Origin of the sequence: Streptomyces sp. NPDC029044, assembly GCF_040637495.1 — a bacterium.
Taxonomy (GTDB): domain Bacteria; phylum Actinomycetota; class Actinomycetes; order Streptomycetales; family Streptomycetaceae; genus Streptomyces.
The window spans coordinates 1-56,821 of sequence record NZ_JBEZWN010000041.1 but is presented as its reverse complement, the minus strand read 5'-3'; the positions used below and the strand labels follow the sequence as shown (position 1 = coordinate 56,821).

The window sequence follows — 56,821 nt, the reverse complement described above, 5'->3', positions numbered from 1 at the left end:
CACATCGGTGATGATGCGGGCGACCCCCGAGGACGTGCGGATGATCCTGGTCGACCCCAAGCGGGTCGAACTGACCGCGTACGAGGGCATCCCGCACCTGATCACGCCGATCATCACCAACCCCAAGCGGGCCGCCGAGGCGCTCCAGTGGGTCGTCCGCGAGATGGACCTGCGCTACGACGACCTGGCGGCCTACGGCTACCGGCACATCGACGACTTCAACAAGGCCGTGCGCGAGGGCAAGGTCAAACCGCCCGAGGGCAGTGAGCGCGAGCTCCAGCCGTATCCGTACCTGCTGGTCATCGTCGACGAGCTCGCCGACCTGATGATGGTCGCGCCACGGGACGTCGAGGACGCGATCGTGCGCATCACGCAGCTCGCGCGAGCGGCCGGCATTCACCTGGTGCTCGCAACGCAGCGGCCGTCGGTGGACGTCGTCACCGGTCTCATCAAGGCGAACGTGCCGTCCCGGCTCGCGTTCGCCACGTCCTCGCTGGCCGACTCGCGGGTCATCCTCGACCAGCCGGGCGCCGAGAAGCTCATCGGCAAGGGCGACGGGCTGTTCCTGCCCATGGGGGCCAACAAGCCCACCCGTATGCAGGGCGCCTTCGTCACCGAGGAGGAGATCGCGGGCGTCGTCCGGCACTGCAAGGACCAGATGACGCCGGTCTTCCGGGACGACGTCGTCGTGGGCACCAAGCAGAAGAAGGAGATCGACGAGGACATCGGCGACGACCTCGACCTGCTGTGCCAGGCGGCCGAACTGGTCGTCTCCACGCAGTTCGGGTCGACGTCCATGCTCCAGCGCAAGCTGCGCGTCGGCTTCGCCAAGGCCGGCCGGCTGATGGACCTCATGGAGTCGAGGAACATCGTCGGACCGAGCGAGGGTTCGAAGGCTCGTGACGTTCTTGTGAAGCCTGACGAGCTGGATGGCGTGCTCGCCCTGATCCGGGGGGAGTCTGAAGGGTAGGGAAACGGGGCACGGTGATCGCCTCGCGGGCGGTACTGCAAACGGGTGTCCGGATCGTGACTCACCCGTAAGGGATCATCGAGCAACCGTTTCCCTGCGGCGTACGTCAAGTTGAGGGAAGCGACAACCAGCGAGCCCACCATCGGAATGTCGGGCCATACCGATGGCGTACAAAGTGACACCGCCCGGTTGCCCCACCCTTTTGGTACCCCCCTAGACTGAACTTCCAGCACAGGCGGCTACACGCTCGAAAGGCGCCCCCGTGTCCATCGGCAACTCCCCTGAAGACGAGCGTCCGTTCGAAAACGAGCACGTCGAAGCAGACCACGAGGAAGCCCGCCCCTCGATCGGCCGTGCCCTCCAGCAGGCTCGTATCGCCGCCGGGCTGACCGTCGACGACGTCAGTAGCGCCACCCGGGTCCGCATGAACATCGTGCACGCGATCGAGGCGGACGACTTCTCCCCCTGCGGCGGAGACGTCTACGCCCGTGGGCACATCAGGACCCTGGCCAAGGCCGTCCACCTCGACCCCGAACCGCTGCTCGCCCAGTACGGCGACGAACACGGCGGGCGCCCGGCACCGACCCCGGCAGCTCCTCTCTTCGAGGCGGAACGCATCCGTCCGGAGCGGCGGGGTCCCAACTGGACCGCGGCCATGGTCGCGGCGATCGTCGCCGTGATCGGGTTCGTCGGCTTCACGATGTTCCAGGGCGACGACGGCAGCAACGAGGCGAACGTGGCCGAGGGCTCCACACCCGGCGACTCCGCCTCCCCGACCACCAAGACCAAGAAGCCCGCCGACCCCGAGCCCGAGCCGTCCGACAGTGCCATCGCGGCCGCGCCGCAGGACAAGGTGACCGTCCGGGTGGCCGCCGCCGACGGCCGCAGCTGGATCGCGGCCAAGGACCACAACGGCCGGATGATCTTCGACGGCGTTCTCAAGCAGGGCGACACCAAGACCTTCCAGGACAGTTCGAAGGTCCACCTCGTCCTCGGGGACGCCGGCGCGATCGACCTCTTCGTCAACGGCAAGAAGATCGAGGAGAACTTCCAGCCGGGGTCCGTCGAACGCCTGACGTACACGAAGGGCGACCCCGAAGCCGGGTGATCGGACCGAAACGTCCGGTTGATGCGGGGTTGGCCGGTAAACGGCCAACCCCGTCGACGTGGGGTGTCGGCGGGACGAAGTAGTCTTGAGCCCATGCCTGAACGCCGTACCGTCGCACTCGTCACCCTTGGCTGCGCCCGTAACGAGGTGGACTCGGAGGAGCTCGCAGGCCGTTTGGAGGCGGACGGCTGGCAGCTCGTGGAGGACGCCGAGAACGCGGACGTCGCCGTCGTGAACACCTGCGGCTTCGTCGAAGCCGCCAAGAAAGACTCCGTCGACGCCCTCCTCGAAGCCAACGACCTCAAGGGGCACGGCAGAACCCAGGCCGTCGTGGCGGTGGGCTGCATGGCCGAGCGGTACGGCAAGGAGCTCGCCGAAGCCCTCCCCGAGGCCGACGGCGTGCTCGGCTTCGACGACTACTCGGACATCTCGGACCGCCTGCAGACCATCCTCAACGGCGGCATCCACGCCTCGCACACCCCCCGCGACCGGCGCAAGCTGCTGCCCATCAGCCCCGCGGAGCGCCAGGAGTCGGCGGCCGAGGTCGCGCTGCCCGGGCACGGCCCGGCCGAGCCCGCCGTCGCGCCGGCGGATCTTCCCGAGGGCCTCGCCCCGGCCTCCGGGCCGCGCGCACCCCTGCGCCGCCGTCTGGACGGCTCCCCGGTCGCCTCCGTCAAGCTCGCCTCCGGCTGTGACCGACGCTGCTCCTTCTGCGCCATCCCGTCCTTCCGCGGCTCCTTCATCTCCCGCCGCCCCAGCGACGTGCTGAACGAGACGCGGTGGCTGGCCGAGCAGGGCGTGAAGGAGATCATGCTGGTCTCCGAGAACAACACCTCCTACGGCAAGGACCTGGGCGACATCCGCCTGCTGGAGTCCCTGCTGCCCGAGCTCGCCGACGTCGACGGCATCGAGCGGGTGCGCGTCAGCTACCTCCAGCCCGCCGAGATGCGGCCCGGCCTCATCGACGTGCTCACCTCGACCCCGAAGGTCGCGCCCTACTTCGACCTGTCCTTCCAGCACTCCGCGCCCGGCGTGCTGCGCGCGATGCGCCGCTTCGGCGACACCGACCGCTTCCTGGAGCTGCTCGACACCATCCGGAGCAAGGCGCCCGAGGCCGGTGTGCGCTCCAACTTCATCGTCGGCTTCCCCGGTGAGAGCGAGGCCGATCTCGCCGAGCTGGAGCGGTTCCTGAACGGGGCGCGGCTCGACGCCATCGGCGTCTTCGGCTACTCCGACGAGGAGGGCACCGAGGCGGCGACCTACGAGGACAAGCTCGACGAGGACGTCGTCGCCGAGCGGCTGGCCCATATCTCGCGGCTGGCCGAGGAACTCGTCTCGCAGCGGGCCGAGGAGCGCGTCGGCCAGAGCGTGCGGGTCCTCGTCGAGTCCGTCGACGAGGAGGGCGTGTACGGCCGTGCGGAGCACCAGGCGCCCGAGACGGACGGCCAGGTGCTCCTCACGAGCGGCGCGGGTCTGCGTGTCGGCCGTATGGTCGAGGCGAAGGTGGTCGGCACGGAAGGTGTCGACCTGGTGGCCGAGCCGCTGCAGGGTTCGCTCACGTCGCCTGCGTGGAGTGAGGAGGCGGGCAGATGACCGGTGTCCCGGCATCCGCGGCGGGAGGTGCCTCCGGCGCGAGGAGGGCGGCGGCCGGTGCGGCCGCCACGACGCCCGCTGCGCCGGCCACGCGGTCGTCCGAGGGCGGAGCGCCCGGAGCCTCGGCCGGTGCGGGTGACGGCGGGACTGCCGGGGCGGTGTCCGGTGCCGGCGAGGCCGTGCCCGCCGAGGACAGTGGCCTCGACGTGCAGGGCGAAGGCAAGACGCCGCGCGGTGGGAAGATCGCTGCCGCGGCGGTCAACCAGGCCAGTGTCTGGAACATCGCCAACCTGCTGACCATGCTCCGGCTGGTCCTCGTACCGGCCTTCGTCGCGCTGATGCTCGCCGACGGCGGCTACGACCCGGCATGGCGAGCCCTCGCCTGGGCCGCCTTCGCCGTCGCCATGATCACCGACCTCTTCGACGGTCACCTGGCGCGCACGTACAACCTGGTCACGGACTTCGGGAAGATCGCCGACCCCATCGCCGACAAGGCGATCATGGGGGCGGCGCTCGTCTGTCTGTCCGCCCTCGGTGATCTGCCCTGGTGGGTGACCGGCGTCATCCTCGGCCGGGAACTCGGAGTCACTCTGCTGCGTTTCTGGGTCATCCGGTACGGCGTGATTCCCGCCAGCCGCGGAGGCAAGCTGAAGACCCTCACCCAGGGCGTGGCCGTCGGCATGTACGTGCTGGCGCTGACGGGGTGGCTGGCCACTCTGAGGTGGTGGGTGATGGCCGCGGCGGTCGTGCTGACCGTGGTGACCGGGCTCGACTATGTGAAACAGGCCATTGTGCTGCGCAGGCAGGGAATCGCCGAGCGCAAGGCCGCGTTGGAGGAGAAGGAAGCGTGAGTTCCACGGCCACCGACGTGGTGCGACTACTCACGGTGAAGGGTGAGACGCTCGCCGTCGCGGAGTCGCTGACCGGTGGCCTCGTTGCGGCGGACCTCACATCCGTCCCCGGGGCGTCCAAGGTCTTCCGGGGCTCGGTGACCGCCTACGCCACCGACCTCAAGCATGACCTGCTCGGTGTCGACGCCGTCCTGCTGGGAGCGCGCGGGGCGGTGGATCCGCAGGTCGCGGCCGAAATGGCGGCAGGTGTACGCAAGGCGCTCGGCACCGACTGGGGCATCGCGACCACCGGTGTCGCGGGTCCCGAGCCGCAGGACGGACAGGCCGTCGGCACGGTTTTCGTCGCCGTGGACGGACCTGCCCGAGCCGATTCCGGTTCTGCCGGCGGCGGAAAAGTGGAGGCTCTGCGGTTGAACGGCGACCGCGCGGAAATTCGTAGAGAGAGTGTACGGAGCGTACTCGCACTGCTTCTGAAGGAGCTTGCGAGCGAACAGACTGGGAATGAGCGGGCACAGGATACGGAACGGAACGGGGGGTTTTGATGTTTGCAGCCCTGAGTGAACACGACATCGCTCCCCGCACGGCCGCGGCGCAAGGCGGTACGGTGGGGCGTAATGGATGCGGCTACGCGGTCCGAGGAGGGAGCCACCGATGATTCTGCTCCGTCGCCTGCTGGGTGACGTGCTGCGTCGGCAGCGCCAGCGCCAGGGCCGTACTCTGCGCGAAGTCTCCTCGTCCGCCCGAGTCTCACTCGGCTATCTCTCCGAGGTGGAGCGGGGGCAGAAGGAGGCTTCCTCCGAGCTGCTCTCCGCCATCTGCGACGCGCTGGACGTACGGATGTCCGAGCTCATGCGGGAAGTGAGCGACGAGCTCGCCCTCGCCGAGCTGGCCCAGTCTGCAGCGGCCACCCCCAGCGAGCCTGTACCCACGCCGGTTCGCTCGATGCTGGGTTCCGTGTCGGTGACCGGTGTGCCACCGGAACGGGTGACCATCAAGGCGCCTGCCGAAGCGGTGGACGTCGTCGCCGCGTGAGGCTCCGCGCTCACACGGCATGATCGAGGCCCCGGCCGGGCCTCTCCGGGAGAACCGGAGGGGTGCGCCCGGGGTTTTCGCTTGTCCGGGGCCGGCTGTCGCCCTCTCGCGCGGGCCGTGTCTGATATGTGTGCGTTTGCCGGTAGGGCGTGCGGCGGTCATCGTTGAGGGGATGGCGGGGGCAGTCCTCGGAGGTGCGGATGTACGTCGTGAAGAGCCCGTTGTCGGACGCGAGCCTGAAGACCGTGTCCGAGGCGCTGCAAGGTGCCCTGGTCGACCTGGTGGATCTCGCCCTCGTGGCGAAGCAGATCCACTGGAACGTGGTGGGGCAGCGCTTCCGTTCGGTGCATCTCCAGCTCGACGAGGTCGTCGACATCGCGCGGAAGTACTCCGACACCGTGGCCGAGCGCGCAGCGGCCCTGGGTATCTCCCCTGACGGGCGTGCTGCGACCGTGGCCGTCGGCAGCGGGATCGGCGTGACTCCCGAAGGCTGGGTCGACGACACGACCGCCGTGGGGACGCTCGTCGAAGCGCTGGGCGCGGTGATCGCCCGGATGCGGGAACGCGTCGAGGCGACCGGTGAGCCGGATCCGGTGAGCCAGGACATCTTCATCGGGATCACGGCGGACCTGGAGAAGCATCACTGGATGTTCCAGGCCGAGAACGGGTGACGGAAGAGGGCGCGGGCGCGGGTGAATCGCCGGGCGCGAGTCTCGCCACCGCGTCGCGGCGTCCCGCACCCATGCGCACACGGTGCGGAGAGCTGCCCGGTGTGGGGCGGGTGCGTGGGCTGGACCGGCTGCGCGGGGCGGATCGCGTGCGCGGTGCCGGTCGGGTGGGCGCTGGCGGTGCCCGGCGGGTCGGGGGTGCCGGTTGGGTGGGGGGTGCCGGTCGGGTGGGTGGTGCGGGGCCGGTGCGCGGTGCTGGGCGGGTCGGCGGTGCGGGGCCGGTGCGCGGTGCCGGTCGGGTAGGTGCTGCGGGGCGGGTGCGCTGTGTGTGCGTGCGCCGCCTGTGCGGCGTGCGCGGCCTGAGCGGCGTGCGCTGCCAGGGCGGTGCGTGCGGTGCGCCCCTGTGCCCGTGGTGCGCCCTGTCCGCCGGCCCGGGTGACTGCATAGCGTCGGGCTGGGGGTGGCGGCCATGGCGGGGATAGTGCGCTGGGGGAGCCGGCACTGGGGGGTCCGCGGGGTCGCACTGGGGCTGGGGGCGCTGTGGTGGTGTGCCGTGGTGCGACTGGTGACCGTGCCCGGCGCGGGGGTGCTGGAGGCGGCGGTCGCGGCCGGGGGGTGGGGGCTGAGCGTGCTGCCCGTGCACTGTGTGCCCAAGCGGCGGGCTCGGGGGGTCGTGGGGGCGGGCCGGTGGCAGAGGCTGCTGAAGGCCGGGGCCGGGGCCGGGGCCCGCGCCGGAGGCGGGGGTGCCACGGGGGTGAAGTCGGGGGGAGGGTAGGGGGCGCTTCGGCTGCGGAGCTTGCCGCAGGCGGACGGTGGTCCGGTGACGCGTCCTGTGCGGGATGTGTCGCGTGAGGGGCGCTGGCTCTTTCACCACGGCATGGCCACACCTCCGTTGGGGCGGAGGATCTGGCCCGTCGTGAAGGCCGAGGCGTCGGAGACCAGGTGGAGGACCGTGTGGGCGATGTCCTCGGGCTCGCCCACACGGCCCAGAGGCGACATCCGGGCCATGACGGACTCCGCGTGCGCCTGGGAGCCGCTGTCGCCGCGATCGGTCATCGGCGTACGGATCCAGCCCGGTGCTACCGCATTGACGCGGATGCCGTGCCGGCCGACCTCCGTCGCGAGTGTCTTGGTGAGCTGCACCACCGCCGCCTTGGCCGCGCCATAACAGAGCAGCCCGGGGCCGCCCGTGTCGACGGCGCCCGAGGCCATGGTGACGATGCTGCCCCGGGTGCCGTGGGCGATCATGAGCCGGGCGGCCTCCTGGCAGGCGTACAGCACGCCCTTGAAGTTGACGTCGAGGACCCGGTCGAGGTCCTCGTCCCGGGTCTCCAGTACGGGACTGCGGTGCATGATCCCGGCGACCGCGGCCAGGGCGTCCACGCGTTCGCAGGAGGTGAGGGCCTGCCGCAACCCGGCCCGGTCGGTGACGTCGAGGGGGTGGGCGCGTGCGGTGCCGCCGCCGTCCTTGATCAGGGCCGCCGTCTCGTGCAGACCCTCGGCGTCCCGGTCCGCGCAGTGCACGGTCGCCCCCGCCTCGGCGAGCAGCAGCGCCGAGGCGCGGCCGATGCCGCTCGCGGCGCCGGTGACGAACGCGGTGCGGCCGGTGAGGTCGTACGCCGTGACGGGCATACAGGGACCGTACGAGCGTGTCTGACGGGTCGTCAATCGGTGCGGCCGCGCCGGGCCGGCCTGGGGGCAGGGCCGGGCTGACAGGTGGGGCACCAGTAGGTGGGGCGTTCGCGGGAGCCGTCGCCCTGGTCGGCGACGCGGATCGAGGTGCGGCAGCGCAGGCAGGGGCGGGGTGCCCGGCCGTAGACGAAGAGGTCCTGGCCGCGGCGGCCCGTCGTGCTGCGGATCGGGCGGTCGCGATTGGCCTCCAGCAGCTTCTTGGCGAGCGCGGGCAGCTTCGTGGCGCGGTCGGGGGGAAGGTCGCCGGCCGGGAGCCAGGGGGTGACGCCGAGCAGGAAGCAGAGCTCGCTCTTGTAGACGTTGCCGATGCCGGCGAGATTGCGCTGGTCGAGCAGGGCCTCGCCGAGTTCGCGGGTGGGGTCCTGGAGGACGTTGGCCAGGGCCCGGTCGGGATCCCAGTCCGGGCCCAGGAGGTCGGGGCCGAGGTGGCCGACCGCGCGGTGCTCGTCGGTGGTGCGCAGCAGTTCCAGGACGGGGAGGCGGTAGCCGACGGCGGTGCGGTCGGTGGTGCCGAGGATCGCGCGGATCTGGTGGCCGGGACCTCCGCTCCAGCGCTGGCCGTTCCCGTACACCTTCCAGGAGCCGTCCATCCGCAGGTGGGAGTGGAGGGTCAGGCCGCCCTCGACGCGGGTGAGGAGGTGCTTGCCGCGCGCGGTGACGTCCAGGACCGCGCGGCCCGTGAGGTCGGCCGTGGCGAAACGCGGGACCCGGAGATCGCTGCGGGTCAGCACCTTGCCCGCGAGGGCGTCGTGCAACCGCCTCGCGGCCTGCCAGACCGTGTCACCTTCGGGCATGGGTCAAGGGTGGCACGACGGCCGCATGAGCGGTCGGATCGGCTGTGTGCGGGGCCGGGCCGGTTGTGCTCGGGGCCGGATCGGTTGTACGCGCGGCCGGAGCGGCTGTACGCGGGGCCGGATCTGCTGTGTGCCGGGAACGTCAGGCGCGCAGGCGGAGTCCTCGGGGGGTCGCGATGAAGCCCGCTCCTTCCAGCAGGGTGCCGATGGGGGACGTCAGGGCCGGGGCGCCGTTGACGCGCTCCACCGTGACCGTGCCGAGCGAACCCGCGCGGGCCGCCGCGGCGAGAGCCTCCGCGGCACTGCGCAGGCGGGGGTCGTCGGCGGGGACGCCGTCCGGGTCGGCGGCCCACGCCAGCAGCGTCTTGCCACCCCGCTCCATGTAGAGGGTCAGTTCACCGTCGACGAGCACCACCAGGGAGCCCGCTTTGCGGCCCGGCTTGTGGCCGGCGCCGGACGGGGGCTCGGGCCAGGCCAGGGCGGCGCCGTACGCGTTCGCCGGGTCGGCGGCGGCGAGGACGACGGCCCGGGACGCATCGTCGGGGCGGGCACGCCGGCCCGCGAACCCCTGGTCGTACGCCGCGCGCCCGCCGTTCTGCCAGGAAGGCGCGGCCTGCGGGGCGTAGTCGCGGGGCGAGACCCACTCGCCCGGGGACGGCTTCGGGGTGTCGTAAGAGGCCAGGTCGGGGAAGCCGTCGGGGCCGGGGTCGTCGCTGTGGCCGAGGGGCGAGGCCGAGTCGTCCGGGGCGGCGAAGTCATGGGCGGGGAACGGGTCTGGTTCCGAGCCGGGGAGCGGGCCGGGCAGGCCCTCGCCGCGGTCACGGGCGTTGGACACCGCACGCAGGCGGTCCACCGCGCCGTCCATCGCGAACTGCGCGGCGCCCAGGCCCTCCACCACGTAGCCGCGGCGCGCCTGGCCGCTCTCCTCGAAGACGGACAGGACGCGGTAGATCGCCGAGAAGCCGCCCTCGACGCCCTCAGCCGACACCGCACCCCTGGTGACCACACCGTGCCGGTCGAGGAGGGTCCGGGCGAGGGCATGGGCCCGCACGGTGGGGTCGGGCTCATGGGCCGGGAGCAGGGACCAGCGGCCCGCGACCGTCGGCGGGCCGGAGCGGGACGCGGTGCGCGCCGCGGCCGTGAGAGAGCCGTAGCGGCCGCGCGGGACCGCGCGCTTGGCGCGGTGGGCCGTGGAGCCCGCGGTGCGGCCCGAACCGAGCAGGGAGCGCATGGGGGTGAGCGTGTCGTTCGTCAGGCGGCCGGACCAGGCCAGATCCCAGAGGGCGTCGGCCAGCTGGGGGTCGGTGGCCTCGGGGTGCGTGGTGGCGCGGACCTGGTCGGCGATCTGGCGGAAGAACAGGCCGTAGCCGCCGGAGAGGAGGTCCAGCACGGACTGGTGCAGGGCGGTCAGCTCCAGGGGATGCGGGGGCGGCAGGAGCAGGGGGGCCGCGTCGGCCAGGTAGAGGGAGACCCAGCCGTCCTTGCCGGGGAGGGAACCCGCCCCGGCCCAGACCACCTCTCCGGCTGCGGTCAGCTCGTCCAGCATCGCCGGGGTGTAGTTCACGACCCGGGAAGGCAGGACCAGTTTCTCCAGGGCGGAGGCCGGAACGGACGCGCCCTGGACCTGCTCGATGGCCCGGACCAGCCCGTCGATGCCGCGCAGGGAGTGGCCCTTGCCGATGTGCTGCCACTGGGGGAGGAACTGGGCGAGGGCGGCCGGGGGCACCGGCTCCAGTTCGTGCCGCAGCGCGGCCAAGGAGCGGCGGCGCAGTCGGCGCAGCACGGCAGCGTCGCACCACTCCTGGCCGATCCCGGCCGGGTGGAACTCGCCCTGGACGACCCGGCCCGCCGCCGCGAGCCGCTGGAGGGCGCCCTCGGTGACGGCGACACCCAGGCCGAAGCGGGCCGCTGCCGTGGCTGAGGTGAACGGGCCGTGGGTGCGGGCGTAGCGGGCGAGGAGGTCGCCGAGCGGGTCCTTGACGGGCTCTGTGAAGGCTTCCGGCACACCGACCGGCAGGGCGGTGCCCAGCGCGTCGCGCAGGCGGCCCGCGTCCTCGATCGCCGCCCAGTGGTCCTGGCCTGCGATCCGGACCCGGATGGCGCGGCGGGCACCGGAGAGTTCCTGCGCCCACTGCGGTTCGGCGCCCCGCTCGGCCAGCTCCGCCTCCGTGAGCGGGCCGAGGAGGCGCAGGAGGTCCGCGACGCCCTCGGCGTCCTTGACACGGCGGTCCTCGGTCCGCCACTGCAGCTCCTGCTCCAGCTCGGTCAGCACCTCGGCGTCGAGCAGCTCGCGCAGCTCCGCCTGGCCGAGGAGCTCGGCCAGCAGCCGGGAGTCCAGGGACAGGGCGGCGGCGCGGCGCTCTGCCAGCGGTGAGTCGCCCTCGTACAGGAACTGGGCGACGTAGCCGAAGAGCAGGGAACGCGCGAAGGGGGACGGTTCGGCCGTGGTGACCTCGACCAGGCGGACCTTGCGGGACTCCAGGTCCCCCATCAGCTCCACGAGACCGGGGACGTCGAAGACATCCTGGAGGCACTCGCGGACCGCCTCCAGCACGATCGGGAACGAGCCGAACTCGCTCGCCACCTGAAGCAGCTGCGACGCACGCTGCCGCTGCTGCCACAGCGGGGTGCGCTTGCCCGGATTGCGCCGCGGCAACAGCAGCGCCCGGGCGGCACACTCACGGAAGCGGGAGGCGAACAGGGCGGAACTGCCCACCTGGTCGGTGACGACCTGGTCGACCTCGCCCTTGTCGAAGACGACGTCCGCCGCGCCCACGGGGGCCTGCTCGGCGTCGTACTCCCGGCCCATCCTCACCGGCTCCTGGTCCAGCAGGTCCAAGCCCATCAGGTCGGCGTCCGGGAGGCGCAGCACGATGCCGTCGTCCGCATGCATGACCTGGGCGTCCATGCCGTACCGCTCGGACAGCTTCGCGCCGAGTGCGAGCGCCCACGGGGCGTGCACCTGAGCCCCGAAGGGCGAGTGCACGACCACGCGCCAGTCGCCGAGCTCGTCACGGAAACGCTCCACGACGATCGTCCGGTCGTCCGGGATGTGGCCGCAGGCCTCGCGCTGCTCCTTGAGGTACGACAGCACGTTGTCCGCCGCCCACGCGTCCAGGCCGGCGGCGAGGAGCCGGAGCCGGGCGTCGTCCTCGGGCAGTGACCCGACCTCGCGCAGGAACGCCCCCACCGCCCGGCCCAGTTCCAGCGGGCGGCCCAGCTGGTCGCCCTTCCAGAAGGGCAGCCGGCCCGGCACGCCCGGGGCCGGGGAGACCAGGACGCGGTCGCGGGTGATGTCCTCGATGCGCCAGGAACTGGTGCCGAGCGTGAAGACGTCACCCACGCGGGACTCGTAGACCATCTCCTCGTCGAGCTCGCCGACCCGGCCGCCGCCCTTCTTGGGGTCGGCGCCCGCGAGGAAGACGCCGAAGAGACCGCGGTCGGGAATCGTGCCGCCGGAGGTGACGGCGAGGCGCTGTGCGCCGGGGCGGCCGGTGATCTCGCCGGTGACCCGGTCCCACACCACGCGCGGGCGCAGCTCCGCGAACGCGTCGGACGGGTAGCGGCCGGCCAGCATGTCGAGGACCGCCGTGAAGGCCGACTCGGGAAGCGAGGCGAACGGGGCGGCCCGTCGGACGGCGGCGAGGAGGTCGTCGAACTGCCATGTGTCCAGGGCCGTCATGGCGACCACCTGCTGCGCCAGGACGTCCAGGGGGTTGGCGGGGACCCTGAGGGACTCGATGGAGCCCGTGCGCATGCGCTCGGTGACCACCGCCGCCTGCACCAGGTCGCCCCGGTACTTCGGGAAGACGACACCCGTGGAGACCGCGCCCACCTGGTGCCCCGCCCGGCCGACGCGCTGGAGGCCGGAGGCGACGGAGGGCGGCGACTCCACCTGCACGACCAGGTCCACCGCACCCATGTCGATGCCGAGTTCGAGACTGGACGTGGCCACGACCGCGGGCAGGCGGCCCGCCTTGAGGTCCTCCTCGACCAGGGCGCGCTGCTCCTTGGACACCGAGCCGTGGTGGGCACGGGCGATGACCTGCGGAGCGCCCTGGGCCGCTCCCGAACCGCCCATGAGCTCGGCGGGGGAGTGGTGCTCGTCGAGCGTCTCACCCGTGGCCCGTTCGTACGCGATCTCGTTCAGGCGGTTGCAGAGGCGCTCCGCGAGGCGGCGGGAGTTCGCGAAGACGATCGTCGAGCGGTGGGACTGGACGAGGTCGGCGATCCGCTCCTCCACATGCGGCCAGATGGACGGGCGCTCGGCGCCTTCCTGGCCGTCCGCCACCGGGGAGCCGCCCAGCTCGCCCAGGTCCTCGACCGGGACGACCACCGACAGGTCGAAGTCCTTGCCCGACTCCGGCTGGACGATCTCCACCTTGCGGCGCGGGGAGAGGAAACGGGCCACCTCGTCCACGGGCCGGACCGTCGCGGAGAGGCCGATGCGGCGGGCGGGCTTCGACAGGAGGTCGTCCAGCCGCTCCAGGGAGAGCGCGAGGTGGGCGCCGCGCTTGGTGCCGGCGACCGCGTGCACCTCGTCGAGGATCACTGTTTCCACGCCCGCCAGCGCGTCGCGCGTGGCCGACGTCAGCATCAGGAACAGCGACTCCGGGGTCGTGATCAGGATGTCCGGCGGGCGGGTCGACAGGGCGCGGCGCTCGGCGGCGGGGGTGTCGCCCGAACGGATGCCCACCTTGACCTCGGGTTCGGGCAGGCCGAGGCGGACGGACTCCTGGCGGATGCCCGTCAGCGGGCTGCGCAGGTTGCGCTCGACGTCCACCGCCAGGGCCTTCAGGGGCGAGACGTACAGGACGCGGCAGCGCTTCTTCGGGTCGGCGGGGGGAGGGGTCGAGGCCAGCTGGTCCAGAGCGGCCAGGAAGGCCGCCAGGGTCTTTCCGGAGCCGGTGGGGGCGACGACCAGCACGTCCGAACCCTCGTGGATGGCCTGCCACGCACCGGCCTGGGCCGAGGTGGGCGCGGAGAAGGCACCCGTGAACCAGGCGCGGGTCGCGGGGGAGAAGCCGTCCAGGGCTCGGTGCGCATTGCTGGGCATGCGTCCATCGTGCACCTCGGCACTGACAACGGGTCCGCGCCGCCTCGTGGCCTGCCGCTTCGCCGCCGTGCCCGGCGGGGGTGCCGTGCCCGGCGGGGGTGCCGGGACCGGCGGAGGTGCGGGGCCCGGCCGGGGGTGCGGGGTCCCGACCGCCACCGCGGACAATGGTCGTATGAACGAGCGCGCACGCCACTGGCAGTACGACGAGCTGCCCGGGGTCGATCTGCTGCGGGCCCGGTACGTGCACAAGACGTTCGTCCGGCACACGCACGAGAACTTCGTGATCGCCGCCATCGCCGACGGGGTGGAGGTGTTCCACCACGGCGGGGGCGACCAGTACGCGGGGGCCGGTGCCCTCGCCCTGGTGAATCCCGATACGCCGCACACCGGTCGGGCCGGGGTGCCCGAAGGGTGGCGGTACGGGGCCGTGTACCCACCGCCCGGCGTGGTGGCGGAGATCGCGGCCGAGACGACGGCCCTGCGGGGGACGCCCGGGTTCGTCAGCCCCGTCGTGGACGATCCCTATGCCGCGGGCCTGGTGCACCAGGTACTGCGGGCCGCCGACGAGGGCAACGCGCTCGCCGCCGACACGCTGCTGCGGGTCGCCGTGACCAGGTTGCTGCGGTTGAACGGCGGGCCCCTGCCACAGCGGGAGGTGCGCACGGCGGGGGCCAGGATCGCGGCACGCGCGCGTGGTGTGCTGGAGGAACGGATGGCACAGCCGCCGAGCCTGGAGAAGCTGGCGGCCGGCCTCGGAACCAGCCCGTTCGCCCTGCTGAGGGCCTTCCGGGACGTCTACGGCATGCCGCCGCACGCGTGGCTCACGGACGCGCGGGTACGGCGGGCGCGACAGCTGCTGGACGCGGGGACGGCGCCCTCCGAGGCCGCCGTGGCCGTCGGGTTCACCGATCAGCCGCACCTGAACCGGCACTTCACCCGGATGGTCGGCGTACCTCCGGGCGCGTACCAGCGGGAGCGCAAGAACGTACAAGACCTGTTCTAGCCGCCGCCCTTAGCGTGCGGGTGTGGCAGATCGGACAGCTCTCGAAGACGAAGACGTGGACATCGGTGGGAAGGCGGACCGGGCCGTCGTACGCGACGCCCTCGGAGTGGGGGTGGCCGTCGGGCTGTCCGGGTTCGCCTTCGGGGTGACCTCGGCCGGCAGCGGACTCACGCTGCTCCAGACGTGCGCGCTCAGCCTCCTGGTGTTCACCGGCGCCTCCCAGTTCGCCCTGGTGGGGGCTCTCGCGGCCGGAGGCGGCCCGTTCACCGCCGCCGCTGGGGCCCTCTTCCTCGGCGTGCGGAACGCCTTCTACGGCTTGCGTCTGTCGCAGCTGCTGGGGCTCCCGCGCGCGGTGCGGCCGTTCGCCGCCCAGTGGGTGATCGACGAGACGGCAGCCGTCGCGCTCGCCCAGCCCACGCGCCGTGCCGCGCGGCTCGGATTCGTCGTGACCGGGCTGACCCTGTACCTCCTGTGGAACCTCACGACTCTGCTCGGTGCCCTGGGCGCCGAGGCCATCGGGGACACCGACGCGTGGGGCCTGGACGCCGCCGGGCCCGCGGTCTTCCTGGCCCTGCTCGCGCCGATGCTGAAGACCGGCGCCGAGCGGGCCGTGGCCGGGCTCGCCGTGCTGCTGGGGCTCGGGCTGCTGCCCGTCCTGCCCGCCGGGGTACCGGTGCTGCTGGCCGCGCTGGCGGCGCCGGCCGTGCTGTGGGCGGACGGCCGGCGCCGGGGACGGGGGGACGCGCGGTGAACGTCTGGATCGCGATCGGTGTGACCGTCCTCGGGTGCTACGCCGTCAAGCTCGCCGGGCTCCTGGTGCCGGCGGGAGCTCTGGAGCGGCCCCTCGTCAAACGCCTCGCCGCGCTGCTGCCCGTCGCGCTGCTCGCGGCCCTCACCGCCCAGCAGACCTTCGCCGACGGGCAGACGCTGGTGCTGGACGCGCGGGCCGCCGGACTCGCCGCCGCAGCCGTCGCGCTCATGCTGCGTGCCCCGTTCCTGCTGGTCGTCGCCGCGGCCGTGCTGGTGACCGCCGGGGCGCGGGCCATGGGGGCCGGATGATCAGTGGATGGCGCGGCCGTACGCACTGAGCACGCGCAGGGCCTCGATCGTGACCAGCGGACGTGCCTCCAGGGCCGGGGCCGGGGCCCAGTGGCGCCACCGGACGGGCCAGCCGCCGTCCTCCTGCTGCTGCGCGGCCAGATGGTCCAGGGACCGGGTCATCTCGTCGTCCGTGAACCACGCGCGCGCGAGGGAGCGCGGTGTCCGCGCGTAGTCGTACGGGAAGTGGTGCTCCCCCGGGGCGTAGCCGGGGGACACCGGATACGCGTCGAGGTCGCCGGGATCCAGGGCCGCGAGGCGGTGCGTGCGGACCAGGCGGCCGAGACGGGCGGCGGCCGCCTCCGCGCGCGGGCGGTCGGGGGCGGAGTCCAGGAAGGCCACGGCGGCCTCGATCTCGTACGGGTGCGACTTCTCCAGGGACTCGACCGCCTGCCAGCAGAAGTCCGTCGCCCGGAAGAGCCAGGCGTGCCACACCTCGTTGCGGTGCAGCAGTCCCACCACCGGCCCGGTGGCCAGCAGGTCGCTGGGCGGATCGTCCACCACCGTCACGAAGGGAGCCGTGGGGTAGTCGCGCTGGCTCGGGTGGATCGCCGGGAGGGCGCCGTCCGCCGTGGACACGGACGTCAGATAGCGGCACATGCGCTCCACGCGCTGGCCGGCGCAGCGTCCGACCGCGTCCAGCACACGCAGGGCGTGCGCGGTGTGCAACGGCTGGCTGACCGGCCCGCGCAGATCGGGCTCCAGCGCGTGGCCGTACCCGCCGTCGTCGTTGCGGTAGGCGTCCAGGGCCGTCTCCACCGGGTCGGCGGCGGCGCCCCGGAAGTGGTGGGCGAAGCGGCGCTGCTCGAGCACACGCGCGGTGAGCCAGACGAAACGCTCCGCGCGCGCGATGGGGCTGTGCCGCGGGGGCGTCGGGGGGACTTCGGTAGCTCCTGTTTCGGCCATGGGTCAGACCGTAGGGCGCGAAGGGGCGCCGGCAGGCGGTCACGGCCCAGGCCCACCCCAGGGGCGGGATACTGGAGGCATGCGGTTGACGGTCTTCTGGCAGCGAATGGCGGAGCACTTCGGTCCTGGTTACGCCGAAACCTTCGCGCGCGATCACGTGATGTCCGAGCTGGGCGGGCGCACGGTGAACGAGGCGCTGGATGCCGGCTGGGGCGCCAAAGAGGTCTGGCAGGTGGTGTGCTCGGTGATGGACGTGCCCCGTGAGAGGCGCTGAGCGCTTCGAGCGAGCGACGGAAACCACAGGCTGTCGGCCTCGGACGTCGCCGCCCGGTCATGAAGGTCGCCGCCCGGTCATGAAGATCGCAGGGCGGTCATGAAGATCGCAGGGCGGGCAGACGGCTGTCGGTGGCGTGGGCGAGACTTGGACCGTGGCACCCACTGACGAGACCGGGCAGGCAGCCCAGCACTCCCCAGCTTCCGGTACGACGCCGCCCCTCCGGCCCCCGGTCGGCGGGGCCGGGGCGAACGGCCGCATGCCGCGCTGGCTGCCCCGTGCCATGGTGCTCGCGCTCGCCCTCGTCGCTGTGTTCCAGCTGGGCAGCTGGGCCTTCCACCAGCTCACCGGCCTGCTGATCAACATCCTCATCGCGTTCTTCCTGGCGCTCGCCATCGAGCCCGCGGTGAGCTGGATGGCGTCGCGCGGCATGCGCAGAGGGTTCGCCGCGTTCGTCGTCTTCATCGGCGTGATGGTTGTGTCGGCCGGTTTCGTCACCCTGCTCGGTTCCGTCCTCGCGGACCAGATCATCAAACTGATCGAGGGGTTCCCCGAGTACCTCGACTCCGTCATCAACTGGATCAACACGCACTTCAGGACCGACCTGAAACGCGTCGACATCCAGGAGGGCCTGCTCCGCTCCGACTGGCTGCGCAACTACGTCCAGAACAGCGCCACAGGCGTCCTGGACGTGTCCGCCCAGGTCATCGGGGGCCTCTTCCAACTGCTCACGATCGCCCTGTTCTCGTTCTACTTCGCCGCGGACGGCCCGCGACTGCGTCGCGCCATCTGCTCCGTCCTGCCGCCCGCCCGCCAGGCCGAGGTGCTGCGCGCGTGGGAGATCGCCGTGAACAAGACCGGCGGCTACATCTACTCCCGCGGCCTGATGGCGCTGATCTCCGGTGTGGCGCACTTCGTCCTGCTGCAAGCCCTGGACGTGCCCTACGCGCCCGTGCTCGCCGTATGGGTGGGTCTGGTGTCGCAGTTCATCCCCACCATCGGCACCTACCTCGCGGGCGCCCTGCCCATGCTGATCGCGTTCACGGTGGACCCCTGGTACGCGCTGTGGGTGCTGATCTTCGTCGTGATCTACCAGCAGTTCGAGAACTACGTGTTGCAGCCCAAGCTGACCTCCAAGACGGTCGACATCCACCCCGCCGTCGCCTTCGGCTCGGTCATCGCGGGCACCGCCCTCCTCGGCGCCGTCGGCGCGCTGATCGCCATCCCCGCCATCGCCACGCTCCAGGCGTTCCTTGGGGCGTATGTCAGGCGCTACGACGTCACGGACGACCCCCGGGTGCACGGCCACCGACGTGGGGAAGGGGCGGGCCTGCTCACGCGCGCGAGGGCGGTGTGGGCGCGGCGGCCGGGGATGGAGCGGCCCGGCGACGGGGGTTCGGGGGAGCGCCCTTCCTGAGCGGTCCGAGCAGGCCGGTTCCTACGACGTCGCCTTCAACAGGCTCGCCCGCTCGTCGGACGGGATGAGCCCGTCCGGCAGGGTCCGGTCGTCCAGCAGACCGTGCACCAGTTCGGCATGCTCGGAGAACACGGCCCGGCAGCGTGCGCGTTCCGGGTGGTCGCGGTCGCTGCCCAGGAACCGGATCGCCTGCTCACTGCATCCGTCGACGGGGTGCGAGAGCTCCGCGACGACGAACAGGACCTCGACCAGCTCGGTCCGCACCGGCACCGCCGGATCGGCGGCGAGGCGGAGCAGGAAGGGAAGCGCCGCAGGCATGGCAGGGCCCAGCGTGAAGGCACTGTCCATCAGGACGTTGCAGAGCACCCGCTCGGCCTCGGCAGCCGCGGTGGGGTCGAGCAGACCGCGCAGGAGGGCGGGGACCCCGGCGGGGCACTCCGGGAAGTCTGCCCAGGCGATGTCCTCGCAGCCGCGCAGTGCGGGGTGATCCCGGCCGGCGCGTGGTGCCTCCGGGAACTCCCGCAGGAACCGTGCGACGGCGGCTTCCTTGCCCGCCGCGGTGATCCGGCACATCCCATCTCCCCCTTGCGTGCGCGCACCGTCTGTGCAGGCGCACGGTACTCCGGCCCGCGCGGTGCCGCATGGTGCGCTTGACACGAAAATCGAACATCCATTCTCATGGAGGCACCGGCGAAGCTCAACGAAGGGCATTTCGACGTACTTTGGGTAGGTAAATGCCCGAGTTATCCACAGGCCGGACGTGCGTCGGGGCGCATTGTCAGTGGCAGGCGCTAGCGTCTTTGACGTGAAGCGATCGACTCAAGCAAATCGGGTGGAACCCATGGCAGGAACCGACCGCGAGAAGGCCCTTGATGCCGCTCTCGCACAGATTGAACGGCAGTTCGGCAAGGGCGCGGTCATGCGCATGGGCGACCGGACCAAGGAGCCCATCGAGGTCATCTCGACCGGGTCCACCGCCCTGGACGTGGCCCTCGGCGTGGGTGGACTGCCCCGCGGCCGTGTCGTCGAGATCTACGGACCGGAATCCTCCGGTAAGACCACCCTGACCCTGCACGCGGTGGCGAACGCGCAGAAGGCCGGAGGCCAGGTCGCCTTCGTCGACGCGGAGCACGCACTCGACCCCGAGTACGCGAAGAAGCTCGGCGTCGACATCGACAACCTCATCCTCTCCCAGCCGGACAACGGCGAGCAGGCCCTGGAGATCGTGGACATGCTGGTCCGCTCCGGCGCCCTCGACCTCATCGTCATCGACTCCGTCGCCGCGCTCGTCCCGCGCGCGGAGATCGAGGGCGAGATGGGCGACAGCCACGTCGGTCTCCAGGCCCGCCTGATGAGCCAGGCCCTGCGGAAGATCACCAGCGCGCTCAACCAGTCCAAGACCACCGCGATCTTCATCAACCAGCTCCGCGAGAAGATCGGCGTGATGTTCGGCTCCCCGGAGACCACGACCGGTGGCCGGGCGCTGAAGTTCTACGCCTCGGTGCGCATCGACATCCGCCGCATCGAGACCCTGAAGGACGGCACGGAGGCGGTCGGCAACCGCACCCGCTGCAAGGTCGTCAAGAACAAGGTCGCGCCGCCCTTCAAGCAGGCCGAGTTCGACATCCTCTACGGCCAGGGCATCAGCCGTGAGGGCGGCCTGATCGACATGGGTGTGGAGCACGGCTTCGTCCGCAAGGCCGGCGCCTGGTACACGTACGAGGGCGACCAGCTCGGCCAGGGCAAGGAGAACGCGCGCAACTTCCTGAAGGACAACCCCGACCTGGCCAACGAGATCGAGAAGAAGATCAAGGAGAAGCTGGGCGTCGGCGTGCGTCCCGAGGAGCCGGCCACCGAGCCGGGCACGGACGCCGCGGTCTCCGCACCGGCCGACGAGGCACCCGCCGTCCCCGCCCCGGCACCGGCCAAGACCGCCAAGTCCAAGGCCGCCGCAGCCAAGAGCTGACCCGTGACACGGCGAACCGACTGGGCGGAGTACGAGTACGCCGCCTCCGGCGTCCCACGGGGGAGGGGCACCGGAGGCGACATGCGCTCAGCCCTGGACAGGGAGGACGGCTCCGGGGGCGCACCCCCCGAGGGCGACCGGCTGCACGACGACGGGGACGACACCGGGCCGCACGGGGGCGGCTCACCCGGAAGCGGCCCGCGTGACGGCGGGCCGCGCGGCAGGCGCGGTCGTCGTCGGCGTGGCTTCGGCGAGACGGCCCCCGATGCCGAGGACGGAGGTGTCCCTTCCTCGTCGAGGGCCGAGCAGGAGCCACCTCCTGGGGACCCGGTCGAGCAGGCTCGGGCGATCTGCCTGCGCCTGCTCACCGGGACCCCGCGGACCCGTAAGCAACTCGCCGACGCCCTGCGCAAGCGACAGATCCCGGACGACGCGGCCGAGGAAGTGCTGTCCCGGTTCGAGGAGGTCGGCCTCATCAACGACGGGGCCTTCGCGGACGCCTGGGTGGAATCCCGTCACCACGGGCGGGGGCTGGCCCGGCGTGCGCTCGCCCGTGAACTGCGAACCAAGGGCGTCGACCCCACAGTGATCGATGAGGCCGTCTCCCAGCTCGACTCCGAGCAGGAGGAGGCGACCGCAAGGGAACTCGTCGACCGCAAGCTCCGCTCCACCCGCGGCCTCGACCGAGACAAACGCCTCCGACGCCTCGCGGGCATGCTCGCCCGCAAGGGCTACTCCGAGGGTATGGCGCTGCGCGTGGTGAGGCAGGCGCTGGAGGAAGAGGGCGAGGACACGGAGTTCCTCGCGGACGAGGGGTTCTGAACCGGCGGTCGGCCGACGCACCGACAGGTCCTGGGGGCCCGGCCGACCGACGCACCGACAGGCCCTGGGGGCTCCGGCTCACACCACCGGAAGCCCCGCCCCTCGCCATGCCTGGAAGCCGCCCACCAGATCCGTGGCCCGGTGCAGTCCCAGCTGGTGCAAGGACTGCGCCGCGAGACTGGACGCGTAGCCCTCGTTGCAGATCACGACGATGCGCAGGGCGTGGCTCGTGGCCTCGGGGAGGCGGTGGCTGCCCCGGGGGTCGAGGCGCCACTCCAGTTCGTTGCGCTCGACGACCAGGGCGCCGGGGATGAGGCCGTCCCGTTCGCGCAGGGCGGCGTAGCGGATGTCGACCAGGAGTGCGTCGCCGGCCCGGGCGGCGTCGTACGCCTCCTGCGGTTCGATGCGTTCGTAGCCCGCTCGGACACGCTCCAGCAACGTGTCGATGCCGACGGGCTGTTGGGGGTCGTGGCTCGCCGGCCCGGGTGTGGTGCTCACTGCCAGTCCTCCGGTCGCTCGACCTGCTCCAGGCGCAGGACCGGACCGCTGCGGCTGTAGCGGCGGATCTGCGGCAGGGGCGGATAGTAGGCGTGGACGGAGATCGCGTGCCGGTCCGTGGACTCGTTGAGCACCTCGTGCACGTGGTGCCGGCCGAAGGCGCGGCCCTGGCCGGCCCGCAGCCGGCGTTCCCGGTCCGCGTCCTCGCTGAGTTCCAGGGTCTTCCAGCCGTCGGTGGGCAGCCGCGCGGCGAGCGAGTTCTCCTTGAGCTCGCCCGACGCGGTCAGGAAGGCGCCGACCGAGTCGGCGTGGTCGTGCCAGCCGGTGCCCGTGCCGGGTGGCCAGCCGATCAGCCAGGCCTCGCTGCCGCCCGGCCCCTCCAGCCGCACCCAGGTGCGGCCCTCCGGATCGAGCGGCAGGGAGTCGATCAGCGTGGTGTCGGCGGCCGTGCGCCGGACGAAGTCGTAGAGGTCGGCCTGCGTGGGAGCCGAACCGGCAGAGGAGACGGGTGAGGTAGCAGCTGGGGATGCAGAGGGGGCTACAGACACGGGTTGCCGTCCTGAGGGTCCTGATGAGGGTTCGCGAAGGAGGCGCGGAAGCCGACGCGGCGAGAGCGCGGCGCGCACAGGGGAAGTGGAATGCGAAGTCAGCAGGACGGGCGACACACGCAGCCCGCATAACGGAGGAGGTCCATATGGACCCTCCGCCACAGGCGCACACAGGTGTCGGTCACGAACCGGAGTACACCACGGCCGCCCGGACCGGTCAACTCACTGTCACCATGCGGACGCACCGTGACAGTGAGCACATCACCGCGGGATCGAGGTCAGCGCGAGCCCGCCGAAGCACCGGCCTCCGCCTGTGCCTTCACCGGTCCGCCCACGGTGGCCTCCGCCGCCGCGTACAGGTCGGCCGGGCGCACTCCGCCCAGCGCGGTGACGAGGTGCCCGTCGGGACGCACCAGAAGCACCGTGTGCGCGGCCGCGCCCGGATAGCTCTCGGCGACGAGCAGTTCGGCCGGGTGCGGCAGTGCCGTGACCGCCGCCGCGAGCTGCGGCATGATGCCGGCGCCGACCCAGTGCCTGCGCTCCCAGACGCCCGTGCCCGGCGCGATCAGCACCACGAGCAGCGCGCCGCGGCCGAGCCGGTCCCGCAGCTGTACGAAGGTGCCGTCCTCCGCGGTGACCCGGACGTCGGTGACCGGTGCGCCGAGCGGTGTGTCGACCGGGACCTGCCCTTCGAGGTGTTGGGGTGCGAGCGGCGAGTCGGCGTACGCCCCCGGCGCGCCGAGCTGGCCGTGACCCAGGTGACCCTCCGTGAGAAGGGCGTCGTGGCCCCGGGAGGAGCCGGGTACGACGGCGCGCAGCCCCGCACCGCCCCGCAGCAGCGGCAGCGCCTGGTCGGCGGCGCGGAGCCGGGCGGCGACGACAGCCCGGCGTTCCGTCTGGTAGCTGTCGAGGAGCGCTTCGTGCGGCCCGTGGTGCCACGCCAGGGCCAGCTTCCAGGCGAGGTTGTCGGCGTCCCGCAGGCCCTCGTCCAGCCCGTGCGTGCCCAGCGCGCCGAGCAGGTGGGCGGCGTCCCCGGCGAGGAACACACGGTCGGCCCGCCAGCGGCGGGCCAGCCGGTGGTGGACGGTGTGGACACCGGTGTCCAGCAACTCGTACGGCGGGGTCGTGCCGCCCGCCCAGCCGGCCAGGGTCTCCCGGATACGGGTGAGCAGCAGTTCGGGTGTGACCAGGTCCTTGCCGGGCGGCAGGAGCCAGTCCAGGCGCCAGACGCCGTCCGGCAGCGGTCGGGCGGTGACTTCGCCGGCGGAGGGTCCGGACGTGCGCCAGGGCGGCAGACGGTGCAGCAATGCCTCGTCGTGCCAGGGCAGTTCCGTACGGAGTGTGGCGACGGCGTGACGTTCCACCGCCGTACGGCCCGGGAAACGGATGTCCTGGATCTTGCGCACGGTCGAGCGGGGGCCGTCGCAGCCGACCAGGAAACTGCCGCGCCACCAGGTGCCCTTGGGGCCGCGGGTGTGGGCGGTGACGCCGGAGGGCTCCTGCTCGATCCCGTCGAGGCGGCTCTCCACGGCGACTTTGACGAGCCGTTCGCCGGTGAGGGCGGCGCGCAGGGCGCCGGTCAGCACGTGCTGGGCGATGTGCAGGGGAGCGGGCTCGGTACCGTCGAAGACGACCTCGCGCATCACCTGCTTGCGCCGCATCGACCGCCATCCGGCCCAGTGCGCACCGGCCCGGGCGAGGGGCATGCCGGTCAGCCGCTCCATCAGGGCGGCGGTGTCCTCGCGCAGGACGACGGTGCGCGCCGCGCGGGGTTCGTCCTTGCCCGGGCCCTCGTCGAGGACGACGCAGGGGACTTCCTGACGGGCCAGCGCAAGCGCGAGCGTGAGCCCGACGGGCCCCGCTCCGACGATGATCACCGGGTCCACGGCGTGGCGCCCCCTGCCCGCGGTGGTGTCCTGAGAGACGTAGGTGAACAAGAAGTTGGAGCAGGGTGCACGATCACAGAACGTATGCAACCCATTGCCGGTGCTTGCGTCAAGTGACGAGGGGCAGTGGCGATCATGCCACTGCCCCTGAGTGTGTCACGTGAGGTGACCGGGTGTCAGACGGTGCCTCCGGCGCCGGTCCCCGTCGTGCCGGCGATCTCCGCGTCGTTCGCGCCCACGACCGCGCCGGTCGACTTCTTCGCCTGCCGCAGCCGGCGCTCCAGCCAGCTGGCGAACGAGGTGAGGGCGAAGTTGAGCGCGATGAAGATGACGGCCACGACGGTGAAGCTGGCGATGACGTTCGCGCCGTAGTAACCGCTCATGGTGTTCGCCGAGGAGAGCAGCTCGGAGTAGGTGAGGACAGCGCCGCCCAGTGCGGTGTCCTTCACGATGACGACGAGCTGGCTCACGATGGCGGGGAGCATCGCGGTGACGGCCTGCGGCAGCAGGATCAGGCGCATCAGCTGGCCCTTGCGCAGGCCGATCGCCATCGCCGCTTCGGACTGGCCCTTGGGCAGGGCGAGGATGCCCGCCCGGACGATCTCGGCGAGAACCGAAGCGTTGTACAGGACCAGGCCGGTGACGACCGCGTACAGCGGACGGTCGTCGGAGGAGACGTTGGTGTACTCGGCGAACAGAGCGAGGCCGAAGATCATCAGCACCAGCACGGGGATGGAGCGGAAGAACTCCACCACGACCGCGGCCGGGACCCTGACCCACGCGTGGTCCGACAGACGGGCGATACCGAGAACCGCGCCGAGCGGCAGCGCGATGATCACCGCCAGGGCGGCGGCCTTCAAGGTGTTCTGCAGACCCGGCCAGATGTACGTGGACCAGGCCTCGGTGTGGACGAACGGCTCCCACAGGGCCCATTCCAGCTGGCCCTTGTCCTTGAGGGTCTTGAACACCCACCACAGCAGGGCCGCCACGGCGACCAGGAAGACCACCGTGAGGACGACGTTGCGCCGCTTGGCGCGAGGCCCCTGAGCGTCGTACAGAACGGAGCTCATCGCTTCACCGCCACCTTCTTGCCCACCCAGCCGAGGATCAGGCCGGTCGGCAGCGTCAGGACCACGAAACCGAACGCGATGATCGCTGAGATCAGCAGCAGCTGTGCCTCGTTCTCGATCATCTCCTTCATCAGTACCGCCGCTTCGGCGACACCGATGGCGGCGGCCACCGTGGTGTTCTTGATAAGGGCGATGAGCACGTTTGCCAGCGGTACGACGGACGAACGGAACGCCTGTGGCAACACGACCAGGCCCAGCACCTGGTTGAAACTGAGCCCGATCGCGCGGGCCGCCTCCGCCTGCCCGACGGGCACCGTGTTGATGCCGGAGCGCAGCGCCTCGCACACGAAGGACGAGGTGTAGAGAATCAGGCCGAGGACGGCGAGCCGGAAGTTGATCGTCTCGACGTCGTTCGCGCCGAGGGAGACTCCCAACGTCTGGTTCAGGCCCAGCGACGTGAACAGGATGATGACGGTCAACGGAATGTTCCGCACGATGTTCACGTACGCGGTCCCGAAGGCGCGCATCAGCGGCACCGGGCCGACGCGCATGGCGGCCAGCAGAGTGCCCCAGATCAGGGAGCCGACGGCGGAGAGCACAGCGAGCTGCACTGTCGTCCAGAAGGCTCCCAGCAGGTCGTAATCCTCAAGAAAGTCGAACACGATCTCCCGTGCTTCCGCGTGTAGGGATGCCCACGCCGGTGCGCCGCCCCTTCCGGTGGGCGGCGCACCCTGTCAGGCGCTGCTTCAGCTCTTGATCTCGCCGATCTTCGGCGCCGGCTCGTTCTTGTAGTTGGCCGGACCGAGGTTCTTGTCCACGGCCTCCTGCCAGGCCTTGTCGGCGACCATGTCCTCAAGGGCCTTGTTGATCTTGTCCTTGAGGTCGCTGCCCTTCTTGACCCCGATGCCGTAGTTCTCGTTGGTCAGCTTGAAGCCGCCGAGCTTGAACTTGCCCTTGAACTGCGACTGGGCGGCGTAACCGGCGAGGATCGAGTCGTCGGTGGTCAGCGCGTCCACGGCACCGTTCTGCAGACCGGGCAGGCAGGCGGAGTACGTCGGGTACGGCTGCAGCTGCGCCTTGGGGGCGAGCTTGTCCTTGACGTTCTGCGCCGAGGTGGAGCCGGTGACCGAGCAGAGCTTGGCGTTGTTCAGGTCCTCCGGCGACTTGATCTTGTTGTCGTCCGCCCGGACCAGAACATCCTGGTGCGCCAGCAGGTAGGGACCGGCGAAGTCGACCTTCTCCTGGCGCTCCGGGGTGATCGAGTAGGTCGCGGCGATGAAGTCGACGTCACCACGCTGGAGCATGGTCTCGCGGTCGGCGCTCTTCGCTTCCTTCCACTCGATCTGGTCCTCGTTGTAACCGAGCTTCTTCGCGACGTACGTGGCGACGTCGACGTCGAAGCCGGCGTAACCCTGCGGCGTCTTCTGGCCGAGGCCGGGCTGGTCGAACTTGATGCCGACCGTGATCGTCTTGCCGCCGCCGTCGGAACCGGAGTCGTTGCCCGAGTCGCCGCCGCACGCGGTGGCGGTGAGGGCGAGAGCGAAGACGGTGGCCGAGGCGGCGGTGACCTTGCGGAGCTTCATGATGAACATCCTTTGGCTGGTGAAGAGATGCGGACCCTCGCGGGGTGGGCGACAGGCGCGCTCGGGCGCGACCCGCGCCGTCAGTGATGCAGGATCTTCGACAGGAAGTCCTTGGCACGATCGCTGCGCGGATTGCTGAAGAACTGGTCGGGCGCAGCCTCCTCGACGATTCGGCCGTCTGCCATGAACACCACGCGGTTTGCGGCCGATCGTGCGAAACCCATCTCATGGGTGACGACGATCATGGTCATGCCGTCGCGGGCGAGCTGCTGCATGACCTCCAGCACCTCGTTGATCATCTCGGGGTCGAGCGCGGAGGTCGGCTCGTCGAAGAGCATCACCTTCGGCTCCATGGCCAGCGCCCGTGCGATGGCGACGCGCTGCTGCTGGCCGCCCGAGAGCTGGGCCGGGTACTTCTCGGCCTGCGCGCCCACGCCGACCCGGTCGAGCAGGGCCCGGGCCCGCTCCTCGGCCGCCTTCTTGTCCTTCTTGCGGACCTTGATCTGGCCGAGCATCACGTTCTCGAGCACGGTCTTGTGCGCGAAGAGGTTGAAGGACTGGAAGACCATCCCGACGTCGGCGCGCAGTTTCGCGAGCTCCTTGCCCTCGGCGGGCAGCGGCTTGCCGTCGATCGTGATCGTGCCGGAGTCGGTCGTCTCCAGGCGGTTGATGGTGCGGCACAGGGTGGACTTGCCGGACCCGGAGGGTCCGATGACCACGACGACTTCACCGCGGGCGATCGTCAGGTCGATGTCCTGGAGTACGTGCAACGCGCCGAAGTGCTTGTTGACGCTCTTCAGGACGACCAGTTCTCCGGTCGCGGCCACATCTTCCTTGGCCACCGATACTTCGGTCATCGCTCTCAGGCTCCGTCCTCCTCGGTTTCGGAGGACAGTAGTAACCCCGTACGACCTGCGTCATTACATCTGAGGGGAATCTGAGCATCACGATCCGATAGCAATCGGACACGTGTCGTAGTAGTGGGGAGCGGCGCTCATACCAGCCGGGTAACGGAAGCGGTCCGCAACCGGAACCCTCTTGACGCCGTCCTCATCCATCAGCGTGACTGCACAGGGTGCACGCGCGCGCGTGCACGCGTTTTTGTACACATCTAGATCGTACGGCCAGTGAACCGAAGGGGGACCGGATGAGACTGCTGCTCGTCGAGGACGACAACCACGTCGCCGCCGCCCTGTCGGCGGTTCTGGCACGGCACGGGTTCGACGTCACGCACGCGCGCAGCGGTGAGGAGGCCCTCCAGGCACTCGTCCCCGAGGGTGACTGCTTCGGCGTCGTCCTCCTCGACCTCGGCCTGCCCGACCAGGACGGGTACGAGGTCTGCGGCAAGATCCGCAAGCGCACCAGCACGCCGGTGATCATGGTCACCGCCCGCTCCGACGTGCGCTCCCGCATCCACGGTCTCAACCTGGGCGCCGACGACTACGTGGTGAAGCCCTACGACACCGGGGAGCTGCTCGCCCGCATCCACGCCGTGAGCCGGCGCACCTCCCACGAGGACACCTCCAGCGGTATCGAGACCGAGCTGCGGCTCGGCCCGGTGCACATCGAGCTGCCCACCCGCCGGGTCAGCGTGGACGGGTCGGTGGTCCAGCTGACCCGCAAGGAGTTCGACCTGCTGGCCCTGCTGGCGCAGCGGCCCGGGGTGGTCTTCCGCCGGGAGCAGATCATCAGCGAGGTGTGGCGGACCAGCTGGGAGGGGACCGGGCGCACCCTGGAGGTGCATGTGGCGTCCCTGCGCGCCAAGCTGCGGATGCCGGCCCTCATCGAGACCGTACGCGGAGTCGGATACCGGCTCGTCGCGCCTGCCGGTTAGCGGGGCCGGGTGCGCACTCGTCTGCTCCCGCTGCTCATCATCCTGATGGCGGCCGTGCTGCTCGCCCTCGGCGTCCCGCTCGCCGTCAGCCTCGCCGGCGCACAGCAGCAGAAGGTCGTCGTCGACCGGATCGACGACACGGCACGCTTCGCGGCCCTCGCGCAGTTCGTCACCGACTCGCCCGACGGGACCACCGGCGCGTTCGAGAACGAGCGGCTGGCCACCCTCAGCAGCGAGCTGCGCAGCTACTACGAGGTCTACGGCATCCGCTCCGGTGTCTTCTACCGCACCGGCAGGCCCATGGCCCACGCACCGGCCAAGTGGTCCCTGCCCGAGGAGGGCGAGGTCCGGGACGCCTTCGACGAGGCGAAGCTCAGCCGCCGCAGCCACGACCCGAAGCAGGTGTGGCCCTGGCAGCGCCGCAACCTCGTGGTGGCCTCGCCGGTCATCCGGGACGGGGACGTCGTCGCGGTCGTCGTCACCGACTCGCCCACCGGACAGATGCGCTCGCGCACCCTGCACGGATGGCTCGTCATCGGCGCGGGTGAGTTCGCCGCGATGCTGCTGGCCGTCGGTGCCGCCCTGCGGCTGACCGGCTGGGTGCTCAAGCCCGTACGGGTCCTGGACGCCACCACCCACGACATCGCCACCGGGCGGCTCAAGTCCCGGGTCGCGGCCGCCGGCGGGCCGCCGGAACTCCAGCGCCTGGCACGGTCGTTCAATGAGATGGCCGACAACGTCGAGGACGTGCTGGAGCAGCAGCGCGCGTTCGTCGCCGATGCCTCGCACCAGCTGCGCAACCCCCTCGCGGCGCTGCTGCTGCGCATCGAGCTGCTCTCCTTCGAGCTGCCCGAGGGCAACAAGGAGATCGCCTCGGTCCAGGCCGAGGGCAAGCGTCTCGCGCAGGTCCTGGACGACCTGCTCGACCTGGCGCTGGCCGAGCACACCGAGGCGGATCTGAAGGTCACCGACATCGGCGAGCTCGCCGCCGAGCGCCTCGCGGCCTGGGCCCCGACCGCCGAGGCCAAGGGCGTACGCCTGGTGGGGGACTGCCCGCCGACGACCGCGTGGGCCGACCCCGTCGCCCTGTCCAGCGCGCTGGACGCGATCATCGACAACGCGGTGAAGTTCACGCCCGAGGACGAGACCGTCGAGGTGAGCGTCGCCTCCCACGGCGACACCTCCACCGTCGTCGTCACCGACCACGGCCCCGGTCTCACCGACGAGGAGCTGGCCCGCGTCGGCGACCGCTTCTGGCGCAGCGGCCGGCATCAGAACGTCAAGGGCTCGGGCCTCGGGCTGTCCATCTCGCGGGCGCTGCTCGCGGCGGGCGGCGGTTCGATCGCGTACGACCGTCACGAGCCGCACGGGCTGAAGGTGACGGTGGCGGTGCCGCGGTCGGCACCCACGGCCTGACGCGGGGCGGGGAGCGGGAGGGGCCGGGCGCTACGGCTTGACCGACTGGTAGTAGCGCTGGGCACCGGCATGCAGTTGCAGCGGGTCGGTGTAGATCGCGGTGCGCACGTCGACCAGCTGGGCGGAGTGGACCTTCTCCCCGATGAGGTCCCGGCTGTCCAGCACCGTACGGGTCAGCCACTCGGTGAGCCGGGGATCCATGTCGCTGCGGGTGACCAGCAGGTTGGACACCGCGAGGGTCGGCACCGGCTCGCCGCGCTGGATGCGGGGATAGGCCGACTCCGGCATCTTCGTGGCGCGGTAATAGCGCGTGGCGCCGCCCTGGTCGTGCAGCTTGGCCACGAGCGTGGCGTCGATCGGCACGAACCGGAAGGCCGATGCCGACTTGTTGGCCAGGCGGCTGAGGCCGTCCGTGGGCAGCCCACCCGACCAGAAGAACGCGTCGAGGCCGTGCCCCAGGCGCTTGGGCCCGGTGTCGATGCCGTCCGAGGACGGCTGGATGTCCTTCTCGGGGTCGATGCCGGCCGCCTTGAGCACACCGTTGGCTATCAGCCGTACGCCGGAGTCGGGCAGCCCTATGGCCACGCGTTTGCCCCGCAGGTCGGCGACGGAGCGGATGTCCGAGTCGGGTGGGACGACGAGCTGCACGTAGTCGTCGTACAGGCGGGCGACGCCACGCAGCCGGTCCGCGCCGGGGCTGTTGTCGAGCTTGTACGTGGCGACCGCGTCGGCAGCGGCGATCGCGAAGTCGGCCTTGCCGGTCGCCACGTCGGCGACGTTCTCCTGCGAGCCGGCGCTGGTCAGCAGCCGCACCTTCAGGTCGGGCATGTCCTTGTCGATCTCGTTGCGCAGGAGTTTGCCGTACTCGTGGTACACCCCCGCCCGGGTGCCCGTGCTGAAGGTGATCGTCCCGCTCGGCGGTTCCTCGGCCCAGGGACGCAGCCACCACAGGAGCAGGCCGAGGACCACGAGGGCGGCGGTGCCGCCCTGCAGGGCCCGGCGCCTGCCGATGGGGGGGAGCGTTCTGGACATGCGGGCGATCCTGCCAGCCGGGGTGCCCCGCTGACCAGGGCAGGGGTCACAGGGCCGGAGCGGGACTGTCAGTGGGCGCCACTACAGTCGCCCCCATGAGCTCTTCGCCCGCCGACCTGGTCCGTGCGTTCCACCTCGCCTTCGGCCTGGACGCCCGCAGCACGCCCACGGAGGTCTCCCCGGCTCTGGCGGCCCACCGGGGTGAGCTCCTCGCGGAGGAGGCCCGGGAGGTCGCCGAGGTGTCGGTGCACGGCCCGCTCGACCGGCTCGCGCACGAACTGGCGGACGTGGTCTACGTCGCGTACGGCACCGCCCTCGTGCACGGCATCGACCTGGACGCGGTGCTCGCCGAGATCCACCGCTCCAACATGACGAAGATCGGCCCTGACGGCTCGGTCTCCCGCCGCGAGGACGGCAAGGTTCTCAAGGGCGAGCACTACGAGGCGCCGGACGTACGGCGGGTGCTGCGCAGCCAGGGGTGGGCGCCGGGCGGTGGTGCCTGACCAGGGGGTCGCGCTCCGGGCCGCCCGGCCCACCCTCTCCTCAGTCGGCGACCGGTGCCTCGGCCTCGGCCGTCCGGGGCGCGGGCTCCGGTCGGCCGGGCTCGCGGCGCCGGCCCCACCAGGTCGCCACCGGCTCGGTGTAGCGCGCGGTGAGCGGGCCGACAACGACCAGGATCAGCACGTAGGCCGTGGCCAGCGGGCCGAGGGACGGTTCGACCCCGGCCGCGACCGCCAGGCCCGCGATGACGATGGAGAACTCACCGCGGGCCACCAGCGCGCCACCCGCCCGCCAGCGGCCCTTCACGGAGATCCCGGCCCGCCGGGCCGCCCAGTATCCGGTGGCGATCTTCGTGAGCGCGGTGACGACGGCCAGTCCGAGGGCCGGCAGCAGGACGGGCGGGATGCTCGACGGGTCGGTGTGCAGCCCGAAGAAGACGAAGAACACGGCCGCGAACAGGTCACGCAGGGGACTCAGCAGGGTGTGCGCGCCCTCCGCGACCTCTCCCGAGAGAGCGATGCCCACCAGGAAGGCGCCCACCGCCGCCGACACCTGGAGCTGCTGGGCGACGCCCGCGACCAGGATCGTCAGACCCAGCACGACCAGCAGCAGTTTCTCCGGGTCGTCGCTGGAGACGAACCGCGAGATGAGCCTTCCGTAGCGTACGGCCACGAACAGCACGAGACCGGCCGCGCCCAGCGCGATCGCCAGGGTCACGCTGCCGGCCATCAGCCCGACGCCCGCCACCAGCGCCGTGACGATGGGCAGGTACACCGCCATCGCCAGATCCTCCAGCACCAGCACGCTGAGGATCACCGGCGTCTCCCGGTTGCCGACCCGGCCCAGATCACCCAGCACCTTGGCGATCACACCGGAGGACGAGATCCAGGTGACACCGGCCAGGACGACGGCGGCCACCGGGCCCCACCCGAGCAGCAGCGCCACGGCTGCGCCGGGCAGCGCGTTGAGGGCGCAGTCGACCAGACCGGAGGGGTAGTGGGTCTTGAGGTTGGAGACCAGGTCGGTCGCCGTGTACTCCAGGCCCAGCATCAGCAGCAGGAGGATGACGCCGATCTCCGCGCCGATGGCGACGAACTCCTCGCTCGCGCCCAGCGGCAGCAGACCGCCCTCACCGAAGGCCAGACCGGCCAGGAGGTACAGCGGTATCGGCGAGAGCTGGAAGCGGCCGGCGAACCGGCCCAGCAGGCCGAGGCCGAGAATGATGGAACCGAACTCGATGAGCAGAACCGCGGAGTGCAACGGCTCACTCCCGCTCGAGTATGGTCGCGGCCGCGTCGACACCCTCGCGGGTCCCGACGACGATCAGAGTGTCACCACCGGCCAGCCGGAAGTCCGGCGCGGGCGACGGGATGGCCTCGGCCCGGCGCAGCACGGCCACCACCGAGGCACCCGTCTCGGTCCGCATCCGCATGTCGCCCAGCAGCCGCCCGTTCCAGCGCGAGGTGGCGGCCACCTCGATCCGCTCGGCGACCAGCCCCAGATCGGTGGTGTACAGCAGGCTCGGGCTGTGGTGGGACGGCTTCAGCGCGTCGATCAGCGACCCCGCCTCCGAGCTGGTCAGCTTCAGGGACTGGGCGCAGGAGTCGGGGTCGTCGGGCCGGTACACGTTCACCGTGCGCGTGCCGTCGCGGTGCGCCACCACCGACAGATGGCGGTGTTCACGGGTCTCCAGGTCGTACTGGACCCCGATACCCGGCAGCGGCGTCGCCCTGAGGCGCGGAGCTGACACGTTACTTCCCCTTGTTCGTCACGTTTGTCGTACTTTGGCTGGCTGATGAACGGTCTCGATCACCGAACGGGTCAAGTCCGCATGCTCCCATCCGGCCGTACGGTGACGACATGGGTGTCGTGACGGATATACGCAGCGGCCGGCCGCCGGAGAGGGTGGAGGGGGCCGTGCAGGGTGCGAAGCCGGGAAGGAGCGGATCCGGAAGCGTGTCGTTGTTCTGGCGGATCTTCTCGCTCAACGCCACCGGCCTGGTCGTGGCCACGGCGCTGCTGCTCGGCCCCGTCACCGTGTCCACCCCCGTCCTCGCGGGCGAGGCCCTCGTCCTGCTCTGCGGCCTGGTGGTGCTGCTCGCGGGCAACGCCCTCGTGCTGCGGTTCGGCCTGGTGCCCCTTCAGCGGCTGGACCGGGCCATGGCCACGGCGGACCTGCTGCGGCCGGGCTCCCGGCCGGTGGTCGCGGGACCGGCCGAGACGGCCGGGCTGATCACGACGTACAACACCATGCTCGACCGGCTGGAGGCCGAACGGGCCGTCGGCGCCGCCCGGGCGCTGTCCGCACAGGAGAGCGAACGGCACCGGATCGCGCGGGAGCTCCACGACGAGGTCGGGCAGACCCTGACCGCCGTCCTCCTCCAGCTCAAGCGCGTCGCCGACCGCGCGCCCGAGGACCTTCGCGAGGAGGTCGGCCAGGCGCAGGAGGCGACCCGCGCCGGCCTGGACGAGATCCGCCGGATCGCCCGCCGGCTGCGCCCCGGCGTCCTGGAGGAACTCGGGCTGGCCAGCGCCCTGCGCTCGCTCGCCGGCGAGTTCACCACCCATGGGCTGACCGTGCGCCACCACATCACCGGCGACCTCCCCGCCCTGACCCCGGAAGCGGAACTCGTCGTCTACCGGGTCGCCCAGGAGGGGCTGACCAACACCGCCCGCCACGCGGCCGCCGACCGCGCCGAACTCCGCCTCCAGCCGGCCCCGGGCGGCGTCGAACTCCTCGTCCGCGACAACGGCACCGGCCTCGGCCACGCCCCCGAGGGCGCCGGCATCACGGGCATGCGCGAACGCGCCCTGCTGATCGGTGCCGCCCTGGCCCTGGAACCGGCCCCGGGCGGGGGCACCGGCATACGGCTGCGCATTCCGGTGACAGCAGGCGTCCCCGCGACGGAAGGACCCCGCTGATGTCCCCACCGATCCGCGTCCTGCTCGCCGACGACCACACCCTCGTACGCCGGGGCGTGCGCCTCATCCTGGACGGGGAACCGGACCTGACGGTCGTCGCCGAGGCCGGCGACGGGGCCGAGGCCGTCGCCAAGGCTCGGGAAACGCCGGTGGACCTGGCCGTCCTGGATGTGGCCATGCCCCGGATGACCGGCCTCCAGGCCGCCCGTGAACTCTCCCGCCGGCTGCCCGGCCTGCACATCCTCATCCTGACGATGTACGACAACGAGGAGTACTTCTTCGAGGCGCTCAGGGCCGGAGCCAGCGGTTACGTCCTCAAGTCCGTGGCGGACCGCGACCTGGTCGAGGCCTGCCGGGCGGCCGTGCGCGACGAGCCGTTCATCTACCCGGGCGCCGAACGCGCCCTCGTCCGCTCCTACCTGGAGCGGCTGCACCGGGGCGACGGCCTGCCGGAGCGGGCCATCACCGAACGCGAGGAGGAGATCCTCAAGCTGGTCGCCGAGGGTCACACCTCCAAAGAGATCGGCGAACTGCTCTTCATCAGCGCCAAGACGGTCGAGCGCCACCGCGCCAACCTCCTCCAGAAGCTCGGCATGCGCGACCGCCTGGAGCTGACCCGCTATGCGATCAGGGCCGGACTCATCGAGCCCTGAGACCGGTGCCGCGGTTGTCCACAGGCGGCCGAGCCACTTTCGCCGACCGCCTACCCTTGTCCCCATGAGCAGCATCGACCGGAGCCAGTCAGTGGGCGGCACGCGCACATACGAGGTACGCACCTACGGGTGCCAGATGAACGTCCACGACTCCGAGCGGTTGTCCGGACTGCTGGAGGACGCGGGCTACGTCCGCGCCCCCGAGGGCGCCGACGAGGCGGACGTCGTCGTCTTCAACACCTGCGCCGTGCGGGAGAACGCCGACAACAAGCTGTACGGCAACCTCGGCCACCTCGCCCCGAAGAAGGCGAGCCGCCCCGGCATGCAGATCGCGGTCGGCGGCTGCCTCGCCCAGAAGGACCGCGACACCATCGTGAAGCGGGCGCCCTGGGTGGACGTCGTCTTCGGCACGCACAACATCGGCAAGCTGCCCGTCCTGCTGGAACGCGCTCGCGTGCAGGAGGAGGCGCAGGTCGAGATCGCCGAGTCGCTGGAGGCGTTCCCCTCGACGCTGCCCACCCGCCGCGAGAGTGCCTACGCGGCCTGGGTCTCCATCTCCGTCGGCTGCAACAACACCTGCACCTTCTGTATCGTCCCGGCCCTGCGCGGCAAGGAGAAGGACCGCCGCCCCGGCGACATCCTCGCCGAGATCGAGGCCCTGGTGGCCGAGGGCGTCTCCGAGATCACGCTGCTCGGGCAGAACGTCAACGCGTACGGCTCGGACATCGGCGACCGCGAGGCCTTCAGCAAGCTGCTGCGGGCCTGCGGGAAGATCGACGGCCTGGAGCGCGTCCGCTTCACCTCCCCGCACCCGCGGGACTTCACCGACGACGTCATCGCCGCCATGGCCGAGACGCCGAACGTGATGCCGCAGCTGCACATGCCGCTCCAGTCCGGCTCCGACCCCGTTCTGAAGGCGATGCGCCGCTCCTACCGCCAGGAGCGCTTCCTGGGGATCATCGAGAAGGTCCGCGCCGCCATCCCGCACGCCGCGATCAGCACGGACATCATCGTGGGCTTCCCCGGCGAGACCGAGGAGGACTTCGAGCAGACGCTGCACGTGGTGCGCGAGGCGCGCTTCGCCCAGGCCTTCACCTTCCAGTACTCCAAGCGCCCCGGCACCCCGGCCGCCGAGATGGACGGCCAGATCCCCAAGAAGGTCGTCCAGGAGCGCTACGAGCGGCTCGTCGCCCTCCAGGAGGAGATCTCCTGGGAGGAGAACAAGAAGCAGGTCGGCCGCACGCTGGAGCTGATGGTCGCCGAGGGCGAGGGCCGCAAGGACGACACCACCCACCGCCTGTCCGGCCGCGCCCCGGACAACCGCCTGGTCCACTTCACCAAGCCGGATCAGGAGGTCCGCCCCGGCGACGTCGTCACCGTCGAGATCACCTACGCCGCCCCGCACCACCTCCTCGCCGAGGGCCCCGTGCTGGACGTGCGCCGTACGCGCGCCGGCGACGCCTGGGAGAAGCGGAACGCGGCCGAGAAGGCCAAGCCCGTCGGCGTGATGCTGGGACTGCCGAAGATCGGCGCCCCCGAGCCGCTGCCGGCCGTGGCGAGCGGGTGCGGCTGCGACTGACGCCCGGACCGCTGCCGCCGTGTGCGGTGGCAGCGGCTCCTGAGAGTTACCCTGCCGATCATGCTTGTCGCCGCCGCTGTCTGCCCCTGCCCGCCCCTGCTGGTGCCCGAGGTCGCCGCGGGCGCCGCCCCGGAACTGGACGCGGCGCGGGACGCCTGCACGGACGCGCTGGGCGTGCTCGCCGCCGCCCGGCCCGGCCGCCTCGTGGTCGTCGGTCCCGGGAACGGCGCCGGGCCCGAGACGTACCCGGAGGGAACGGCGGGCTCCTTCCGGGGCTTCGGCGTCGACCTCGATGTACGTCTGGGAGCGGCGGAGGGCGCGAACCCGCGACCGCGACTGCCGTACGCGCTGGCGGTGGCCGCCTGGCTGCTGGAGCGCACCGGGTGGTCCGACGCGCCGGTCGAGGGCCTCGGGGTGGCGGAGTCGTACCCGCCCGAGCTGTGCGCGGACACCGGGAGGGACATCGCCGCGCGGGACGAGCGAGTGGCCCTGCTGGTGATGGGGGACGCCAGCGCGTGCCGGACGCTCAAGGCCCCGGGCTATCTGGACGAACGGGCGGCCCCGTTCGACACGGAGGTCGCACGGGCGCTCGGTGCGGCGGACGTGGCCGCACTGACCGCACTCGACACCGGGCTGGCCCGTGAACTGAAGGCGTCCGGCCGGGCCCCCTGGCAGGTCCTGGCGGGCGCGGCCGAGGGCGCGGACCTCGGCGGATCGCTGCTCTACGAGGACGCTCCGTACGGCGTGGGATACATCGTCGCCGGCTGGTCGTAGAGCTCGGGCGGCAGCCCGAAAGGCTGAGCACACGGACGGGGGAAGCGGCGGGGACGACCGGGAGCGAGCGCTCCGCGGCCGTCCGCCGATGTGCCCTTCAGAAGAACGCCGGTGTCCGCGTCAGGAAGCCGGCGGTGGCGCGTCGTCAGGCGGCGTGGTGCCACCAGGGTCCCGCGGCGGTGCCGTACGGCCCGCCTCCGGCGGCATGGCCCCTGTACCCGGCGGCGCCGTCTGGCCACCCCCGTCCGGTCCACTCCCGCCCTGGTGCGCGAGGCGGCCCATGGCGCCCTTGGCCCGGCCCGTGCCCGACTGGATCCTGTCGCTGTACTTGCCCTTGGTTCTCTTGTCGACGGCCTGCGCGGCCTTGTCGAGACCGTGGTGGATCTTGCCCTCGTGCCGCTGCGCGAGGTCCGAGACCTTGCCCTTGGCCGGGCCCAGTCTGGCTTTCACGTTGTGCAGGAGACCCATGGCTCACCTTCCCTCGCGCGGGGCGGTCACGTACGGGCGCCCTCACCGGCCTCGTTGTCGGCCGCCTTCTCGGTGGACTGCTGCTTGGGGATGTCGACGCCCTCGGACTCGGTGGGCTCGGCGGCGGCCTCGCCGGCCGGCTCCGTCGCTTCCCCGGCTCCGTCGGTGCCCTTGGCCTCCTTGGCCTCGGCCGTCTCCTCCTCGGGCCCGGCCTTCGCCGCGTCGGTCCGAGCCTCGGCCGCAGGCGTCTCCGCCGTGGCCTTCGACCGCCGGAGAAGTCGTGCAAAAACGCCCATATCCACTCCATACGTTACTCGTGCGGGCGAAATCCCGCGTTGCCCGGTGCGTCGGTTTGCGCGGTCCGGGTCACCGCCTCTGCGATCCGGCGGCAGGAACCTCGCAACGGGCAACGACCCCGCGGCCGTGGCGTCACGTAACTCGTTCGAGACCAGGGTTCGAGGTTTGCGAGACTGGGGCGGTGAGCAGTGCACCCCCCGCCCCCCGCGTCATCGCCGTCGTCGGACCTACCGCGGCCGGAAAGTCCGATCTGGGCGTCTTCCTGGCCCAGCGTCTCGGCGGCGAGGTCGTCAACGCCGACTCCATGCAGCTCTACCGAGGGATGGACATCGGCACCGCCAAGCTGACGCCCGAGGAGCGTGCCGGCGTCCCCCACCATCTGCTGGACATCTGGGACGTGACCGTCACGGCGTCCGTCGCCGAGTACCAGCGCCTGGCCCGGGAGCGGATCGACGCCCTGCTCGCCGCGGGCCGCTGGCCGATCCTGGTCGGCGGCTCCGGACTCTACGTGCGCGGGGCCGTCGACAACCTGGAGTTCCCCGGCACGGACCCCGAGGTCCGCGCCCGCCTGGAGGAGGAACTCACGCTGCGCGGCCCCGGCGCACTGCACGCCCGGCTGGCGGCCGCCGACCCCGAGGCCGCTCGCGCGATCCTGCCGAGCAACGGCCGCCGGGTGGTCCGCGCGCTGGAGGTGATCGAGATCACCGGCAAACCGTTCACGGCCAACCTCCCCGGCCACGACTCGGTCTACGACACCCTTCAGATCGGCGTCGACGTGACCCGTCCCGAGCTCGATGAGCGCATCACGCGGCGGGTCGACCGGATGTGGGACGCCGGTCTGGTGGACGAGGTGAGCGCACTCCAGGCGCAGGGGTTGCGTGAAGGGCGTACGGCTTCGCGCGCGCTCGGTTACCAGCAGGTGCTCGCGGCGCTCGCCGGGGAGTGCACGCTCGACGAGGCGCGGACCGAGACCGTACGTGCCACCAAGCGCTTCGCGCGCCGCCAGGATTCATGGTTCAGGCGCGACCCGCGGGTGCACTGGTTGAGTGGGGCGGCGGCCGACCTCACGGAACTTCCGCAGCTCGCGCTGTCCTTGGTCGAACGACCGGTTACAGCCTGATCACGTCATGGCATCGGGACGCCCAGGCCGCCATCCGGTGCTTCGGCGGCGTGCCATCATCGAGCTTCGATCGACCGAGTTGAGTCCTAGTTGGGAGGGCGCGTGGCGATGGAGGCCGGCCCTCGCGACACCGCACGAAGCACCGATCACATCACCGCCGAGCGGGATGGGACGGAGGCCGGGCCCGCTCCCGAGCAGGAGGTGGACCGCCTCAGCTCCGACGGGCCCGACGAGACGCAGGGCGTGACGGACGACGGTCCCGAGCCCGGCGAGATGTTCGCCGACGAGGTCGAGGTCGAGCTGCGCCCGCAGCGCCGGCTCCGCATCTGGCAGCTGGCCCCCATCGTGGGCCTCGCGGCACTCGGCTCCCTGATGTTCGCCTTCCCGCTCGCCTTCGACTTCGGCGACAGCGGGGCCGTCATCGCCATGCTGGGCCTGCTCATCTGCTCCTGCGCGGCCGGCTGGGGCATGATGGCCGCCCGCCGCGTCGGCTACACCTTGCCGGGCCTGCCGGCCCGCGGCTCCGGGCGCAGACCCGACTGGCGGGTCGTCCTCGCGTACGCCCTGGTCGTGGCGCTCGTGGTGGTCCTCGCCGTGTGGCGGGTGGCACGACTGCGGTAGGGGGCGCGTGCCCCGTTACGATCGAGGCATGAGCACGCGGATCGCCTTCCTCAAGGGGCACGGCACCGAGAACGACTTCGTGATCGTCCCGGACCCCGAGAACGCCATCGACCTGCCCCCGGCCGCCGTCGCCGCCCTGTGCGACCGGCGCGCGGGCATCGGGGGCGACGGCCTGCTGCACGTCGTCCGTTCCGCCGCCCACCCGGAGGCCGAGGGGATGGCGGCCGAGGCGGAGTGGTTCATGGACTACCGCAACGGCGACGGCTCGATCGCGGAGATGTGCGGCAACGGCGTGCGGGTGTTCGCGCGCTACCTCCAGCGCGCCGGGCACGTCACCGAGGGAGACCTCGCGGTCGCCACGCGCGGGGGAGTGAAGACCGTGCACCTCGCCAAGAACGGCGACGTGACCGTCGGCATGGGCCGGGCGGTGCTCCCGGACGGCGACGTCACGGTGAGCGTCGGCGAGCGCAGCTGGCCCGCGCGCAACGTCAACATGGGCAACCCGCACGCGGTCGCCTTCGTGGACGACCTGGAGCACGCGGGCGACCTGTTGTCCCCGCCCCCTTTCAGCCCGGCCGCCGCCTACCCGGACGGTGTGAACGTCGAGTTCGTGGTCGACCGCGGCCCCGGGCACGTCGCCCTGCGCGTGCACGAGCGCGGCTCCGGTGAGACCCGCTCCTGCGGCACGGGCGCGTGCGCGGTCGCCGTGGCCGCCGCCCGCCGCGACGGCGCCGACCCGACGGCCTCCGGCACCCCCGTGACCTACACCGTGGATGTCCCCGGCGGCCGCCTGGTGATCACCGAGCGGCCCGACGGAGAGATCGAGATGACCGGCCCGGCCGTGATCGTTGCCGAGGGCGAGATCGACGCGGACTGGCTGGAAGCCGCCGCGTCCGTGTGAGCCGGGACCAGTCGTCCTGAAACACTCGCGCCCCTTCGGCCACCCGACCCGAAACCACCGTTGATAACCGGCCACTTGGCGGAAATCACGCGGCGAAGGTCGCGGTCGGCGGGGGTACAAACCTCACATTCATCCCTCGAATGGGTGATCAGTTTCACGCTCGGCGAGAGGCGGTCAGTCGGGCGTGGTGGGCTCGGTAGCATCAAGCACCGGCCCGGACGGGGGACCGAAGCCGCCCCCTGAGCCGTGTCCGCTCTGGGGCACCCGTCCGCCGGTTGACGCAGCCGGAGGTGCCCATGAGTGCGGAGGCCACGAATTCCGTGACCCCAGGCCCGATGCCGGGCGCGGTGTCAGGACCGGTGACGCCGACAGCCCCCCGCAGAAAGGCCCGCCCCCGGATCGACCTGCGCCGCCTGGGCCGTGCGGCCCTGCTCGGCCCCGCCGCCCGCGGCCGGCTGCCCGACGCCATCAGCCACGTCGTCGAGGCCCACCGCGCCCACCACCCCGACGCGGACCTCGAACCCCTGCGCCACGCCTACGTCCTGGCCGAGTCCTCGCACCGCGGCCAGATGCGCAAGAGCGGTGAGCCGTACATCACGCACCCGCTCGCCGTGACCCTGATCCTGGCCGAACTCGGCGCCGAGACCACGACGTTGACCGCGTCCCTGCTGCACGACACCGTCGAGGACACGGATGTCACGCTCGACCAGGTCCGCGACCAGTTCGGTGAGGAGGTCCGCTACCTCGTCGACGGCGTCACCAAACTGGAGAAGGTCGACTACGGCGCCGCCGCCGAGCCCGAGACCTTCCGCAAGATGCTCGTCGCCACCGGCAACGACGTCCGCGTCATGTCGATCAAACTCGCCGACCGGCTGCACAACATGCGCACCCTCGGTGTCATGCGCCCCGAGAAGCAGGAGCGCATCGCCAAGGTGACACGTGACGTGCTCATCCCGCTCGCCGAACGGCTCGGCGTCCAGGCACTCAAGACCGAACTGGAAGACCTGGTCTTCGCGATCCTGCACCCCGAGGAGTACGCGCACACCCGGGAGCTGATCGTCCGCAACGCGGCCCGTGCGGACGACCCGCTCGCCGAGGTCGCCGACGAGGTGCGCGGTGTGCTGCGCGAGGCGGACATCACGGCCGAAGTCCTCATCCGGCCCCGCCACTTCGTCTCGGTGCACCGCGTCTCCCGCAAACGCGGCCGGCTCCGCGGCTCCGACTTCGGCCGCGTCCTGGTCCTGGTGAACGAGGACGCCGACTGCTACGGCGTCCTGGGCGAACTGCACACCTGCATGAAGCCGGTGGTCTCCGAGTTCAAGGACTTCATCGCCGTACCGAAGTTCAACCTCTACCAGTCGCTCCACACGGCCGTGGCGCGCGAGGACGGCCAGGTCGTCGAGGTCCTCATCCGCACGCACCAGATGCACAAGGTCGCCGAGGCCGGCGTCGTCGCCCTCGGCAACCCGTACGCCCCCGCCCCCGAGGACCCGGCCGACGGCGAGCGCGTCGACCCCACCCGCCCGGGCTGGCTCTCCCGGCTCCTCGACTGGCAGGAGGCGGCTCCCGACCCCGACCACTTCTGGTCCACGCTGCGCGAGGACCTCGCCCAGGACCGCGAGATCACCGTCTTCCGGCCCGACGGCGGCACGCTCGGCCTGCCCGAGGGCGCGACCTGCGTGGACGCCGCCTACGCGCAGTACGGCGAGGACGCGCACGCCTGCATCGGCGCCCGGGTGAACGGCCGCCTGGCGACACTGAGCACCGTCCTCAAGGACGGCGACACCGTCCAGCTCCTCATGGGCCAGGACCCGGCGTCGGAACCCTCCCGGGAGTGGCTGGAGCACGCCCACACGCCGGCGGCCCGGATCGCCATCCAGCGGTGGCTGACCGCACATCCGGTTCAGGCGGAGTCCCAGCGGAACGAGACGCGGATCGCCGAGGACCGGACGGCTCCGAGGCCCCTCGGCGCCCCCGACCCGGACGCGGCTCCGGAGCAGCCCGCCGGGCGCCCCGGCACCGGCCATGTCCTCGCCGACCTGCCCGGCGCGACCGTCCGGCTCGCCCGCTGCTGCACGCCCGTACCGCCCGACGAGATCACCGGGTTCGCCGTCCGCGGGGGAGCGGTCACCGTGCACCGCGTGGAGTGCCCCGCCGTGGCGCGCATGAAGGACGGGGGGCGCGCGGCGGTCGGCGTGCGCTGGGGAGAGGCCGCCGAGTGCCGGGTCACGCTGGTCGCCGAATCGTTCGTCCGTCCCCATCTGCTGGCCGACCTCACCGAGGCCATGGCGTCCGAGGGCGCCGAGATCGTCTCGGCGACCGTCGAGCCCCCGACCCAGCAGCAGGTGCGGCACACGTACACCGTGCAGCTCCCCGACGCCGGCCACCTGCCCGCCCTGATGCGCGCGATGCGCAACGTGGCCGGGGTGTACGACGTCAGCCGGGCACAGCCGCAGCCGCAGGGCGGCTGACACGCCGTTGGGGCGGCACCCGGCTCAGGGCGCGGTCCCCGGTTCGGGTGGGACGAAAGCGCGCCGTCCCCGACGCCCGCCCGCCCGCTGATAGCCGTGAGGCATGCTCCTGACCCCCCACAACCAGGCCACCGCCCCCACCCGCCGCCGGACCGCAGCCGCCCTGCTCACCTCGGCCGTCTCCGTCTGCCTCGTCGCCGCGAGCGCCCCCGTCGTCCCGCTCGGTGTCGGCGACCGCCTCTTCCCGTACCTCGGCAACCCCGGCTACGACGTGGCGTCGTACGACCTCGCCTTCACCTATCCGGGCAACAACAGCGAGCCGTTGCAGGCCGTCACCACCATCGACGCCTGGACGACCGCCGACCTGGACCGCGTCAACCTGGACTTCGCCCACGGCAAGGTCGAGTCCGTCGAGGTCGACGGCGACCCCGCGGAGTTCCGCTCCGCGGGCGAGGACCTGGTGATCACACCCGAGGACTCGGTGTCGGACGGCACCTGGATGCGGATCACCGTGCGGCACACCAGCGATCCCGTGCCCGCCGAGGGCCGCGAGGGCGGCTGGGTGCGCACGGCCGACGGCCTCGCCATGGCCAACCAGGCTGACGCCGCGCACCTGGTGTTCCCCTGCAACGACCACCCCTCCGACAAGGCGATGTTCACCTTCCGGGTGACCGCTCCCGAGGGTCACACCGCCGTCGCGGGCGGCCTGGCCGCCGGAGTGGAGAAGTCCGGCGGGTCGACGACCTGGACCTACCGCACCCAGCACCCCATGGCCACCGAGCTCGCCCAGGTGTCCATCGGCCGCTCCACGGTGCTGCACCGCACCGGCCCGCACGGCCTGCCCGTACGGGACGTGGTCCCCACCCGTGATCGCGAGGTCCTCGAACCCTGGCTGGAGAAGACCCCCGGCCAGATCGCCTGGATGGAGAGCAAGGTCGGCCGCTACCCCTTCGAGACGTACGGCCTGCTCGTGGCCGACGCCTCCACCGGCTTCGAACTGGAGACCCAGACGCTCTCGCTCTTCGAACGGGAACTCTTCACGGAGCCGGTCTATCCTCCGTGGTACGTCGAATCGATCATGGTCCACGAGGTGGCCCACCAGTGGTTCGGCAACAGCGTCACGCCCCGCACCTGGTCCGACCTGTGGCTCAACGAGGGGCACGCCACCTGGTACGAGGCGCTGTACGCCGAGGAGCAGGCCGGTAAGTCGATGCGGGACCGGATGAAGGCCGCCTACGGTGCCTCCGACCGCTGGCGCGCCGCCGGCGGGCCCCCCGCCGCCCCCAAGGCCCCCGACCCCGCCCGCAAGACCGGCATCTTCCGGCCCAACGTCTACGACGGGGCCGCGCTCGTCCTGTACGCCCTGCGCCAGGAGATCGGCCGCCCGGCCTTCGAGCGCCTGGAACGCGCCTGGGTCGTCCGCCACCAGGACGACACGGCCACCACGGAGGACTTCGTCAAGCTCGCCGCCGAGATCTCCGGGCGCGATCTCGACGGCTTCTTCCAGGACTGGCTGTACGGCGAGAAGACCCCGCCGATGCCGGGGCACCCGGACTGGAAGCCGGAGACTCCCGCGAAGCCGCAGGCCCCGGCAGCGAAGCCGTAAGCCCCGGCAGCGAAGCCACAGGCCTCGGTGGAGCAGGCCCGACGGTGGCCCGAGGGTGAGGACGCCCGCCCGATAACACAGTGACGAGACGCCCCGTGCCGTGCGAACATCTTCAGGTCGGCGCGGTACGGGGCGCCGGGGAATCTCCCGGACCGCCCGCGCGTTGCACACAGTGAACGGCTTCCCATCGACGTAAGGATCCAATGACCTCCTCTTCTTCCTTTTCCCAGGACTCCAAGCGCTTCGCGCACAGCCACCCCGAGGGTCTTCGGGCCGATGCCCTGATGGAAGAGGACGTCGCCTGGAGCCACGAGATCGACGGAGAGCGGGACGGCGACCAGTTCGACCGCTCCGACCGCGCGGCTCTGCGCCGTGTGGTGGGCCTCTCCACCGAGCTCGAGGACGTCACCGAGGTCGAGTACCGCCGGCTCCGACTGGAGCGGGTCGTCCTCGTCGGCGTCTGGACCTCGGGAACCGTGCAGGACGCGGAGAACTCCCTGGCAGAGCTCGCCGCCCTCGCGGAGACGGCCGGCGCGCTGGTGCTCGACGGCGTCACCCAGCGCCGCGACAAGCCCGACGCGGCCACGTACATCGGCTCCGGCAAGGCCGAGGAACTGCGCGACATCGTCGTCGAGACGGGCGCGGACACCGTCATCTGTGACGGTGAGCTGAGCCCCGGCCAGCTGATCCACCTCGAGGACGTCGTCAAGGTCAAGGTCATCGACCGGACGGCCCTGATCCTGGACATCTTCGCCCAGCACGCCAAGTCCCGAGAGGGCAAGGCACAGGTCGCTCTCGCTCAGATGCAGTACATGCTGCCGCGACTGCGCGGCTGGGGTCAGTCGCTGTCCCGGCAGATGGGCGGCGGCAAGGGCGGCGGCCTCGCCACTCGTGGTCCCGGTGAGACCAAGATCGAGACGGACCGGCGCCGAATCCGCGAGAAGATGGCGAAGATGCGCCGGGAGATCGCGGAGATGAAGACCGGCCGCGAGATCAAGCGCCAGGAGCGCAAGCGCCACAAGGTGCCGTCCGTCGCCATCGCGGGCTACACCAACGCCGGCAAGTCCTCGCTGCTCAACCGCCTCACGGGCGCGGGCGTGCTGGTCGAGAACGCCCTGTTCGCGACCCTCGACCCGACCGTGCGCCGGGCCGAGACCCCGAGCGGACGGCTGTACACGCTGGCCGACACGGTCGGGTTCGTACGTCATCTGCCCCACCACCTGGTCGAGGCGTTCCGCTCCACGATGGAGGAGGTCGGCGAGTCCGACCTGATCCTGCACGTGGTCGACGGTTCGCACCCGTTCCCGGAGGAGCAGCTGGCCGCCGTACGCGAGGTGGTCCGGGACGTCGGCGCCACCGACGTGCCCGAGATCGTCGTGATCAACAAGGCGGACGCGGCCGATCCGCTGACGCTCCAGCGGCTGCTGCGCGTCGAGAAGCGGTCCATCGCCGTCTCGGCCCGCACCGGCCAGGGCATCGAGGAACTGCTCGCGCTCATCGACAACGAGCTGCCGCGGCCGTCGGTCGAGATCGAGGCGCTCGTGCCGTACACGCACGGCAAGCTGGTCGCACGTGCCCACGACGAGGGCGAGGTGATCTCCGAGGAGCACACCCCGGAGGGCACCCTGCTCAAGGTGCGGGTGCACGAGGAGCTGGCGGCGGAACTCACGCCGTACGTTCCGGCGCCGGCGCTCTGAGCACGACCCGGCCGGCGCCGTGACCTGAGCTGACGGCCTGAAGGCCCGCCTCCCGTTGCCGGGGAGCGGGCCTTCAGCATGCACGGGTCACTGACCGCCGTACGTCTTGCTCATGTTCTGGTAGAGCGCCTCGGCGTCGCGGCCCAGCTGCGGACCGGCCAGCCAGGTGTTGTCGGCCGGGCCGATCGAAGTGTTGGAGACCAGCACCGACTTGCCGTTCAGGACCCGGAACCAGCCGCCGCCGGACGAACCGCCGGTCATGTCGCAGCCGATGCGGTACATCGTCGGCAGGGACGGGCTGAGTGAGAACCGGCCGGGAGTGTCGACGCACTTGAACATCTTCTCGCCGTTGTAGGGCGGCGCGGCCGGGTAGCCCCAGGCGCCCATCTTGGCGGCCTCGGCCGCGGACGGGGCGGAGAAGTCCACGTCCAGCGCGGCGCCGACCGTCTCTTCCAGGGACTTGGCGCCCTGCTCCGGCTTCACGTGCAACACGGCGTAGTCGTATGCGGCTCCGTCACCGCCGCTCTCCGAACCACCCTGGATCCACTGGTTCGAGGTCGAGGCCCAGTTCGCCCACCAGTTGCCGTAGGGGGCGACCTCGGCCGGGTTCGCGTTGCTGATCTCGGCCTCGGACTTGCCGAGGTCGTTGTAGGCCGGAACGAACATGATGTTGCGGTACCAGCCGCCGTTGCCGCCGGCGTGCACGCAGTGGCCCGCCGTCCACACCAGGTTGGACTTGCCCGGGTGGTTGACGTCCTTGACGACCGTGCCCGAGCAGACGGCCGGGCCGTCGGGGGAGTCGAAGAAGACCTTGCCGACCGGCGCCGCGTTGCGGTGGTACGGCGTCTTCTCCGCCTGTGCCCGGACAGGAGCCGGATCCGGGTCGCTGACGCCGTCGCCGGCCGAGGCGTCCTTCGTCGTGACCGTCTTGTCTGCCTCCTCGGCGGACTGCATCCGCTCCGGCTTCCAGAGGCCCTCGATCACCGGGTTGACGAAGTCCTTGGCGTCACTGAGCCACTTGTCCTTGTCCCAGTCCTTCCAGCCGCCGTCCTTCCAGCGGTCGACGTCGATCCCGTGCTCCTTGAGCTTGCCCGCGAGATCGGCCGGGATCTTGACCTTGCCGCCGCCGCTGCCGTCCGCGGCGGCCTGCGAGGAGGTGGCGTCGGGCTTGTCGCTCGCCGAGTCCGCCGAACCGCCACAGGCGGTCGCCGTGAGTGCCACGGCGGCGACGAGCCCGGTGGCGGCGACGACGGTGCGCCGCCCGCGCCTGGCTGCGGGCGTACGTGTGGAACGCATGGTGCTGTGACCCCCGTTGTGCGTACGTAATTGGTGCTGGTGCTGGTGCTGGTGCTGGTGCTGGTGCTGGTGCCGGCGCCCGGGCCCGGTGGTGTGCGGGGCCGGTGGTGCGTGCGCAGGGCATGGACGTGTGGCCCGGCCCGCGCGACACCCCACTATGCCCGGGGAGTTGAGGGCGTACCGGGGTGGGGCGGTGAAGGTTTCCGCTGGGTACGCCGCCCCACCGACGGCGCCGTTCAGCAGGCCGTCACCGGCCCGCGAACTTCTTGCTGACCGAGTCGTACACGCCCTTGGCCACGCCGCCCAGGCGCGGTCCGGCCAGCCAGCCCGACGTCACCGGGCCGATCGAGGTGTTGGACACCAGCGCAGGCTGGCCGTCCGAGCCGGTCGCGACCCAGCCGCCGCCCGACGAACCGCCGGTCATGGTGCAGCCGATGCGGTACATCGTCGGATCCGACGCGGTGACCGACAGCCGCCCCGGCCGGTCCTCGCACCGGTACAGCTTCTGCCCGTCGTAGGGCGGCGCGGCCGGGTAGCCGATCGCCGTGAGGCTCTTCACCTGCGGCACCGCGGGTGCCTTGAAGTCGACCGGCAGCGCCGAACCGACCATCTCTTCCAGCGACTTGCCACCGCTGCCCTTCTCCGGCGTCACATGGATGACCGCGAAGTCGTACGCCGCGCCGTCGCCGCCCGTCGAACCGCCCTGCTCGATCCACTGGTCCGAGGTCTGCGCCCAGTCGCCCCACCAGACACCGTAGGGAGCGACGTCTTCCCGGGTGACGTTCTCCAGCTCCTCCACCGGCCTGCCGTCGTCGTTGTACGACGGCACGAACGCGATGTTGCGGTACCAGCCGCCCTTCTTGCCCGCGTGCACGCAGTGGCCCGCCGTCCACACCAGGTTGGACTTGCCGGGGTGGGCCGGGTCCTTCACCACGGTCGCCGAGCAGACGGCCGAGCCCTTGGGAGAGTCGAAGAAGACCTTCCCGGCCGTCGGGGCGTTGGCGTGGTACGACGGCGGCACGGCCTGCGCCTGCACCGGCTCGGGCGTCGGGTCGGTCACACCCTGGTCACCGGATAGGTCGCTGTCGTCGACGCCCTGGTCGGGTTCCTCGGCCTCCCGCATCCGGTCCGGGTTCCAGAGCCCCTCGATGATCGGGTTGATGTACTCGTTGGCCTCGCGCAGCCAGTCCTCCCGGTCCCAGTTCTTCCAGGCGCCGTTCTTCCACTTGTCGACGTCGATCCCGTGCTCGCGGAGCCGGTCCCTGATGTCGTCCGGGATCCTGAGCTTGCCGTCGTCGGCGGCGGTGGCCGACGCGGAGGCCTCACCGCCCGCCGTGGCGTCGCCCGACTCGCAGGCGGTGGCGGTGAGCGCGACCGCCGAGGCGAGGGCCACGGCGGCCAGTACGGGGGAGTTCCTGCGGCCCGCCCTCCCGTCTCGGCTGGCATGGGACGACGGCCGTGTGGATCGCATGATCTGACTCCCCCTGCTACGGAACGAACGTGGACCGACCGGTGCCTCGGCCCCGATTCCCGCTGTCACACGGGCGGTTCGGGACGACCGCACGGTGTCCGGGAACGGCACCACACACTATGCGGTGGCTGTGGGGGCGATCCGACGGGTCCGCAACAGTTCCGTTACGGAAAGGATCTTGAGGCAACCCGTAACCAGGTGAGTGATCCGGGGTTGGTTGCGGTGGGGGGCCTGCTGTCTGTGCGCGGTCCTCTGTGCCCGTGCCCAATGGGAGGTCAGGGAGATCGTGGCGGAATCCACCCGTGGGGGTTGTGCGCCGGAGGAGGCCACCGTGGGGCGTACGCAGGTGAAATCCCTTCCCGGCGGGGCCGTTGACGTTACAGCCCTGGCCTCGCGCAACGGACACGAGGCAATCCTGCGTCGCCAAGCCGCGCGCGAACCCGCCGCCCGAACCTACGCCCGGGCCCTGCCGATCGTTCCGGTGCGGGCGAGGGGATTGACCATCGAGGGCGCGGACGGCCGCCGCTACCTGGACTGCCTCTCCGGCGCCGGCACCCTCGCCCTGGGCCACAACCACCCGGTCGTCCTGGAGGCCATCCGCAAGGTCCTCGACTCCGGCGCGCCTCTGAACGCCCTCGGTCTGGCGACACCCGCGAAGGACGCGTTTCTCACCGAGCTGTATCGCACTCTCCCGCCAGGCCTCGCGGAGCGGGCACGCGTGCGTTTCTGCGGACCGGCCGGCAGCGAAGCCGTCGAGGCCGCCTACGCGCTGGTACGCGCGGCGACCGGTCGGAGCGGCCTCCTTGCGTTCACCGGTTCCGGCCGCGGAACCACCTGCGGGGCCCTCGACGGCACCTCTGCGGACACCCCGGACACGTGGGTCGCCCGACTGCCCTACCCGCAGGACTACCGCTGCCCGTTCGGCGTCGGCGGTGAGCGCGGCGCAGACCTCGCCGCCCGCTGGACCGAGTCCCTCCTCGACGACCCCGGGTCAGCGGTGCCGCTGCCCGCCGGGATGCTCGTCGAGCCCGTCCAGAGTGAGGGCGGGGTGCTCCCCGCGCCGCCCACCTGGCTGCGGCGCTTGCGACAGCTCACCGCCGACCGGTCCATCCCGCTGATCGTGGACGAGACCCACACCGGCGTGGGCCGGACCGGCACCTTCTGGGCGGTGGAGCACAGCGGTGTGACCCCCGACGTGATGGTGCTCTCCAAATCCATCGGCGGCAGCCTGCCGCTGGCCGTCGTGGTCTACCGCGACGACCTCGACATCGGGGAACCCGGCGCCCCCGTCGGCACCTTCCCCGGCAACCAGCTCGCCATGGCCGCCGGCACGGCGACCCTCGCCCACGTCCGCGAGCACGCCCTCGCCGAGCGCGCGGCGACACTGGGGGAGCGCATGCTGGGCCAATTGCAGGACCTCGCCTCGGAGTTGGAGTGCGTAGGGGATGTGCGAGGGAGGGGACTGATGATCGGGGTCGAGCTGGTGGATCCGGAGGCGGAGCGGGACTCCGGTTGTGCGGGCGCTCCTGAAGCTGCGGAGGGCGGTGTGGCGGCGTCGCTGATGCCGCGCAGCGGACGTCACCCCCCGCCCGCCGCCCCCGAACTGGCCGCTGCGGTCCAGCAGGAGTGCCTGCGGCGCGGCCTCATCGTCGGACTCGGCGGCCGCCACGCCAGTGTCGTACAACTGCTGCCGCCCCTGACCCTCACCGATGAACAAGCGGCCGCCGTATTGGACCGCTTGGCCGACGCGGTCCGGACAGCGGCTCGCTGCCGTGGGGGTGGCCCGGCAGCCGCACCCTGAGCCGCGGTGAGCTTCTACGGCACGGAGGTCGCGCGGTGCCCGCGTGCGAAACACCTCCCCTCAGCCGCCTGCCCCCGTGTCTGTGTGCCCGCCCGCCCTGTGTCTGCCTGACGGCTGTCCGTTCGCCGGCCGCCTGCCTGCCTGCCTGCCGGCAGTCTGACCGTCGGCCGCCCGGTGAGCTATCAGCCCGGCTGGCCTCAGTCGGCACGACCATCAGCCCGGCTGGCCTCAGGTCGGCACGACCATCAGCCCGCCCGGCCTCAGGTCGGCACGACCATCAGCCCGCCCGGCCTCAGGTCGGCCCGACCAACAGCCCGTACGACCACAACCCGCCCGATAGAAGCCCGCACGCCGCTCCCTGATGCCGCGCAGCCACGCCCGAGTGAGGCTCCGCAGCCCACACCGCTTCACCAGCAGGATCCGAACCACTCCAAGAGGTACCGCCGTGAACGCCACCCCCCACACCCACCCCGACTCACCCACCCCGGCGCCTGGACAAGACTCTGTCGGCGCCCGGCAGTCGGGGATGCCACCGCACCCGCGGGTCCCCCACCAGCGGCCGATCGCCACACCCGCCCAGGGGCTGAGCGAAAGCCATGGCCCCGACCCCCTCACACATCCCGACCCGCACACCGTCGCCCACGCCGCCGCCGTGGAGAACCTGCTCCGCTGCTGGGCGCGCGAGACCAACCAGTCCGCCCCGGCCGACGGCCTTCTGCGCATCCCCCTGCCCGCCAGCGGCACGGCCCTGTCCGCCCCGGTCCGCTACTGGTCCCCGACAGGCTGGCACCGCTTCGGCCCCCCTCGTCCGGCAGACGCTCCCGATTCCGTCCCACCGGTCGACGCCCTCACGCTCGCCGCCCTGCTCACCAGAGAGATGTCCGCGAACGGCTCTGGCGGCGACCGCGTTCACGACCCCTTCCCCACGACCACGGCCGGCTCCACCACCGCAGGCTTCAGGGCCGGCACCGAGCTCGTCGCGGGCGTCGCCGACTCCCTCCGACGAGTCACCGGTTTCATCACCGCCCGCCGCGAACGACCGGCCGACGGCCCCGACCTCTTCCTGTCAGCGGAGCAGGCACTCCTCCTCGGACACCCCCTGCACCCGACCCCGAAGAGCCGCGAGGGTCTCTCCGAGGCCCAAGCACTCCTGTACTCACCCGAGTCGCACGGCTCCTTCCCTCTGCACTGGATGGCTGTCGCTCCCTCCGTCCTGGCCACCGACACCTCCTGGACCGAACGCGGCCGCCCCGTCGCCGCCCCCCGGCTCACCGCCCGCCTCGCCGGTCCCGCACCGGCCTCACCGGACGGGTACGTCCTGCTGCCCCTGCACCCTTGGCAAGCACACGAGATCCGCCACCGGCCGGAGACCGCTGCCCTGATCGACGCCGGACTGCTCCGTGACCTCGGCACCAGCGGCCCTCACTGGCATCCCACCTCCTCCCTGCGAACCGTGTACCGCACCCATGCCCCCGCGATGCTCAAGCTCTCCCTGGGCCTGCGCATCACCAACTCCCGCCGAGAGAACCTCCGCAAGGAACTTCATCGTGGCGTCGAGGTCCACCGTCTGCTCCGCAGCGGCCTCGCACAGCAGTGGCGGGCCGCGCACCCGGACTTCGACATCGTTCGGGACCCCGCCTGGCTCGCCGTGGACACACCCGCCGGCGCTCCGGTGCCCGGACTGGACGTGGTGATCCGCCACAACCCGTTCAGCTCAGCGGACGATGTCTCCTGCGTGGCAGGCCTCGTGGCGCCGCGTCCGTGCTCGCCGACCGTGCCTGAGGACCTGCCAGGACACCGGGCCAGGCACGACCCGTCCAAGTACGACCCGGCCAAGTACCACCCGGCCTTGCGGTCCCGGCTGGGTGAGGTCGTCACGTGTCTGGCCCGGCGAACCGGCCGCCCCCGCGGAGCCGTCGCCGCCGAGTGGTTCCTGCGCTACCTCGCCCACGTGGTGCGCCCCGTCCTCTGGCTGGATGGCGAGGCCGGTGTCGCCCTGGAGGCACACCAGCAGAACACCCTGCTTCTGCTGGACGCAGACGGCTGGCCCACAGGAGGCCGCTACCGCGACAACCAGGGCTACTACTTCCGCGAGTCCCGGCACGCGGAGCTCGACAGCCGGTTGCCCGGGATCGGAGAGCGGAGCGACACCTTCGTAGATGACGAGGTCACCGACGAGCGACTCGTGTACTACCTGGTGGTCAACAACGTGTTCGGCCTCATCGGCGCGTTCGGCTCCCAGGGGCTGGCCGACGAGCGGCTGCTGCTCGCCGCCTTCCGCCGCTTTCTCGCAATGGCGGCATCCGGTCCGGCCCGGCCGCGCAGCTCGCTGCCCGCCCGGCTGCTCGACTCACCCGTCCTGCGCTGCAAGGCCAACCTTCTGACCCGGCTGCACGGACTCGACGAACTGGTCGGCCCGGTCGACAGCCAGTCCGTCTACGTGACCATCGCCAACCCCCTGCACTCCTGACCACCCTGATCGACGCCGACCACTGCTGAACCTCCTTCATCCCATCCCTGAGGACATGCCTACCCCCTTCCGAGAGGAGCGTTTGGTGCCTTCCTCCGGCCCGATCGCCACGGCCGGCATCACCGCCCCTGTCGCGACTGACGTGGCCTCCGGCCCCCGGTCCTGTGCCGTCTCCGGCGCGGGCATCGGAACTGCATCCGCCCCCGGCGCGGCCTCCGGCGAGCCTTCGCCCCGAGCGGGTGGGCACGACGATCTCCTCGACGACCTCCTCGACCACGTCGCCGAATGGGGTCCGGCCGACACTCCCGCAGGCGTGTTCCACCTCGTCCCCGTGCGCATCGAAGGAGATCTGCCGCTCATCAGCCGTTGGATGAACGACCCCGCAGCCGCGGCGTTCTGGGAGTTGTCCGGACCGCAGGAGGTGGTCGGGGACCACCTGCGGGCCCAGCTCGCCGGTGACGGACGCAGCGTGCCCTGCGTCGGCGTGCTGGACGGAACACCGATGAGCTACTGGGAGATCTACCGGGCGGATCTCGACCCACTGGCCCTCCATTACCCGGCCAGGCCTCACGACACGGGGATCCACCTTCTGATCGGTGCGGGCACGGACCGGGGGCGTGGTCTCGGCGGTCTGCTGCTGCGGGCCGTGGCCGATCTCGTTCTATCGCAGCGGCCCTCCTGCGCACGCGTCATCGCGGAACCCGACATTCGCAACACCCCCTCCATCGCCGCTTTCCTGACCGCCGGCTTCCGGTTCTCCGCCGAGGTCGACCTGCCCGCCAAGCGGGCCGCCCTCATGATCCGAGACCGGCCCATCCGGCCCCCTCTGTAGCGCTGTGTCACCGCGCCGTCACTCATTGAACGCAGCTCGTCCCGCCGCAGTTCCCGTCTGCCGCGCGAGTTTTCGTAGCGGCTTCGCCACGACCTCGCCCACACCCTCGGTCACCCGCAGACCCACCACGTCCCCAGGAGTTCACGACCTTGATCCCGCCCCCCGCCCGCACCCCTGCCTCCGCCTTGATCACCCGTTTGTCAGTGCAGGGTCGTAGGGTGGTTGCGCTATGACGAAGCCCTCACTCCCCGAACTCCTGCATGCTGCCGTCACTGCCGTCGGCGGCACGGAGCGCCCCGGTCAGGTGGCCATGGCCGAAGCCGTCGAGGAAGCGATCGACGACGGCTCACACCTGCTGGTCCAGGCCGGCACCGGTACCGGCAAGTCGCTCGGGTACCTGGTGCCCGCGCTGGCGCACGGGGAGCGGGTGGTCGTCGCGACCGCCACCCTGGCCCTGCAGCGCCAGCTGGTGGAGCGCGACCTGCCGAGAACGGTGGAGTCGCTGCACCCCCTGCTGCGCCGCCGCCCGGAATTCGCGATGCTCAAGGGCCGGTCGAACTACCTCTGCCTGCACCGGCTGCACGAAGGGGCCCCGCAGGACGAGGAGGAGGGCCTCTTCGACCAGTTCGAGGCCGCCGCGCCCACCAGCAGGCTGGGCCAGGACCTGCTGCGGGTGCGTGACTGGGCCGACGAGACCGAGACCGGCGACCGTGACGACCTCACGCCCGGCATCTCCGACCGGGCCTGGGCGCAGGTTTCGGTGTCGTCGAGGGAGTGCCTGGGGGCCTCGAAGTGCGCGTACGGCGCCGAGTGCTTCGCCGAGATGGCCCGCGAGCGTGCCAAGCTCGCCGAGGTCGTCGTCACCAACCACGCGCTGCTCGCGATCGACGCCATCGAAGGCGCCCCGGTCCTCCCGCAGCACGAGGTACTGATCGTCGACGAGGCGCACGAACTGGTCTCCCGGGTCACCGGAGTCGCCACCGGCGAGCTCACCCCCGGCCAGGTCAACCGCGCGGTGCGCCGTGCCGCGAAACTGGTCAACGAGAAGGCGGCCGACCAGCTCCAGACCGCCGCCGAGGGTTTCGAACGGCTGATGGAGCTGGCGCTGCCGGGTCGTCTGGAGGAGATTCCCGAGGACCTCGGGTACGCGCTCATGGCGCTGCGCGACGCGTGCCGCACGGTCATCTCCGGAATCGGCGCGACCCGGGACAAGTCCGTCCAGGACGAGGACGCCGTCCGCAAGCAGGCCCTCGCCTCCGTGGAGAACGTGCACGACGTGGCGGAGCGCATCACGAACGGTTCCGAGTGGGACGTGGTCTGGTACGAGCGCCACGACCGTTTCGGTGCCTCCTTGCGTGTCGCCCCCATGTCCGTCTCCGGACTGCTGCGGGAGAAGCTCTTCGCGGACCGCTCCGTGGTCCTGACGTCGGCGACACTCAAGCTGGGCGGCGACTTCAACGGCGTCGGCGCCTCCCTGGGCCTCGCCCCCGAAGGGACCGAGGGCGACGACGTCCCGCAGTGGAAGGGCATCGACGTCGGCTCGCCCTTCGACTACCGCAGGCAGGGCATCCTGTACGTCGCCAAGCACCTGGCCCGTCCCGCGCGGGACGGGGATCGCGCGGACATGCTCGACGAGCTCACGGAGCTGATCCAGGCGGCAGGCGGCCGCACCCTCGGCCTGTTCTCCTCGATGCGGGGCGCCCAGCTGGCCGCCGAGGAGCTGCGTTCCCGGATCCCCGAGTTTCCGATCCTCCTGCAGGGCGAAGAGACACTCGGCGAGCTGATCAAGAACTTCGCGGCCGATTCGAAGACCTGTCTCTTCGGCACGCTGTCGCTCTGGCAGGGCGTGGATGTCCCGGGGCCCAGCTGCCAGCTGGTCGTCATGGACAAGATTCCGTTCCCGCGCCCTGACGATCCCCTGATGAGCGCGCGCCAGAAGGCCGTCGAGGAGGCGGGCGGCAACGGCTTCATGGCCGTCGCCGCCACCCATGCGGCACTCCTCATGGCCCAGGGCGCAGGCCGTCTCGTACGGGCGTCGGGAGACCGCGGGGTGGTCGCCGTCCTCGACCAGCGTCTGGCGACGGCCCGGTACGGGGGTTACCTCAAGGCGTCACTGCCCGACTTCTGGTTCACTGTGCGACCGGCCATTGAAAACCAATCGTTCGTTTTTTATTCTGAGGGGGACACGGAAACTGGATGCCCGTGTCCCCTTCCGAGTCGAAAG

Annotated in this window: 52 protein-coding genes (1 of these 52 cut by a window edge); 32 read left to right on the top strand and 20 right to left on the bottom strand. The window is 71.5% G+C overall.

Features of this window, described 5'->3' with window-relative positions; all coding sequences use genetic code 11:
• From AB0E85_RS27465 to AB0E85_RS27430, 8 genes are all read left to right on the top strand, one after another.
• Positions 1–970, top strand: the end of a protein-coding gene (locus AB0E85_RS27465) for a DNA translocase FtsK (RefSeq protein ID WP_361932335.1). It extends 1,799 nt beyond the left edge of the window; only the last 970 of its 2,769 coding nucleotides appear in the window; its start codon lies beyond the left edge, outside the window; its stop codon occupies positions 968–970.
• 262 nt (positions 971–1,232) lie between these two features.
• Positions 1,233–2,078 carry a RodZ domain-containing protein gene (locus AB0E85_RS27460; protein ID WP_361932333.1) on the top strand — a complete coding sequence of 282 codons (846 nt, stop codon included), beginning with the start codon at positions 1,233–1,235 and terminating at the stop codon, positions 2,076–2,078.
• 93 nt (positions 2,079–2,171) lie between these two features.
• Positions 2,172–3,671: a 30S ribosomal protein S12 methylthiotransferase RimO gene (gene rimO, locus AB0E85_RS27455; protein ID WP_361932330.1), complete on the top strand. Its 1,500-nt coding sequence runs from the start codon at positions 2,172–2,174 to the stop codon at positions 3,669–3,671.
• A complete protein-coding gene (pgsA, locus tag AB0E85_RS27450; RefSeq protein ID WP_361932328.1) occupies positions 3,668–4,522 on the top strand; it encodes a CDP-diacylglycerol--glycerol-3-phosphate 3-phosphatidyltransferase in 855 nt (284 codons plus the stop codon). The genes rimO and pgsA overlap by 4 nt, the downstream gene beginning before the upstream one ends.
• Positions 4,519–5,064 carry a CinA family protein gene (locus AB0E85_RS27445; protein WP_361932325.1) on the top strand — a complete coding sequence of 182 codons (546 nt, stop codon included), beginning with the start codon at positions 4,519–4,521 and terminating at the stop codon, positions 5,062–5,064. The genes pgsA and AB0E85_RS27445 overlap by 4 nt, the downstream gene beginning before the upstream one ends.
• Positions 5,065–5,173: 109 nt before the next feature.
• Positions 5,174–5,554: a helix-turn-helix transcriptional regulator gene (locus AB0E85_RS27440; protein ID WP_033314530.1), complete on the top strand. Its 381-nt coding sequence runs from the start codon at positions 5,174–5,176 to the stop codon at positions 5,552–5,554.
• A gap of 200 nt (positions 5,555–5,754) precedes the next feature.
• Positions 5,755–6,225, top strand: coding sequence for a DNA starvation/stationary phase protection protein (locus AB0E85_RS27435; protein ID WP_361932322.1), 471 nt, complete (start codon positions 5,755–5,757; stop codon positions 6,223–6,225).
• 466 nt (positions 6,226–6,691) lie between these two features.
• The gene (locus AB0E85_RS27430; protein ID WP_361932320.1) at positions 6,692–6,997 is read left to right on the top strand and encodes a hypothetical protein; all 306 of its coding nucleotides are present in this window, start codon (positions 6,692–6,694) and stop codon (positions 6,995–6,997) included.
• Between the two features lie 92 nt (positions 6,998–7,089).
• On the opposite strand, the gene AB0E85_RS27425 is transcribed toward AB0E85_RS27430, so the two are convergent.
• The 3 genes from AB0E85_RS27425 to AB0E85_RS27415 all read right to left on the bottom strand — a co-directional run bounded on the left by AB0E85_RS27425 (position 7,090) and on the right by AB0E85_RS27415 (position 13,764).
• Positions 7,090–7,854: an SDR family NAD(P)-dependent oxidoreductase gene (locus AB0E85_RS27425; RefSeq protein ID WP_361932317.1), complete on the bottom strand. Its 765-nt coding sequence runs from the start codon at positions 7,852–7,854 to the stop codon at positions 7,090–7,092.
• Between the two features lie 32 nt (positions 7,855–7,886).
• Complete coding sequence (locus AB0E85_RS27420) at positions 7,887–8,708, bottom strand: DNA-formamidopyrimidine glycosylase family protein (RefSeq protein WP_361932314.1); 822 nt, start codon at positions 8,706–8,708, stop codon at positions 7,887–7,889.
• Positions 8,709–8,850: 142 nt separating this feature from the next.
• Positions 8,851–13,764 carry an ATP-dependent helicase gene (locus AB0E85_RS27415; RefSeq protein WP_361932311.1) on the bottom strand — a complete coding sequence of 1,638 codons (4,914 nt, stop codon included), beginning with the start codon at positions 13,762–13,764 and terminating at the stop codon, positions 8,851–8,853.
• 172 nt (positions 13,765–13,936) lie between these two features.
• Between AB0E85_RS27415 and AB0E85_RS27410 the strand changes: the two genes are divergently transcribed.
• From AB0E85_RS27410 to AB0E85_RS27400, 3 genes are read left to right on the top strand one after another with little or no spacing between them, the layout of a single operon-like run.
• Positions 13,937–14,767 carry an AraC family transcriptional regulator gene (locus tag AB0E85_RS27410; protein WP_361932308.1) on the top strand — a complete coding sequence of 277 codons (831 nt, stop codon included), beginning with the start codon at positions 13,937–13,939 and terminating at the stop codon, positions 14,765–14,767.
• A 22-nt stretch (positions 14,768–14,789) separates the two neighbouring features.
• Positions 14,790–15,518: an AzlC family ABC transporter permease gene (locus AB0E85_RS27405; RefSeq protein WP_361932305.1), complete on the top strand. Its 729-nt coding sequence runs from the start codon at positions 14,790–14,792 to the stop codon at positions 15,516–15,518.
• The gene (locus AB0E85_RS27400) at positions 15,515–15,826 is read left to right on the top strand and encodes an AzlD domain-containing protein (protein ID WP_033308277.1); all 312 of its coding nucleotides are present in this window, start codon (positions 15,515–15,517) and stop codon (positions 15,824–15,826) included. Before AB0E85_RS27405 ends, AB0E85_RS27400 begins: the two co-directional genes overlap by 4 nt.
• Here the strand turns inward: AB0E85_RS27400 and AB0E85_RS27395 are convergent, their stop codons facing one another.
• Positions 15,827–16,771 carry a hypothetical protein gene (locus tag AB0E85_RS27395; protein WP_361932303.1) on the bottom strand — a complete coding sequence of 315 codons (945 nt, stop codon included), beginning with the start codon at positions 16,769–16,771 and terminating at the stop codon, positions 15,827–15,829.
• Positions 16,772–16,850: 79 nt separating this feature from the next.
• On the opposite strand from AB0E85_RS27395, the gene AB0E85_RS27390 reads away from it, so the two are divergent.
• Both AB0E85_RS27390 and AB0E85_RS27385 read left to right on the top strand, forming a co-directional pair.
• Complete coding sequence (locus tag AB0E85_RS27390; RefSeq protein ID WP_361932301.1) at positions 16,851–17,045, top strand: DUF3046 domain-containing protein; 195 nt, start codon at positions 16,851–16,853, stop codon at positions 17,043–17,045.
• Between the two features lie 154 nt (positions 17,046–17,199).
• Positions 17,200–18,462 carry an AI-2E family transporter gene (locus AB0E85_RS27385; protein ID WP_361932299.1) on the top strand — a complete coding sequence of 421 codons (1,263 nt, stop codon included), beginning with the start codon at positions 17,200–17,202 and terminating at the stop codon, positions 18,460–18,462.
• 21 nt (positions 18,463–18,483) lie between these two features.
• Here the strand turns inward: AB0E85_RS27385 and AB0E85_RS27380 are convergent, their stop codons facing one another.
• The gene (locus AB0E85_RS27380) at positions 18,484–19,035 is read right to left on the bottom strand and encodes a hypothetical protein (RefSeq protein ID WP_361932297.1); all 552 of its coding nucleotides are present in this window, start codon (positions 19,033–19,035) and stop codon (positions 18,484–18,486) included.
• 268 nt (positions 19,036–19,303) lie between these two features.
• Between AB0E85_RS27380 and recA the strand changes: the two genes are divergently transcribed.
• Together recA and recX are read left to right on the top strand one after the other, a co-directional pair.
• The gene (gene recA, locus AB0E85_RS27375) at positions 19,304–20,428 is read left to right on the top strand and encodes a recombinase RecA (RefSeq protein WP_361932294.1); all 1,125 of its coding nucleotides are present in this window, start codon (positions 19,304–19,306) and stop codon (positions 20,426–20,428) included.
• 3 nt (positions 20,429–20,431) lie between these two features.
• On the top strand, positions 20,432–21,250 hold the full coding sequence (gene recX, locus AB0E85_RS27370) for a recombination regulator RecX (RefSeq protein ID WP_361932292.1): 819 nt from the start codon (positions 20,432–20,434) through the stop codon (positions 21,248–21,250).
• Positions 21,251–21,328: 78 nt separating this feature from the next.
• Here the strand turns inward: recX and AB0E85_RS27365 are convergent, their stop codons facing one another.
• From AB0E85_RS27365 to AB0E85_RS27330, 8 genes are all read right to left on the bottom strand, one after another.
• Entirely contained in the window at positions 21,329–21,748 is a 420-nt protein-coding gene (locus tag AB0E85_RS27365; protein ID WP_361932289.1) for a rhodanese-like domain-containing protein, read from the bottom strand.
• On the bottom strand, positions 21,745–22,296 hold the full coding sequence (locus tag AB0E85_RS27360) for a cysteine dioxygenase (protein ID WP_361932287.1): 552 nt from the start codon (positions 22,294–22,296) through the stop codon (positions 21,745–21,747). Before AB0E85_RS27360 ends, AB0E85_RS27365 begins: the two co-directional genes overlap by 4 nt.
• Positions 22,297–22,394: 98 nt before the next feature.
• Entirely contained in the window at positions 22,395–22,466 is a 72-nt protein-coding gene (locus AB0E85_RS27355) for a putative leader peptide (protein WP_310851512.1), read from the bottom strand.
• 108 nt (positions 22,467–22,574) lie between these two features.
• A complete protein-coding gene (locus tag AB0E85_RS27350; protein WP_361932284.1) occupies positions 22,575–24,182 on the bottom strand; it encodes an FAD-dependent monooxygenase in 1,608 nt (535 codons plus the stop codon).
• A 176-nt stretch (positions 24,183–24,358) separates the two neighbouring features.
• Entirely contained in the window at positions 24,359–25,252 is an 894-nt protein-coding gene (locus tag AB0E85_RS27345; RefSeq protein WP_361932281.1) for an amino acid ABC transporter permease, read from the bottom strand.
• A complete protein-coding gene (locus tag AB0E85_RS27340) occupies positions 25,249–25,914 on the bottom strand; it encodes an amino acid ABC transporter permease (protein WP_161361440.1) in 666 nt (221 codons plus the stop codon). The genes AB0E85_RS27345 and AB0E85_RS27340 overlap by 4 nt, the downstream gene beginning before the upstream one ends.
• An 84-nt stretch (positions 25,915–25,998) precedes the next feature.
• Positions 25,999–26,835: a glutamate ABC transporter substrate-binding protein gene (locus AB0E85_RS27335; protein ID WP_361932279.1), complete on the bottom strand. Its 837-nt coding sequence runs from the start codon at positions 26,833–26,835 to the stop codon at positions 25,999–26,001.
• Positions 26,836–26,915: 80 nt separating this feature from the next.
• Complete coding sequence (locus AB0E85_RS27330) at positions 26,916–27,692, bottom strand: amino acid ABC transporter ATP-binding protein (RefSeq protein ID WP_097221293.1); 777 nt, start codon at positions 27,690–27,692, stop codon at positions 26,916–26,918.
• Positions 27,693–27,982: 290 nt separating this feature from the next.
• Between AB0E85_RS27330 and AB0E85_RS27325 the strand changes: the two genes are divergently transcribed.
• Positions 27,983–28,669, top strand: a complete 687-nt coding sequence (locus AB0E85_RS27325; RefSeq protein ID WP_161361437.1) for a response regulator transcription factor — start codon at positions 27,983–27,985, stop codon at positions 28,667–28,669.
• A 9-nt stretch (positions 28,670–28,678) separates the two neighbouring features.
• Positions 28,679–30,085 carry a HAMP domain-containing sensor histidine kinase gene (locus tag AB0E85_RS27320; protein WP_361932276.1) on the top strand — a complete coding sequence of 469 codons (1,407 nt, stop codon included), beginning with the start codon at positions 28,679–28,681 and terminating at the stop codon, positions 30,083–30,085.
• A gap of 30 nt (positions 30,086–30,115) precedes the next feature.
• Here AB0E85_RS27320 and AB0E85_RS27315 read toward each other — a convergent pair whose 3' ends face one another.
• Entirely contained in the window at positions 30,116–31,117 is a 1,002-nt protein-coding gene (locus AB0E85_RS27315; RefSeq protein WP_361932273.1) for a TAXI family TRAP transporter solute-binding subunit, read from the bottom strand.
• A 95-nt stretch (positions 31,118–31,212) separates the two neighbouring features.
• Here AB0E85_RS27315 and AB0E85_RS27310 point away from each other — a divergent pair, with 95 nt between their 5' ends.
• Positions 31,213–31,620, top strand: coding sequence for a MazG nucleotide pyrophosphohydrolase domain-containing protein (locus AB0E85_RS27310; protein WP_361932270.1), 408 nt, complete (start codon positions 31,213–31,215; stop codon positions 31,618–31,620).
• 40 nt (positions 31,621–31,660) lie between these two features.
• Here AB0E85_RS27310 and AB0E85_RS27305 read toward each other — a convergent pair whose 3' ends face one another.
• Both AB0E85_RS27305 and AB0E85_RS27300 read right to left on the bottom strand, forming a co-directional pair.
• A complete protein-coding gene (locus AB0E85_RS27305; RefSeq protein WP_361932267.1) occupies positions 31,661–32,878 on the bottom strand; it encodes a cation:proton antiporter in 1,218 nt (405 codons plus the stop codon).
• A gap of 4 nt (positions 32,879–32,882) precedes the next feature.
• Positions 32,883–33,368, bottom strand: coding sequence for a TrkA C-terminal domain-containing protein (locus AB0E85_RS27300; RefSeq protein WP_062929441.1), 486 nt, complete (start codon positions 33,366–33,368; stop codon positions 32,883–32,885).
• 206 nt (positions 33,369–33,574) lie between these two features.
• On the opposite strand from AB0E85_RS27300, the gene AB0E85_RS27295 reads away from it, so the two are divergent.
• From AB0E85_RS27295 to AB0E85_RS27280, 4 genes are all read left to right on the top strand, one after another.
• Positions 33,575–34,540 (top strand): sensor histidine kinase, encoded by a 966-nt coding sequence (locus tag AB0E85_RS27295; protein ID WP_361932264.1) that lies wholly within the window; start codon positions 33,575–33,577, stop codon positions 34,538–34,540.
• Positions 34,540–35,193, top strand: a complete 654-nt coding sequence (locus tag AB0E85_RS27290) for a response regulator transcription factor (RefSeq protein ID WP_361932261.1) — start codon at positions 34,540–34,542, stop codon at positions 35,191–35,193. Before AB0E85_RS27295 ends, AB0E85_RS27290 begins: the two co-directional genes overlap by 1 nt.
• 64 nt (positions 35,194–35,257) lie before the next feature.
• A complete protein-coding gene (miaB, locus tag AB0E85_RS27285) occupies positions 35,258–36,772 on the top strand; it encodes a tRNA (N6-isopentenyl adenosine(37)-C2)-methylthiotransferase MiaB (RefSeq protein ID WP_361932259.1) in 1,515 nt (504 codons plus the stop codon).
• 60 nt (positions 36,773–36,832) lie between these two features.
• Entirely contained in the window at positions 36,833–37,546 is a 714-nt protein-coding gene (locus AB0E85_RS27280; RefSeq protein WP_361932257.1) for a class III extradiol dioxygenase subunit B-like domain-containing protein, read from the top strand.
• Between the two features lie 120 nt (positions 37,547–37,666).
• Here AB0E85_RS27280 and AB0E85_RS27275 read toward each other — a convergent pair whose 3' ends face one another.
• On the bottom strand, positions 37,667–38,014 hold the full coding sequence (locus AB0E85_RS27275) for an antitoxin (RefSeq protein ID WP_361932254.1): 348 nt from the start codon (positions 38,012–38,014) through the stop codon (positions 37,667–37,669).
• Positions 38,015–38,040: 26 nt separating this feature from the next.
• Positions 38,041–38,310 carry a hypothetical protein gene (locus tag AB0E85_RS27270; RefSeq protein ID WP_361932251.1) on the bottom strand — a complete coding sequence of 90 codons (270 nt, stop codon included), beginning with the start codon at positions 38,308–38,310 and terminating at the stop codon, positions 38,041–38,043.
• A gap of 182 nt (positions 38,311–38,492) precedes the next feature.
• Between AB0E85_RS27270 and miaA the strand changes: the two genes are divergently transcribed.
• The 6 genes from miaA (at position 38,493) to hflX (ending at position 46,727) form a co-directional block, all read left to right on the top strand.
• Positions 38,493–39,431, top strand: coding sequence for a tRNA (adenosine(37)-N6)-dimethylallyltransferase MiaA (gene miaA / locus AB0E85_RS27265; RefSeq protein ID WP_361932248.1), 939 nt, complete (start codon positions 38,493–38,495; stop codon positions 39,429–39,431).
• 108 nt (positions 39,432–39,539) lie between these two features.
• Positions 39,540–40,052, top strand: coding sequence for a hypothetical protein (locus tag AB0E85_RS27260; RefSeq protein ID WP_361932347.1), 513 nt, complete (start codon positions 39,540–39,542; stop codon positions 40,050–40,052).
• Positions 40,053–40,080: 28 nt separating this feature from the next.
• A complete protein-coding gene (gene dapF, locus AB0E85_RS27255) occupies positions 40,081–40,953 on the top strand; it encodes a diaminopimelate epimerase (RefSeq protein ID WP_361932246.1) in 873 nt (290 codons plus the stop codon).
• A 296-nt stretch (positions 40,954–41,249) separates the two neighbouring features.
• Complete coding sequence (locus tag AB0E85_RS27250; protein ID WP_361932243.1) at positions 41,250–43,424, top strand: HD domain-containing protein; 2,175 nt, start codon at positions 41,250–41,252, stop codon at positions 43,422–43,424.
• A 103-nt stretch (positions 43,425–43,527) separates the two neighbouring features.
• Positions 43,528–45,030, top strand: coding sequence for a M1 family metallopeptidase (locus AB0E85_RS27245; protein ID WP_361932240.1), 1,503 nt, complete (start codon positions 43,528–43,530; stop codon positions 45,028–45,030).
• A 203-nt stretch (positions 45,031–45,233) separates the two neighbouring features.
• A complete protein-coding gene (gene hflX, locus AB0E85_RS27240) occupies positions 45,234–46,727 on the top strand; it encodes a GTPase HflX (protein ID WP_361932237.1) in 1,494 nt (497 codons plus the stop codon).
• Positions 46,728–46,814: 87 nt separating this feature from the next.
• On the opposite strand, the gene AB0E85_RS27235 is transcribed toward hflX, so the two are convergent.
• Both AB0E85_RS27235 and AB0E85_RS27230 read right to left on the bottom strand, forming a co-directional pair.
• On the bottom strand, positions 46,815–48,023 hold the full coding sequence (locus AB0E85_RS27235; RefSeq protein WP_361932234.1) for a hypothetical protein: 1,209 nt from the start codon (positions 48,021–48,023) through the stop codon (positions 46,815–46,817).
• A 247-nt stretch (positions 48,024–48,270) separates the two neighbouring features.
• Complete coding sequence (locus AB0E85_RS27230) at positions 48,271–49,494, bottom strand: hypothetical protein (protein WP_361932232.1); 1,224 nt, start codon at positions 49,492–49,494, stop codon at positions 48,271–48,273.
• A 385-nt stretch (positions 49,495–49,879) separates the two neighbouring features.
• On the opposite strand from AB0E85_RS27230, the gene AB0E85_RS27225 reads away from it, so the two are divergent.
• From AB0E85_RS27225 to AB0E85_RS27210, 4 genes are all read left to right on the top strand, one after another.
• Positions 49,880–51,295 (top strand): aminotransferase class III-fold pyridoxal phosphate-dependent enzyme, encoded by a 1,416-nt coding sequence (locus AB0E85_RS27225; protein WP_361932344.1) that lies wholly within the window; start codon positions 49,880–49,882, stop codon positions 51,293–51,295.
• A 526-nt stretch (positions 51,296–51,821) separates the two neighbouring features.
• The gene (locus tag AB0E85_RS27220; RefSeq protein WP_361932230.1) at positions 51,822–53,765 is read left to right on the top strand and encodes an IucA/IucC family protein; all 1,944 of its coding nucleotides are present in this window, start codon (positions 51,822–51,824) and stop codon (positions 53,763–53,765) included.
• A gap of 85 nt (positions 53,766–53,850) precedes the next feature.
• Complete coding sequence (locus AB0E85_RS27215; protein ID WP_361932227.1) at positions 53,851–54,597, top strand: GNAT family N-acetyltransferase; 747 nt, start codon at positions 53,851–53,853, stop codon at positions 54,595–54,597.
• A gap of 229 nt (positions 54,598–54,826) precedes the next feature.
• Positions 54,827–56,821, top strand: a 1,995-nt coding sequence (locus tag AB0E85_RS27210; protein ID WP_361932224.1) for an ATP-dependent DNA helicase, incomplete at its 3' end; no start/stop codon positions are given.

What these genes read in the sequence shown, in the direction of transcription:
- miaB (WP_361932259.1), top strand. Translation starts at nt 35,258, where the DNA reads ATGAGCAGCATCGACCGGAGCCAGTCAGTGGGCGGCACGCGCACATAC.
- AB0E85_RS27440 (WP_033314530.1), top strand. Translation starts at nt 5,174, where the DNA reads ATGATTCTGCTCCGTCGCCTGCTGGGTGACGTGCTGCGTCGGCAGCGC.
- AB0E85_RS27245 (WP_361932240.1), top strand. Translation starts at nt 43,528, where the DNA reads ATGCTCCTGACCCCCCACAACCAGGCCACCGCCCCCACCCGCCGCCGG.
- AB0E85_RS27430 (WP_361932320.1), top strand. Translation starts at nt 6,692, where the DNA reads ATGGCGGGGATAGTGCGCTGGGGGAGCCGGCACTGGGGGGTCCGCGGG.
- AB0E85_RS27220 (WP_361932230.1), top strand. Translation starts at nt 51,822, where the DNA reads ATGCCACCGCACCCGCGGGTCCCCCACCAGCGGCCGATCGCCACACCC.
- AB0E85_RS27345 (WP_361932281.1), bottom strand. Translation starts at nt 25,252, where the DNA reads ATGAGCTCCGTTCTGTACGACGCTCAGGGGCCTCGCGCCAAGCGGCGC.
- rimO (WP_361932330.1), top strand. Translation starts at nt 2,172, where the DNA reads ATGCCTGAACGCCGTACCGTCGCACTCGTCACCCTTGGCTGCGCCCGT.
- AB0E85_RS27230 (WP_361932232.1), bottom strand. Translation starts at nt 49,494, where the DNA reads ATGCGATCCACACGGCCGTCGTCCCATGCCAGCCGAGACGGGAGGGCG.
- AB0E85_RS27310 (WP_361932270.1), top strand. Translation starts at nt 31,213, where the DNA reads ATGAGCTCTTCGCCCGCCGACCTGGTCCGTGCGTTCCACCTCGCCTTC.
- dapF (WP_361932246.1), top strand. Translation starts at nt 40,081, where the DNA reads ATGAGCACGCGGATCGCCTTCCTCAAGGGGCACGGCACCGAGAACGAC.
- AB0E85_RS27250 (WP_361932243.1), top strand. Translation starts at nt 41,250, where the DNA reads ATGAGTGCGGAGGCCACGAATTCCGTGACCCCAGGCCCGATGCCGGGC.
- AB0E85_RS27390 (WP_361932301.1), top strand. Translation starts at nt 16,851, where the DNA reads ATGCGGTTGACGGTCTTCTGGCAGCGAATGGCGGAGCACTTCGGTCCT.
- AB0E85_RS27280 (WP_361932257.1), top strand. Translation starts at nt 36,833, where the DNA reads ATGCTTGTCGCCGCCGCTGTCTGCCCCTGCCCGCCCCTGCTGGTGCCC.
- AB0E85_RS27330 (WP_097221293.1), bottom strand. Translation starts at nt 27,692, where the DNA reads ATGACCGAAGTATCGGTGGCCAAGGAAGATGTGGCCGCGACCGGAGAA.
- AB0E85_RS27420 (WP_361932314.1), bottom strand. Translation starts at nt 8,708, where the DNA reads ATGCCCGAAGGTGACACGGTCTGGCAGGCCGCGAGGCGGTTGCACGAC.
- AB0E85_RS27415 (WP_361932311.1), bottom strand. Translation starts at nt 13,764, where the DNA reads ATGCCCAGCAATGCGCACCGAGCCCTGGACGGCTTCTCCCCCGCGACC.
- AB0E85_RS27380 (WP_361932297.1), bottom strand. Translation starts at nt 19,035, where the DNA reads ATGTGCCGGATCACCGCGGCGGGCAAGGAAGCCGCCGTCGCACGGTTC.
- AB0E85_RS27335 (WP_361932279.1), bottom strand. Translation starts at nt 26,835, where the DNA reads ATGAAGCTCCGCAAGGTCACCGCCGCCTCGGCCACCGTCTTCGCTCTC.
- pgsA (WP_361932328.1), top strand. Translation starts at nt 3,668, where the DNA reads ATGACCGGTGTCCCGGCATCCGCGGCGGGAGGTGCCTCCGGCGCGAGG.
- AB0E85_RS27315 (WP_361932273.1), bottom strand. Translation starts at nt 31,117, where the DNA reads ATGTCCAGAACGCTCCCCCCCATCGGCAGGCGCCGGGCCCTGCAGGGC.
- AB0E85_RS27425 (WP_361932317.1), bottom strand. Translation starts at nt 7,854, where the DNA reads ATGCCCGTCACGGCGTACGACCTCACCGGCCGCACCGCGTTCGTCACC.
- AB0E85_RS27435 (WP_361932322.1), top strand. Translation starts at nt 5,755, where the DNA reads ATGTACGTCGTGAAGAGCCCGTTGTCGGACGCGAGCCTGAAGACCGTG.
- AB0E85_RS27270 (WP_361932251.1), bottom strand. Translation starts at nt 38,310, where the DNA reads ATGGGCGTTTTTGCACGACTTCTCCGGCGGTCGAAGGCCACGGCGGAG.
- recA (WP_361932294.1), top strand. Translation starts at nt 19,304, where the DNA reads ATGGCAGGAACCGACCGCGAGAAGGCCCTTGATGCCGCTCTCGCACAG.
- AB0E85_RS27410 (WP_361932308.1), top strand. Translation starts at nt 13,937, where the DNA reads ATGAACGAGCGCGCACGCCACTGGCAGTACGACGAGCTGCCCGGGGTC.
- AB0E85_RS27325 (WP_161361437.1), top strand. Translation starts at nt 27,983, where the DNA reads ATGAGACTGCTGCTCGTCGAGGACGACAACCACGTCGCCGCCGCCCTG.
- AB0E85_RS27290 (WP_361932261.1), top strand. Translation starts at nt 34,540, where the DNA reads ATGTCCCCACCGATCCGCGTCCTGCTCGCCGACGACCACACCCTCGTA.
- AB0E85_RS27235 (WP_361932234.1), bottom strand. Translation starts at nt 48,023, where the DNA reads ATGCGTTCCACACGTACGCCCGCAGCCAGGCGCGGGCGGCGCACCGTC.
- hflX (WP_361932237.1), top strand. Translation starts at nt 45,234, where the DNA reads ATGACCTCCTCTTCTTCCTTTTCCCAGGACTCCAAGCGCTTCGCGCAC.
- AB0E85_RS27275 (WP_361932254.1), bottom strand. Translation starts at nt 38,014, where the DNA reads ATGGGTCTCCTGCACAACGTGAAAGCCAGACTGGGCCCGGCCAAGGGC.
- AB0E85_RS27395 (WP_361932303.1), bottom strand. Translation starts at nt 16,771, where the DNA reads ATGGCCGAAACAGGAGCTACCGAAGTCCCCCCGACGCCCCCGCGGCAC.
- AB0E85_RS27260 (WP_361932347.1), top strand. Translation starts at nt 39,540, where the DNA reads ATGGAGGCCGGCCCTCGCGACACCGCACGAAGCACCGATCACATCACC.